The organism is Streptomyces sp. NPDC048650, from assembly GCF_043199095.1.
Lineage (GTDB): Bacteria > Actinomycetota > Actinomycetes > Streptomycetales > Streptomycetaceae > Streptomyces.
The window spans coordinates 897,417-953,463 of sequence record NZ_JBICVM010000001.1; the positions used below are offsets into that span (position 1 = coordinate 897,417).

A 56,047-nucleotide genomic window follows, 5' to 3' on the forward strand; every position below is an offset into this window, starting at 1 on the left:
AAGGTCGCCGCGCTGGCGGGAGAGGGGTGGGCGGCCAACCGGCTGACCCTCGATGCGGCGGGCACCTGCGTGCTGCCGCTCGCCGGGTGATCACGCATGTGATCGACTGATTGCCGGTCTTGGAGAGGGGGAATGTTTGTTGGATCCGGTAGTGTTAACCTCAAGTCAGTACCCGACGCCTGAGTGGCGCGGTGCTTGGTGTCCCCAGTTGGGACCACTTTCTTCCGGGAGCCTCCCAAACTGCTTGGAGCAATCGCCTGAGCAGAAGTGAGCACGCTCCGGAATCGGCGTGGCGTCATGAGTCACTCTGCATCTCTTCACGCCGGAATCATGAACTGATCTTTCCGCCGTATCCGGCGGGACCACCGCCCCGGCCCGGTCCGCAAGACCAAGGACATCGAGCCGGACAGCACAACCCGGTCGCCGAGCCAGACAGGCCGACGCCCGCTCCAGGGAAGGACCCTTCGTGAGCGACACCACCGATCTGATGGGCGTGCGCACCGATGGCAGTGCCAACGCGCCCGCCACGGACGCTCCCGCCGCGCCTGCCACCGGTGCTGCCACAGCCCCTGCCACGCGGCGGCGCCGTTCCGGCACCGGCCTTGACGGCATGGTCCTGGCAGAGCTGCAGCAGGTTGCCTCCGGCCTCGGCATCAAGGGCACCGCGCGGATGCGCAAGAGCCAGCTGATCGAGGTCATCAAGGAGAAGCAGGCCGGCGGCTCCGGTTCCGCGGCCAAGGCCGACGCGCCCGCCGCCACCGAGACCAAGCCGAAGCGCCGTACGACCTCCAAGGCCCGTACGGGCGAGGAGGCGGCCGACAAGAGCGCCGACAAGCCCGCCAAGAGCGACAAGGCCGCCGAGCAGGCCGCTGCCGCACAGCAGCAGATCGAGATCCCCGGACAGCCGGTCAGCGATGAGCAGCCGGCCGGCGAGCGCCGCCGGCGCCGGGCGACCGCTGCCGCGGGCAGCCCTGACGCCGCCGGCGACGTCCGCACCGACACCAAGGTCGAGGCGAAGACCGACGCCAAGACCGAGGCAAAGGCCGACACCGTGGCGCAGGAGACCGGCGAGGGTCGGTCGAACAAGGACCGCCAGGACCGTGGCGACCGCCAGGACCGCCAGCAGAAGGGTGACCGCGGCGACCGTGGTGACCGCGGCCAGCGTGGCCAGCGCGGCGACCGCGGCGACCGCGGCGACCGCGGCGAGCGGGGTGACCGTGGAGACCGCGGCGAGCGCCGCAAGGGCGACGCGGGTGACAGCGGAGGCCAGGGCGGCGGCCGTCAGCGGGACAACCGCGACAACCGGCGCCAGGACGACGACGACGACTTCGAGGGCGGCCGCCGTGGCCGCCGCGGCCGCTACCGCGACCGCCGGGGCCGCCGCGGCGGGCGCGAGGACTTCGGCAACGAGCCGCAGGTCACCGAGGACGACGTCCTGATCCCGGTCGCGGGCATCCTCGACATCCTCGACAACTACGCGTTCATCCGGACCTCCGGCTACCTGCCCGGCCCGAACGACGTGTACGTCTCCCTCGCCCAGGTCCGCAAGAACGGCCTGCGCAAGGGCGACCACGTCACCGGCGCGGTCCGTCAGCCCAAGGACGGCGAGCGGCGCGAGAAGTTCAACGCGCTGGTGCGGCTCGACACCGTCAACAGCGTGGCGCCCGAACAGGGCCGCCAGCGGGCGGAGTTCGGCAAGCTGACGCCCCTTTACCCGCAGGAGCGGCTGCGCCTGGAGGGTGAGTCGGGCGGCCTGACGACCCGGATCATCGACATGGTCACGCCGATCGGCAAGGGCCAGCGCGGTCTGATCGTGGCGCCGCCGAAGACCGGCAAGACCATGATCATGCAGGCGATCGCCAACTCGATCACCCGCAACAACCCCGAGTGCCACCTGATGGTCGTCCTGGTCGACGAGCGTCCGGAAGAGGTCACCGACATGCAGCGGTCGGTGAAGGGCGAGGTCATCTCCTCGACCTTCGACCGCCCGGCCGAGGACCACACCACCGTCGCCGAACTGGCCATCGAGCGTGCCAAGCGGCTCGTGGAGCTGGGTCACGACGTGGTCGTCCTGCTGGACTCCATCACCCGCCTGGGACGCGCGTACAACCTCGCCGCCCCCGCCTCCGGCCGCATCCTGTCCGGTGGTGTCGACTCGACCGCGCTCTACCCGCCGAAGCGCTTCTTCGGTGCCGCGCGCAACATCGAGGACGGCGGTTCGCTGACCATCCTGGCCACCGCGCTGGTCGAGACCGGCTCGCGGATGGACGAGGTGATCTTCGAGGAGTTCAAGGGCACCGGCAACCTGGAGCTCAAGCTCGACCGCAAGCTCTCCGACAAGCGCATCTTCCCGGCGGTGGACGTGGACGCGTCCAGCACCCGTAAGGAAGAGATCCTGATGGGCAGCGACGAGCTGGCCGTCGTGTGGAAGCTGCGCCGGGTGCTGCACGCGCTGGACCAGCAGCAGGCCATCGAACTGCTGCTGGACAAGATGAAGCAGACCAAGTCCAACGCGGAGTTCCTGCTGCAGATCCAGAAGACGACGCCGACCACGGGCAACGGCAACGACTGACGCCCGTAGCGACGCCACACACGGAGCCCTCCCCACCCCTGCGGGTGGGGAGGGCTCCGTGCTGTCCGCTCTCCGATGCGACCCGCGCCGTCCGCGCCGTCCGCGCCGCCAGGGGTGGCCGCGGCGGCCGCGGCGGGCCCGCTCCTGAGACCTTCGGCACAGGCCGGCGAGTCGTACGACTGTTCACACAGTGTCCCGTAACGGGTCGAAATCCCAGGTGACAGGGACGGACGCGCTCCGGCCGCCGAACGCGGTGCGGCCCTTTTTCTAAGAAAGGGCGCACACCACGCTGTGCAACCCTTCCCGTCTACCTCCCGTCTGACCACACACGACAAGCCGTGATGTACGGAGCACGGTGCGGCGAGGGGTAGCCGAGCGAAAAGGACTGAGGAGCAGATGGCGGACAGCAACGGGACCGCGACGCCGGCCGGAGGCCGCGCCGGCGGCATACGTGCCACCGGCCGCCGGCGCAAGGGTCCGACCCGGCGCCGCCGGGCACTGACGATCACCCTGTGCGCGCTGGTCAGCGCCGTACTGCTCGGCGGGGCCGGGCTGGGGTACGTCTACTTCCAGCTGAACGGAAATCTCAAGGGCGTGGACATCGACGCCGCCCTGGGCCACGACCGTCCCAAGAACGTCGACAACGGCTCGATGGACATCCTGGTGATGGGGTCGGACTCGCGCGCCGGCAAGAACGGCAAGTACGGCAACGACGGGGGCGGCGCCCGCTCCGACACCGCGATGGTCGTGCACGTCTACAAGGGCCACAAGAAGGCCAGCGTCGTCAGCGTGCCCCGCGACACCATGGTCCACCGGCCGGACTGCACCAAGGACGGCAAGGCCGTTCCCGGGGCGCAGCGGGCGATGTTCAACACCGCCTACGAGGTCGGCGGGCCGGCGTGCGCCGTCAAGACCGTCGAGTCGATCAGCGGGATCCGCATGGACCACTTCATCGAGGTGGACTTCACCGGCTTCAAGAAGCTCATCGACGCTCTCGGCGGCGTGGACATCACCACCACCAAGCCGATCGACGACGACGACAGCCACCTGCACCTGCAGCCCGGCAAGCACACGCTGAACGGCGAGAACGCGCTCGGCCTGGTGCGCACCCGGCACGGCGTGCCCGGCGGCGACGGCAGCGACCTGGGCCGCATCCAGCTCCAGCAGACGTTCATCAAGGCGCTGATGAACCAGGTCAAGGACGTCGGGGTGCTCTCCAACCCCACCAAGCTCTACGACGTCGCGGACACCGCCACCAAGGCCGTCACCACCGACACCGACCTCAACTCGGTCGGCGAGCTGACCGGGCTCGCCAAGAGCCTGAGCTCGATCGGGTCGGACAACATCGACATGGTGACGCTGCCGGTGGCCTACGACCCGGCCAACCCCGACCGGGTGGTGCCGCTGAGCACGCAGGGCAAGAAGGTCTGGGACGCGCTCCACCAGGACCGCCCCATCCCGAAGTCGGCCATCAAGGGGTCGGCCGGTGACAAGGGCGGCACGGGCAAGTACGTGAAGTAGCCGACGTCGCGGCGCCGGGGCCCGGCGGGGCCCCGGGCCGGGTGGGGAATAGTTGCGGACGTACCCCGGTTTTGGGAGATACGGCTAGTCCTGGCAGACTGGACCGTCGGCCCCGGTTCACGTGACGCAACCCGCGACACGACCCGGTGCACTCCCGAACCTAGGAGAATCCCTTGAAGCGCGACATCCACCCGGATTACGTCGAGACTCAGGTCAGCTGCACCTGCGGTGCGTCGTTCACCACCCGCAGCACTGTTGCCGGCGGCGCCATCCGCGCCGACATCTGCTCCGAGTGCCACCCGTTCTACACGGGCAAGCAGAAGATCATGGACACCGGCGGCCGCGTGGCCCGCTTCGAGGCCCGCTTCGGCAAGTCCGCAGCCGCCAAGAAGTAGCGACCCGCAAGGCGCCGGTCTCCGGTCGCCCCTGGACAGGGGTGACCGGACCGGCGTCTTTGTCGTCCAGCCCCCGCCGTCCGGCCAGGGGGTTCCGGGGGCCGCAGCCAGGCCCGCCCCGGGAAGTCCAGTCAGTCAGCAGAGGAACACACGATGTTCGAGGCGGTCGAGGAACTGGTCGGCGAGCACGCCGATCTCGAGAAGCGGCTGGCCGACCCCGCGGTCCATGCCGACCAGCGCGAGGCCACGCGACTCAACAAGCGCTACTCCGAGCTGACCCCGATCATCACCACCTACCGTTCCTGGCGGCAGACCGGCGACGACATGGAGACCGCGCGCGAACTCGCCGCGGACGACCCGGACTTCGCCGACGAGCTCAAGGAGCTCGACGTCCAGCGCGAGCAGCTGACCGAAAAGCTGCGGTTGCTGCTCGTGCCGCGCGACCCCAGCGACGACAAGGACGTCCTCCTGGAGGTCAAGGCGGGCGCGGGCGGCGACGAGTCCGCGCTGTTCGCCGGCGACCTCCTGCGCATGTACCTGCGCTACGCCGAACGGGTCGGCTGGAAGACCGAGATCATCGACTCCACCGAGTCCGAGCTCGGCGGCTACAAGGACGTCCAGGTCGCCGTGAAGACCAAGGGCGGCCAGGGCGCGACCGAGCCCGGCCAGGGCGTCTGGGCGCGCCTGAAGTACGAAGGCGGGGTGCACCGCGTCCAGCGGGTGCCCGCCACCGAGTCGCAGGGCCGGATCCACACCTCCGCAGCCGGCGTCCTGGTGACGCCCGAGGCCGAAGAGGTCGACGTCGAGATCAACATGAACGATCTCCGCATCGACGTGTACCGCTCCTCGGGGCCCGGCGGCCAGTCCGTCAACACCACCGACTCCGCGGTCCGCATCACGCACCTGCCCACCGGCGTGGTCGCCTCCTGCCAGAACGAGAAGAGCCAGCTCCAGAACAAGGAGCAGGCCATGCGCATCCTGCGCTCCCGGCTGCTCGCCGCCGCTCAGGAGGCCGCCGAACAGGAGGCCGCCGACGCGCGCCGCAGCCAGGTGCGCACCGTCGACCGCTCCGAGAAGATCCGGACGTACAACTTCCCGGAAAACCGGATCTCGGACCACCGGGTCGGCTTCAAGGCGTACAACTTGGACCAGGTGCTCGACGGCGAGCTGGACCCGGTCATCCAGGCGTGCGTCGACGCCGACTCGGCGGCCAAGCTCGCCGCCGCCCAGTAAGCCCGCAAGACCTGCCCGTACCGGCTGGAGGACCCCCGTGAACCTGCTGCTCGCCGAGGTGGCCCAGGCCACCCAGCGGCTGGCCGACGCCGGCGTGCCCTCACCGCGCTTCGACGCCGAGGAGCTCGCCGCGCATGTGCACGGCGTCAAGCGGGGCGCGCTGCACGCGGTCCCCGACGCGGACTTCGACGCCCGCTACTGGGAGGCCGTAGCCCGCCGCGAGGCGCGTGAACCGCTCCAGCACATCACCGGCCGCGCCTTCTTCCGCTACCTCGAACTCGCCGTCGGGCCAGGGGTGTTCGTGCCCCGCCCGGAGACCGAGTCGGTGGTCGGCTGGGCCATAGACGCGGTCCGCGCCATGGACGTCGTCGAGCCGCTGATCGTCGACCTGTGCACGGGCTCGGGGGCCATCGCCCTCGCCCTGGCCCAGGAGGTGCCGCGCTCGCGGGTGCACGCCGTGGAGCTGTCCGAGGAAGCGCTGCGCTACGCCCGCAAGAACGCCGAGGGCTCCCGGGTCCGGCTCCACCAGGGTGACGCGTTCACCGCGCTGCCCGAGCTGGACGGCCAGGTCGACCTGGTGGTCTCCAACCCGCCGTACATCCCGCTCACCGAGTGGGAGTACGTCGCGCCCGAGGCCCGTGACCACGACCCGGAGCTGGCGTTGTTCTCCGGCGAGGACGGTCTCGACACCATCCGCGGTATCGAGCGGACCGCACACCGCCTGCTGCGGCCCGGCGGCGTGGTCGTCATCGAGCACGCCGACACCCAGGGCGGACAGGTGCCGTGGATCTTCACCGAGGAGCGGGGCTGGGCCGACGCGGCCGACCACCCGGATCTCAACAACAGGCCCCGCTTCGCCACCGCGCGCCGGGCGACGCCATGACGCGTCCCGCTCCGGCGCCCGATGCAGCACCTGCATCCGATGTACCCGTTCCGCTCGAGGAGGTCCGCTAAATGGCACGGCGTTACGACTGCAACGACGCGACCGACCGCGCCACCGGCCTGCGTGAGGCCGCCTCGGCCATCCGCCGCGGCGAGCTCGTCGTGCTGCCGACCGACACGGTCTACGGCATCGGCGCGGACGCCTTCAGCGCCGATGCCGTCGGCGACCTGCTGGAGGCCAAGGGCCGCGGCCGCGGGATGCCCTCCCCCGTCCTCGTCGGATCCCCCAACACCCTGCACGGCCTGGTCACCGACTTCTCCGAGCAGGCGTGGGAGCTGGTCGACGCCTTCTGGCCCGGCGCGCTCACCCTCGTCGCCAACCACCAGCCGTCGCTGACGTGGGACCTCGGCGAGACCCGGGGCACGGTCGCGGTGCGGATGCCGCTGCACCCGGTGGCCATCGAGCTGCTCACCGAATTCGGCCCGATGGCCGTCTCCAGCGCCAACCTCACCGGCCATCCCTCCCCGCAGGACTGCGACGCCGCACAGGAGATGCTGGGCGACTCGGTCTCCGTCTACCTCGACGGCGGCCCCACGCCCGCCGCCGTACCGTCCTCGATCGTCGATGTCACCGGCAGGACCCCGGTACTGCTGCGCGAGGGCGCGCTGAGCGCCGAGGAGCTGCGCAAGGTGGTACCCGAGCTCGAGGTGGCCAATTGATGGCGCCCCCGGGGCGTGGCATAGCGGGAGCGGGTGACGATCTCCTGTTGCCTCCCGCCGACCCCTTCCGGATCCTGCACGTCAGCACGGGCAACGTCTGTCGCTCGCCGATCACCGAGCGGCTGCACCGGCGTGCCCTGGAGGTGCGCCTGGGCGAGGAGTGCAGCGGCGGGCTGCTGGTGGAGAGCGCCGGCACCTGGGGGCACGAAGGCGCCCCCATGGAGGCACACGCCGCCACCGTGTGCAGCGACTACGGCGCGGACCCGGGCGGCTTCATCGGCCGCGAGCTGCTGGACGAGCACGTCATCCGGGCAGACCTGGTACTCACCGCGACCCGCGACCACCGGGCCCAGGTCATCTCGATGGGCCACTCCGCGGGGCTGCGCACCTTCACGCTCAAGGAGTTCAACCGGCTGGTGCGGGCCATAGACCCCGCCACCCTGCCCGAGCCCGACCCGGACCTGCCCGACGGCGGGCTGGTCGAGCGGGCCCGCGCGCTGGTCGGTGCCGCCGCCGCGCTGCGCGGCTGGCTGCTGGCGCCCAACCCGGAGTCCGACGAGGTCTACGACCCCTACGGCGCCCCCATCACCTTCTTCCGCTCCATCGGGGACGAGATCAACCAGGCGCTGGACCCGGTCGTCACGGCGCTCACGGGAGTCCCCGCACGCGCCTAGAGCGGCCCGCCGCCCGTGCGCCGCACACACCGCGCCCGATCGCGTCACCGCGCCTACATTGGGACTACGTCCCCGTACGAGGCCCGGAGCCACGATGTCCGCCACCACCGCGTCAGCCCGCAGCGAGAGCAAGGCCGCCGAGGAGAGGGCACGGGCCACCGCCCGTGACGGTGCCGCCCACCCGGCCGGTGTCCCCGATTTCGACGCGCTGCTGCGCCAGGATCCGGAGATCGCCGACGTACTGCTCGGCGAGAGCGCCCGCCAGGCCGACGGCCTCCAGCTGATCGCCGCGGAGAACTACACCTCGCCCGCGGTGCTCGCCGCCCTCGGCTCCCCGCTCGGCAACAAGTACGCCGAGGGGTATCCGGGCGCCCGGCACCACGGTGGCTGCGAGATCGTCGACCTCGCCGAGCGGATCGCCGTGGAGCGCGCCATGGCCCTCTTCGGCGCCGAACACGCCAACGTCCAGCCCCACAGCGGATCTTCGGCCGTGCTGGCCGCCTACGCCGCCCTGCTGCGCCCGGGAGACACCGTCCTGGCCATGTCCCTCCCGCACGGCGGCCACCTCACCCACGGATCACCCGCCAACTTCTCCGGCCGCTGGTTCGACTTCGCCGGCTACGGGGTCGACGAGGAGACCGGGCTGCTCGATTACGACGCCATCCTGGCGCTGGCCCGCGACCGCCGCCCCAAGGCGATCGTCTGCGGCTCGATCTCGTACCCCCGGCACATCGACTACGCGGCCTTCCGCGACATCGCCGACGAGGTCGGTGCATATCTGATCGCGGACGTGGCGCACCCGATCGGGCTGGTCGCGGGCGGTGCCGCGCCCAGCCCGGTGCCGTACGCCGATGTGGTGTGTGCCACCACCCACAAGGTGCTGCGTGGGCCGCGCGGCGGGATGGTGCTGTGCGGGGGGAAGCTGGCCGAGCGGATCGACCGGGCGGTCTTCCCCTTCACCCAGGGGGGCGCCCAGATGAACGCGATCGCCGCCAAGGCCGTCGCCTTCGCGGAGGCCGCCACACCGGCGTTTCGCGCGTACGCCCGTCAGGTGGTGGCCAATGCCCGCAGCCTCGCCGGGGCGCTGACCGAGCAGGGGCTGACGATCGGCACGGGCGGTACGGACACCCATCTGCTCACCGCGGACACCGCGCCGCTCGGTCCGGACGCGCGCACCGCCCGGGGCCGGCTGGCGGCGGCCGGAATCGTGCTGGACACCTGCGCGCTGCCGTGTGCCGACACATCGGGCGGGACGGGCCGCCGGAACGGTCTGCGGCTGGGAACCGCCGCGGTGACGACGCAGGGGATGGGCGAGGCGGAGATGCACCGGATCGCCGAGCTGATCGGGGCGGCCCTGCGGGAGGATTCCGCGGCCCGCGCGCAGACCGTCGCATTGGTCCGCCGCTTTCCGCCTTATCCCGATCATGGCTGAGGGCCCGGCGGCGGCGGAACCGTCCGGGGACGGCCGACGTCCTCCCCTGTATTCACGGCCACGGCCCTGACGCGCATATGGTGTGTGGCTGTGATGGCCAGCTATACCAATGGGGCAGCCCGTGCGTGAATACCTGCTGACGCTGTGCGTCACGGCCGCGGTGACCTACCTGCTGACCGGCCCGGTGCGGAAGTTCGCGATCGCGGCCGGTGCGATGCCGGAGATCCGCGCGCGTGACGTCCACCGCGAGCCGACACCGCGGCTCGGCGGTATCGCGATGTTCGGCGGGTTGTGCGCGGGTCTCCTGGTCGCCTCACATCTGACGAACCTCAAGAGCGTCTTCGAGAACTCCAACGAGCCACGGGCGCTGCTGTCGGGCGCCGCGCTGATCTGGATCCTCGGCGTGCTGGACGACAAGTGGGGCGTGGACGCGCTGGTCAAGCTCGGCGGCCAGATGATCGCCGCGGGAGTGATGGTCCTCCAGGGCCTGACGATCCTGTGGATCCCGATCCCCGGCATCGGCACGGTCTCGCTGACGCCCATGCAGGGCACGCTGCTGACCGTCGCGCTGGTCGTCATCACGATCAACGCCGTCAACTTCGTCGACGGGCTGGACGGTCTGGCCTCCGGCATGGTCTGCATCGCCGCCGCGGCGTTCTTCATGTACGCCTACCGGCTCTGGTACGGCTACGGCATCGAGGCGGCCGCGCCCGCAACGCTGTTCTCGGTCGTTCTGATGGGCATGTGCGTGGGCTTCCTGCCGCACAACATGCACCCGGCCCGGATCTTCATGGGCGATTCCGGCTCGATGCTCATCGGGCTGGTGATGGCCGCCGGTGCGGTCTCGATCACCGGTCAGGTCGACCCCGACCTGCTGGGTGAGAAGACCGGCGGTCTGCGTGAGGCCACCCACACGATGGTGCCCGTCTACATTCCGCTGCTGCTGCCGCTGACGGTGATCGCGGTGCCGGTCGCCGACCTGATCCTGGCGATCGTGCGGCGTACGTGGAAGGGGCAGTCGCCGTTCGCCGCCGACCGCGGCCACCTGCACCACCGGCTGCTGGAGATCGGTCATTCGCACAGCCGCGCGGTGCTCATCATGTACTTCTGGTCGGCGCTGATCGCCTTCGGCGCGGTCGCGTACTCGGTGAACAACGCCAGCATGTGGATCGTGTTGGGCATCGTGCTGCTGAGCGCGGTGGGCCTGGTCCTGCTGCTGCTGCCGCGCTTCACGCCGCGGACGCCGCGGTGGGCGGAGTGGATGGCTCCGCCGCGGTACCGCAGGAGCCGGTACGCGTCGGCCGAGGCGGTCGCGACGGCGGACGACGGGGCGGGGGACGAGCCGGCCGAGGGCCGCGAGCCCGTTCCGGCGGTTCTCAACGGCGCGACGGCGATCGGTGATCGGTCACGCTTCGTGGGCCACCGGAAGGCGGACAGTCATCACTGAGGCGGCGTTCCGGTCACCCCTCGGTGGGTCGAAAACCCGGCTTGTTGACCCGATACCAGACAATTCACCTCCTGTCAGTGCACCAACGCGCACGTTCACGCTCAGGTGTGACAGGGTCCACACGAACCAGGTAAAGACCTCATCAAATAGTTTGTGATACCGTTCACGAAACCCGGCGATAGAGCCGAAGGGCCGTAGTGCGACGGTCCTTTGGCCTCAGGTTCCGCCTCAGGCCGGGTCTACGCTCGTCCTTGACGAACACACCCCCACCCCTTGCCGGAGCGCCGCCATGCAGTCGAATGACGCCCGACTACTCCTGACCGCCGTTGTGCCCACGCTCGCCATCGGCGCTGTCGCCGTTGCCGTGAGCGCCGTGGCCGCGGGCGGGGCGGCAGTGATCGGCGCCGTCCTCGGTACCGTGCTCGTGGTGCTCGTGATGGGCACGGGGTTGGTTGTCCTGCAGCAGACCGCCAGGAAGCTTCCGCAGCTGTTCCAGATGATGGGCCTGCTGCTCTACACGGTGCAGATTCTGCTTGTCGCGGTCTTCGTGATCGCGTTCAAGGACACAACGCTCTTTGACACAAAGGTATTTGCGTTCACTCTGCTCGGCGCAGCCCTCGTATGGATCGCGGCACAGACCCGCGGTCATATGAAGGAGAAGATTCTGTACGTGAATCCCGACTCCGCGGACGCGAAGAACGCGGAGACGGCGGGGTCGCCGACGTGAGACGTAGGGCCGGGATAAATGCCCTCATGCGGGCCTGCTATCGTCCGGTGCCAACTGCGGCACAGATGGCGCAGGCGGCTGAGCTCCCAGATTCCACGGGATCCCATGGGCAGTTCTCGCGGCCGACGCCTGTGATCCGGCCCGGCCCAGCGCCGGCCGGCCGCCCCCAAATCCGTAAGACCAGTCCAGTGCCGCTCCGTGGCTCAACGCCGCGCCGACACAACGAGGTTGCCGTACCCATGCGCCACGCTGAAGGAGCCCGCGGTGAGTGCTGAAACGATGCTCGCCTTCGATACGGAGTGCCACCTCTTTATTCCGGGGTGTGGCTTCGAGTCCCCGGGCCTTCATTCGTTCGTCTTCAAGCCGCTCTTCACCGTCGGTGGCTTCGAGTTCAACAAGCCGATGATGCTCGCCCTGCTGAGCACGGTCGTGGTCGTGTGGTTCTTCTGGGCCGCATTCGGCAGGGCCAAGGTGGTCCCCGGCAAGCTGCAGATGATCGGCGAGGCGGGATACGACTTCGTGCGCCGCGGGCTCGTCTATGACGCGCTCGGCAAGAAGGAGGGCGACAAGTACGTCCCCTTCATGGTGTCGCTGTTCTTCTTCGTGTGGATCATGAACGTCTGGTCCATCATCCCGCTCGCGCAGTTCCCGGTCACTTCGGTCATCTCGTTCCCGATCGGGCTCGCGCTGGTCGTCTACGTCATCTGGCTCTCGCTGACGTTCAAGCGCCACGGCTTCGTCGGCGGACTGAAGAACATCTCGGGATACGACAAGTCGCTCGGCTGGGTTCTCCCGCTGATCATGGTGCTCGAGCTGCTCCAGCACCTGCTCATCCGGCCCTTCACCCACGCGGTCCGGCTCTTCGCGAACATGTTCGCGGGTCACATGCTGATCCTGATGTTCACCGTCGCCAGCTGGTACCTGCTGAACGGCGTAGGCATCGTCTATGCGGGCGCGTCGTTCCTGATGACCATCGTGATGACCGCCTTCGAGCTCTTCATCCAGGCCGTCCAGGCGTACGTCTTCGTGCTCCTGGCCTGCAACTACATCCAGGGCGCGCTCGCCGAGAACCACTGAGCACCCCGGCTCCCGCAAATCGATCGAGTCCTCCGGTGGCCAACCCCCACCGGTCCGTGAAAGAGAAGGAAGTAACGGCATGTCCGCTGCTCTGGAGACTGTCAACATCGCCGCCGGCCTGACCGGCAACATCGCCTCCGTCGGTTACGGCCTCGCGGCCATCGGCCCCGGCGTCGGCGTCGGCATCATCTTCGGTAACGGCACCCAGGCCCTCGCCCGTCAGCCCGAGGCGGCCGGCCTGATCCGCACCAACCAGATCATGGGTTTCGCCTTCTGTGAGGCGCTCGCCCTCATCGGCATCGTCATGGGCTACGCGTACAAGTAAGCGCACCCCTGACGACGCCCATTAGACGGAAGGCATTGATGTGAACGCCGACGCCCTGGTCACGATGGCGGTGGAGGTTCCCGAGAACCCCCTGGTCCCGCCGATTCCAGAGCTGGCCATCGGCCTGATCGCCTTCTTCATCGTCTTCGGCATCCTGGCCAAGAAGCTCCTCCCGAACATCAACCGTGTTCTGGAAGAGCGCAGGAAGCAGATCGAAGGCCGCATGGAGGAGGCCGAGGCCACCCAGGCCGAGGCCCAGCAGGTCCTTGAGGACTACCGGGCTCAGCTCGCCGACGCCCGCCACGAGGCCGCGCGTCTGCGCCAGGAGGCGCAGGAGCAGGGCGCGACGCTCATCGCCGAGATGCGCGCCGAGGGCCAGCGGCAGCGTGAGGAGATCATCGCTGCCGGTCACGCCCAGATCGAGGCGGACCGCAAGGCAGCCGCTCAGTCGCTGCGCCAGGACGTGGGCACGCTCGCCACCGACCTGGCCGGCAAGATCGTCGGGGAGTCCCTGGAGGACGTCGCCCGGCAGAGCCGGACCATCGACCGCTTCCTCGACGACCTCGAGGTCCAGGCGGCGGCGGACGCGACGAAGGCTGAGGCCGGCCGATGAACGGAGCGAGCCGCGAGGCACTCGCCTCCGCACGCGAGCAGCTCGACGTGCTGACGGACGACACGTCCGTCGACGCGGCGAAGCTCGCCGAGGAGCTGGCTGCCGTCACCGCTCTGCTCGACCGCGAGGTGTCGCTGCGTCGGGTCCTCACCGACCCGGCGCAGACCGGCGAGGCTCGGGCCGACCTGGCCAGGCGGCTGCTCGGCAACCGGATCAGCGGCTCGGCCGCCGACCTGGTCGCCGGCATGGTCCACTCCCGCTGGTCGCGCTCGCGTGACCTGACGGACGCGATCGAGGAGCTGGCCTACAGCGCCGAACTGGCCGATGCCCAGCGCGCCGGTGCGCTCGACGAGGTCGAGGACGAGCTGTTCCGGTTCGGCCGGATCGTCTCCTCGGCCCCGCAGCTGCGCAGCGCGCTGACGGACAGCACCGCGAAGGCTTCGGCCAAGACCGAGCTGCTGCACACCCTGCTGGGCGGCCGGGCCAACCCGGCCACCGAGCGGCTGGTGGTCCGTCTCGTGACCGCGCCGCGAGGCCGTAGCCTGGAAGCAGGGCTCGATGCCCTCTCCAAGCTGGCCGCGCACCGCCGGGACCGAGTGGTCGCGGTGGTCACCTCCGCGGTACCCCTCAGCGAAGGGCAGCGGCAGCGCCTCGGCGCCGCGCTGGCCACGGTGTACGGACGGCAGATCCACCTGAACCTCGACGTGGACCCCGAGGTCCTCGGCGGTGTCCAGGTCCGGATCGGCGACGAGGTCATCAACGGGACCATCGCGGACCGCCTCGACGAGGTGGCCCGGCGGATGGCCGGCTGACCCAGCCACCAACTCAACAGCTGCGACGCAGCACAAGCAGGACGGCGGCCCGAGTTGGGCCGTAGGCGGAAACCCCCCGAGGGGACAAGCCCCTCGGACACCCGCAAGTAACTTCGGGCCCAACAAGGAGAGCAGGGAACCCAGATGGCGGAGCTCACGATCCGGCCGGAGGAGATCCGGGACGCGCTGGAGAACTTCGTCCAGGCGTACAAGCCGGACGCGGCCTCGCGCGAAGAGGTCGGCACGGTCAGCGATGCCGGTGACGGCATCGCGCACGTCGAGGGCCTTCCCTCGGCGATGGCGAACGAGCTGCTGAAGTTCGAGGACGGCACGCTCGGTCTTGCGCTGAACCTGGAAGAGCGCGAGATCGGTGCGGTCATCCTCGGTGAGTTCAGCGGCATCGAGCAGGGCCAGCCGGTGCAGCGCACCGGTGAGGTGCTCTCGGTCGCCGTGGGCGAGGGCTACCTCGGCCGCGTCGTCGACCCGCTGGGCAACCCGATCGACGGCCTCGGCGAGATCGAGTCCGAGGGCCGCCGCGCCCTGGAGCTGCAGGCTCCGGGCGTCATGGTCCGTAAGTCGGTGCACGAGCCCATGGAGACCGGCTACAAGGCCGTCGACTCGATGGTGCCGATCGGCCGTGGCCAGCGTCAGCTGATCATCGGTGACCGCCAGACCGGCAAGACCGCCCTGGCCGTCGACACGATCATCAACCAGCGCGACAACTGGCGCTCGGGCGACCCGAAGAAGCAGGTCCGCTGCATCTACGTCGCCATCGGCCAGAAGGGCTCCACCATCGCGTCCGTGCGCGGTGCGTTGGAGGAGGCCGGCGCCCTGGAGTACACCACCATCGTCGCCGCCCCGGCGTCCGACCCGGCGGGCTTCAAGTACCTGGCGCCCTACACCGGTTCGGCCATCGGCCAGCACTGGATGTACTCCGGCAAGCACGTCCTGATCATCTTCGACGACCTCTCGAAGCAGGCCGACGCCTACCGCGCCGTGTCCCTGCTGCTGCGCCGTCCGCCGGGCCGCGAGGCCTACCCGGGCGACGTCTTCTACCTGCACTCGCGTCTGCTGGAGCGCTGCGCCAAGCTCTCCGACGAGATGGGCGCCGGCTCGATGACCGGCCTCCCGATCGTCGAGACCAAGGCGAACGACGTGTCGGCGTTCATTCCGACCAACGTCATCTCCATCACCGACGGCCAGTGCTTCCTGGAGTCGGACCTCTTCAACGCCAACCAGCGTCCCGCGCTGAACGTCGGTATCTCCGTCTCCCGTGTCGGTGGCTCCGCTCAGCACAAGGCGATGAAGCAGGTCTCCGGCCGGCTCCGCGTGGACCTCGCCCAGTACCGCGAGCTGGAGGCGTTCGCCGCCTTCGGTTCCGACCTGGACGCGGCCTCCAAGGCGCAGCTGGAGCGCGGCAAGCGCATGACCGAGCTGCTCAAGCAGGCTCAGTACGCCCCGTACTCCACCGAGGACCAGGTCATCTCCATCTGGGCCGGCACCAACGGCAAGATGGACAACGTCCCGGTCGAGGACATCCGCCGCTTCGAGCGGGAGCTCCTGGACCACCTCCACCGGGAGAAGAAGGACCTGCTGACCAGCATCGTCGAGGGCGGCAAGATGTCCGACGACACCATCGGTGCGATCGCCGAGGCCGTTGACGGCTTCAAGCAGCAGTTCGAGACCTCGGACGGCAAGCTGCTCGGCGAGGACACCCCGGCCGGCACGAGCAAGTGACGACGGAAGGGACCTGATCCATGGGAGCCCAGCTCCGGGTCTACAAGCGTCGCATCCGCTCCGTCACCGCGACCAAGAAGATCACCAAGGCGATGGAGATGATCGCCGCCTCGCGCGTCGTCAAGGCGCAGCGCCAGGTGGCGGCGTCGACGCCGTACGCGAGTGAACTGACCCGCGCGGTGACAGCGGTTGCCACCGGTTCGAACACCCAGCACGCCCTGACGACCGAGGTGGAGAACCCCACCCGGGCCGCACTGCTGCTCATCACGAGCGACCGCGGTCTGGCCGGCGGATACTCCTCCAACGTCATCAAGGCCGCCGAGCGACTCACCGAGCAGCTCAAGGCCGAGGGCAAGGAGGTCGACACCTACATCGTCGGCCGCAAGGGTGTGTCGTACTACAACTTCCGCGAGCGCAAGGTCGTGGAGTTGTGGACCGGATTCACCGACAGCCCGACGTACGGGGACGCCAAGGCGATCGCCGCACCGCTGATCGAGGCAGTCCAGACGGACACCGCCGAGGGCGGCGTGGACGAACTCCACATCGTCTACACCGAGTTCCTCTCGATGATGACGCAGACCGCACTCGGTGACCGTCTCCTGCCGCTCAGCCTCGACAAGGCCGCGGCGGAGGCGGAGGAGACGTCCAAGGACGAGCTCCTTCCGCTCTTCGACTTCGAGCCGTCGGCCGAGGACGTCCTGGACGCCCTGCTGCCGCGCTACGTCGAGTCGCGGATCTACAACGCGCTTCTGCAGGCCGCCGCCTCCAAGCACGCCGCCACGCGGCGCGCGATGAAGTCGGCGACCGACAACGCGCAGGACCTCATCAAGTCGCTCTCGCGGCTTGCCAACGCGGCCCGACAGGCCGAAATCACCCAGGAAATCAGCGAGATCGTCGGTGGCGCCAGTGCTCTGGCCGACGCGACCGCGGGGAGTGACTGACCACTATGACCACCACTGTTGAAACGGCCACGGCTACGGGCCGCGTCGCGCGGGTCATCGGCCCGGTCGTCGACGTGGAGTTCCCCGTCGACGCGATGCCCGACATCTACAACGCGCTGACCGTCGAGGTCGCCGACCCGGCCGAGGCCGGGGCGATCAAGACCCTGACCCTCGAGGTTGCCCAGCACCTGGGCGAGGGCCTGGTCCGTGCGATCTCGATGCAGCCCACCGACGGTCTGGTCCGCCAGGCCACGGTGACCAACACCGGCGCCGGGATCACCGTCCCGGTCGGCGACATCACCAAGGGCAAGGTGTTCAACACCCTCGGTGAGATCCTGAACAAGCCGGAGGCCGAGTCCGAGATCACCGAGCGGTGGCCCATCCACCGCAAGGCCCCGTCCTTCGACCAGCTCGAGTCCAAGACCGAGATGTTCGAGACCGGCGTCAAGGTCATCGACCTGCTGACCCCGTACGTCAAGGGCGGCAAGATCGGTCTGTTCGGTGGTGCCGGTGTCGGCAAGACCGTTCTGATCCAGGAAATGATCTACCGCGTGGCCAACAACCACGACGGTGTGTCGGTGTTCGCCGGTGTCGGCGAGCGCACCCGTGAGGGCAACGACCTCATCGAGGAAATGACGGAGTCCGGCGTCATCGACAAGACCGCACTGGTCTTCGGTCAGATGGACGAGCCGCCGGGCACCCGTCTGCGCGTCGCGCTGGCCGGTCTGACCATGGCGGAGTACTTCCGCGATGTGCAGAAGCAGGACGTGCTGTTCTTCATCGACAACATCTTCCGGTACACCCAGGCGGGTTCCGAGGTGTCGACCCTGCTCGGCCGGATGCCCTCCGCGGTGGGTTACCAGCCGAACCTGGCCGACGAGATGGGCCTCCTCCAGGAGCGCATCACCTCGACCCGTGGTCACTCGATCACCTCGATGCAGGCGATCTACGTCCCCGCGGACGACCTGACCGACCCGGCGCCGGCGACCACCTTCGCCCACCTGGACGCGACCACCGTTCTGTCGCGTCCGATCTCGGAGAAGGGCATCTACCCGGCGGTCGACCCGCTGGACTCGACGTCCCGGATCCTGGACCCCCGCTACATCACGCAGGAGCACTACGACTGCGCGTCGCGCGTCAAGACGATCCTGCAGAAGTACAAGGACCTCCAGGACATCATCTCCATCCTGGGTATCGACGAGCTCGGCGAGGAAGACAAGCTCACCGTCTACCGCGCCCGTCGTATCGAGCGGTTCCTGTCGCAGAACACCCACGTGGCGAAGCAGTTCACCGGTGTCGACGGCTCGGACGTCCCGCTGGACGAGTCGATCCACGCGTTCAACGCGATCGCGGACGGCGAGTACGACCACTTCCCCGAGCAGGCCTTCTTCATGTGCGGCGGCATCGAGGACCTGGAGAAGAACGCCAAGGAGCTGGGCGTCTCCTGACCCCGGCACCGGTTCCGGGGGCGGCCCTGGCCGCCCCCGGCCCGTACGCCCACTAGTATTTGACCCAACATCTGCCACGCCAGGCAGGTGGAGACCCGAGGAGCCATCGTGGCTGAGCTGCACGTCGAGTTGGTCGCCGCGGACCGTCAGGTCTGGTCCGGCGAGGCCAGCCTGGTCGTCGCGCGCACCTCGTCGGGCGACATCGGAGTCATGCCCGGACATCAGCCGCTGCTCGGCGTGCTGCAGTCGGGCCCGGTGACGATTCGTACGACCGGCGAGAGCGGGGACGGCACCGTCGTCGCCGCGGTGCACGGCGGCTTCATCTCCTTCGCCGACAACAAGCTGTCTCTGCTCGCGGAGATCGCGGAACTGTCGGACGAGATCGATGTCCAGCGCGCGGAGCGGGCCCTGGAGCGAGCGAAGTCGGACGCTGACGCGGCCGCCGAGCGTCGCGCCGATGTCCGGCTGCGTGCGGGGACGGGCGCTCACTGAGCCCCGTCACCGACGAGATCGATCCTCAGCCGCGGGCTGCCCGGACTCCTCCGGAGCGGCCCGCGGCTGAGGCGATGCAGGTGCGTTTCCCTACTCGCGGACTCCGTCCGGGAGTACCCCCACCGAGGCGAGGAGGTCGGTCGAGATGGTCCTCGCTCTGCTTGTGAGCGGCATCGTCGTGCTACTGGTGCTGCTGGGGCTGTTCGTCTTCGGGCTGCGCAGGCGGCTCATCCAGCGCTCCGGCGGCACCTTCGACTGCAGCCTGCGCTGGAACGTACCGGAGAAGGCCGGCGACCCCGGCGGCAAGGGCTGGATCTACGGAGTCGCCCGCTACAACGGCGACCGCGTCGAGTGGTTCCGGGTGTTCTCCTACGCGCCCCGGCCCCGCCGCGTCCTGGAGCGTTCCGCCATCGAGGTGCTGCACCGCCGCACCCCCCAGGGCGAGGAGGAGCTGGCTCTGCTCTCCGACTCCCTCGTACTGGCCTGCCGCCACCGCGGCACCTGCCTGGAGCTGGCCATGAGCGAGGACGCGCTCACCGGCTTCCTGGCATGGCTGGAGGCCGCCCCCCCGGGCCAACGAGTCAACGTGGCTTGAATAGCGGCTCTCGTTGGATGGGGGTACCCCCGGACGAAGTCTGGGGGAGAGTCAATGTGGCTTGAATAGGGGCTCTCGTTGGATGGGGGTACCCCCGGACGGAGTCTGGGGGAGAGTCAATGTGGCTTGATTAGGGGCTCTCGTTGGGCCCGGCAGCCCGGCAGCCCGGCAGCCCGGCAGCCCGGCGGTTAGGGGCCGGTGACCCCCAGTTCCTGCGCCAGCACGGCGGCCTGGAGGCGGCTGCGCAGCTCCAGTTTCGACAGCAGCCGGCTGACATGCGTTTTGACGGTGGCCTCCGCCATCGCCAGCCGCCGCGCGATATCGGCGTTCGACAGCCCCCGGCCCAGGCACCCCAGCACCTCCCTCTCGCGTGGCGTCAGGGCGTCCAGGACGGCGGGATCGGGGCCGTCGCCGTCTCGCGCAGGGCGTTCCGCCGCGTGGGGACGGGCGAACTCCGCGAGCAGCCGCCGGGTCACCGCCGGCGCGATCAGCCCCTCGCCGGACGCCACCGTACGCACCGCCGTCAGCAGGGCGGCCGCGTCGCTGTCCTTGAGCAGAAAGCCCGCGGCACCGGCCCGCAGTGCCCCGAAGACGTAGGCGTCCAGGTCGAAGGTGGTCAGCACCAGGACGTCGGCCAGCTCCTCGGCGACGATCTGCCGGGTGGCGGAGACCCCGTCGAGGCGGGGCATCTGGATGTCCATCAGGACGAGGGACGGGCGCAGTTCGCGGGCGAGGCGGACCGCCTCCTCGCCGTCCACCGCCTCACCGACGACCTCGATGTCGGGGGCGGAGCGCAGGATGAGGACCAGCCCGGCCCGTACGGCGGACTGGTCCTCGGCGACCAGGACCCGGATCGGCTGCGCGGGAGTGCCTGTCATCGTTGTCCATCCTCCTCGGGGGCGGGCAGCGTGGCCCGCACCAGCCAGACCGTGCCGGCCGGTCCGCTGTGGGGGCCGGCCTCGAAGGTGCCGCCCAGCAGGGCGATCCGCTCGCGCATCCCGACCAGCCCGGCGCCGGAACCGGGGGCGCGGGGGCCCGGCCGGCCGGTGTGCGGGCTGCGGACCGTGACGGTGAGCGTGCCGGCGCCGTCCTGGGCCAGGCGTACCAGGACCTCGCCGGGTGCGGCGTGTTTGAGCGTGTTGGTCAGGGACTCCTGGACGATGCGGTACGCGGCGAGGTCGACCGGCGCCACCGGGGGCGGCGTGACCCGCGGGGCGTCCAGCACGAAGGACAGCCCGGTGCTCGCGCCGTTCGTACGGGCCTGGTCGATCAGCGCCGTCAGCCCCTCCAGCGTGGGTGTGGCGGCCGGTTCGCCGCCCCCGTCGCCGCGCTTGGTGTCCCGCAACAGGCCGATCAGCCGGCGCATTTCGGCCAGACCCTGCACGCTGTTCTCGCGGATCACCCCGAGTGCCTCGCGGGTCGCCGCGGGATCGTCGATCGTCTGCGCGGCGGTGGCGTGGATCGCGATGGCGGACAGATGGTTGGCGACCATGTCGTGCAGTTCGCGCGCCATCCGCGCCCGCTCGCCGGCCACCGCCTGGGTACGGTCCATCTCGGCCAGTAGCGCGGTCTGCTCGGCCCGCAGCCGGGCGGCCTGCGCGGCATCGCGGTGATCGCGGATGATCACGCCGGTCCAGGCAGGGGCGACGGTGACGAGGGCGATCGCGATGCCGATGATCACGACCTGGGGGTCGGGCCACAGAGCGGTCGTCACGATCGTGGCCAGCACCGTCACCAGCACGCTGTACGGCGGGATCCGGCGGGCCGCGGCAGGGCTGCCGTAGAGCACCGCGGCATAGACCACATCGGTGAACATCAGCACCGTGGCGACCAGCGTGCCGCTGCTGATGTCCAGGGCCAGCGCCGCCACGGCGACGGCCAGCGCGGCCAACGGTGCCGTACGGCGCATCAGCTCGGCCCCGCAGATCGCGGTGAGCGAGAGCAGGGTGAGCCAGGAGGGCAGTCCGAACAGCGGCGGGCCGCCCTGCAGATGCAGCACCCACAGCAGCAGCCCGCACAGCGACCCGCCGCCCGCGATGAGCACATCGATACGGTGCGGCCGGCCGGGCAGGGTGACCGGGCGGGCTCTCACCCCCCTATCCAACACGCCACGGCGCCCCGCCGCCGCCACCTCGTCTCCTTCCTGCCCGGCCGCCGCCTACATCGAAGGATGCAGTCCCGGGCCCGCCGGATCGTCGCGGGTGAGGACGTCCCGGCCGCCGGCCGCTGCGAGTCTTGAAGGGTCCGACCGCACGGGACGGGGGAGAGGAAACCACCATGGTCGTCACGCTGATCGTCATCTGCGAGGTGGGTTTCTGGGTGCTGCTGGCCGGCGGCCTGGCACTGCGCTATCTCGCGCGGATGCCCCGCACCGGAGCGGCGGTGCTGCTGCTGGAGCCGCTGCTGGAGCTGGTGCTGCTGGCCGTCACCGCGATCGACCTGAAGAACGGCGCCACGGCCGACTGGAAACACGGCCTGGCCGCCGTCTACATCGGCTACACCGTCGGCTACGGCCACTACACGATCCGCTGGATCGACGGCCACTTCGCCCATCGCTTCGCCGGCGGCCCGCCCCCGGTCAAGCCGCCCCGCCACGGTCTCGGCCGCGCCCGGCACGAGGGCGGGCTGTGGCTGCGCACGCTGGCGATGACGGCCGTCGCCGCGGGCCTGCTGCAGCTCGCCATCTGGTACGTCGGCGCCGGCGGCGACACCGGGTCGCTGCGCGAGTGGCAGTTCGTCTCGCTGCGGATCCTCGCCATCCACGGCGTCATCGCCGCCACCTACCTCATCTGGCAGAAGAAGGACCCGCGCGAGGCGGGCCCGGCGACGGGCGCGGACCGGGAGAGCCCGCGCGACACGTCGCTGCGCCGTTAGCGCTCGCCGCCCGGCACCCACAGCACGTCCCCGACCTCCTTGTTGGCCACACGGGCCAGAATGAACAGCAGGTCCGAGAGGCGGTTGAGGTAGGTGGCGGTCAGCGGGTTCATGGTCTCGCCGTGTTCCTCGAAGGCGGCCCAGGTGGAGCGCTCCGCGCGGCGGACGACGGTGCAGGCCTGGTGGAGGAGCGCGGCGCCGGCCGTGCCGCCCGGGAGGATGAAGCTGCGGAGCTTCTCCACCTCGGCCAGGAAGCGGTCGCAGTCGGCCTCCAGCTTGTCGATATAGGTCTGTTCGACGCGCAGCGGCGGGAACTCGGGGTTCGCCACCACCGGCGTCGACAGATCGGCGCCCACATCGAAGAGGTCGTTCTGCACGCGCAGCAGCACCGTGGCGACCTCGTCCGGCAGCGAGCCCAGGGCGAGCGCCACCCCGATGGCGGCATTGGCCTCGTTGGCGTCCGCATAGGCCGAGATCCGCGAATCGGTCTTGGCGGTTCGGCTCATGTCGCCGAGGGCGGTGGTGCCCTTGTCGCCGGTGCGGGTGTAGATGCGCGTCAGATTCACCATACGGGCGAGCCTACGCCGCGGCCCTGCGGAAGGCCCGGGTGCCCAGGGCCATCGACGCCGCCGCGAGGCCGACGGCGACCAGCACGCCGTAGAGCATGGCCGAGGAGGCGTAGGAGCCCGTGAAGGCCGCCCGGACCGCGTCCACGAGATAGCGGAACGGCATGAAGTGCGAGAGCACATCGAGCCACTTGGGCCCCAGTGACATCGGCAGCATCAGGCCGGACAGCAGCATCGAGGGCATCGTGACGGCGTTGATGACCGGCCCGAACTCCTGGGGCGCTTGCACCTTCAACGCCAGCGTGCAGGAGAGCGAGGCGAGCGCCGCGGTCAGTACGGCGACGAAGGCGAAGCCGATGAGGATGCCGGGCAGGGGCGCGCGCAGCCCCATGGCCAAGGCGGCCAGCACCAGCAGGGCGGCCTGGAAGACGAAGAGCGCGGCGTCGCGCAGCACCCGGCCCGCCAGCAGCGCAGGCCGGCTCACCGGGGTGACCCGCATCCGTTCCACCACCCCGTACTGCTTCTCGACGATGATGCCGAACCCGCAGAACGCAGCGCCGAACAGGGCGAGTTGGAGCAGCAGGCCGGGCACCAGCAGCTGCCAGGAGCTGCCGGCGGCGGACAGCGGGAGGTCGGTCAGCAGCGGACCGAAGAAGAGGAGGTAGAGCAGCGGCATCAGCACGCCGAACAGCATCTGGAGCCGGGAGCGCAGGGTCTGGCGGGCGTAGCGCCCGAAGATCAGCGCGGTGTCGGAGAGGAACGGGGGCAAGGGGGCTCCTGGACGGCGACGGGGGCGGATCGCTCGGGCGCGGCGGTGCGCCCGGTGATGGCGAGGAAGGTGTCCTGCAGCGAGGCGTCGGGGGAGCCGCCGTGGGTGCGCTTGAGGGTGTCCGGCGTGCCCTCGGCGACGACCGTCCCCTTGTCGATGACGACCAGTCGGTCGGCGAGCGCATCGGCCTCGTCGAGGTAGTGGGTGGTCAGGAAGACGGTGGTGCCGTGCTCGGCGCGGATCCGGCGGACCAGGTCCCACAGGTCGGCGCGGCTTCCCGGGTCGAGTCCGGTGGTCGGCTCGTCGAGGAAGAGCACTTCGGGGCGGTGGGTGAGGCCCATCGCGACGTCCAGCCGGCGCCGCTGGCCGCCGGAGAGCGTTGCGATCCTGCGGTCCAGCAGCCCTTCCAGGCCCAGTCCGGCGGCCAGTTCCTCGGTGCGGGCGAGGGCCCGGGCCCTGGTCAGGCGGTAGAGGCGGGCCTGGGTGACCAGTTCCTCGCGTACCGAGACGTGGGGGTCGACACCGCCGGACTGCGCGACGTAGCCGCAGGCGCGGCGCACGCCCGCCGGGTCGCGGACCAGGTCGCAGCCGGCGACGGTCGCGGTGCCGCCGGTGGGCGCCAGCACGGTGGTCAGCATCCGCAGGGTGGTGGTCTTGCCGGCGCCGTTGGGGCCGAGGAAGCCGAGGATCTCGGCGCGCTCGGCGGTGAGGTCGATGCCGCGTACGGCTTCTACGGGGCCGCGTTGGGTGGTGAAGGTCCGGGCGAGGCCGGACGCCGTGATGACGGGAGGCATGGCGACAGCAAAACAGAGCGACACTAAAATTGCAATGACTCCAAAATTTCATAGAGGTCAGCGAAAGGTAGGGTGACGGCATGGCTGAGGGGCTCAGGGAGCGGAAGAAGCGGCAGACGCGCCAGTACATCTCGGACATGGCCACCGGCCTCTTCCTGGAGCGCGGTTTCGACGAGGTGACCATCGCGGAGATCGCCGAGGCGGCGAACGTCTCCGTCAACACGGTGTACAACTACTTCCCGGCGAAGGAAGACCTCTTCTTCGACCGGAGCGAGGGGTTGATCGACCGGCTCTCGCGCTTCGTACGGGCCCGGCCGGCGGGTGAGTCGGCCGCCGTCGCCGTCCTGCGCGAGCTGCGCGAGGAGGTGGAGAGCGTCTCGCCCAAGGTCGGCCTCATGGAGGGGTACGAGCGCTTCATGAAGGTCGTCCACGGCTCGCCGAACCTCCAGGCCCGCCTCTGGTACGTCCAGCAGCAGCAGTACGACGACCTGGCGGCCACCCTCAGGAGGGAGACCGGCGCGGTGGACGACGACCCGCTGCCCGGCCTGATGGCCGGCCAGATCAACTGGGTCCATCAGGCCCTGATGGACACCATCGCCCGCGAGATGGTCGCCGGCCGCAAGCCCGCGGTCGTCTCCCGCGAGGCCCTGGTCCTGCTGGACGAGATGGCGGACCTGCTGAGCGAAAAGGTCCTCAACTACGCCGTACGGGCGGCCGACTGACGGCCCTGCGTGCCGTCGGCGGACCCCGTCGGTGTGATGTCCGTCATCTGAGACGTGACGCGCATCTCTTACCCACCAAAGGATCGCTCGCGACCGCTAACGTCGCCTTGAGAGTCATCGTGAGCCGTCAAATGCACAGGGTGTAAGGGGACAGCAGTGGCAAGGAAGCTCGCCGTCATCGGGGCCGGCCTCATGGGGTCCGGCATCGCGCAGGTCTCCGCCCAGGCGGGCTGGGACGTCGTCCTCCGCGATGTGACGGAGGGGGCGCTGGCCCGCGGCAAGGGCGGCATCGAGGCCTCGTACGAGAAGTTCGTCGCCAAGGGCAAGCTGGAGGCGGCCGCCGCCGAGCAGGCGCTGGCCCGGATCGCCACCACGACCGACCTGGAAGCCGTCGCCGACGCCGATATCGTTGTCGAGGCGGTCTTCGAGAAGGTCGAGGTCAAGCGGGAGATCTTCCAGACGCTGGACAAGATCACCAAGGACGACGCGGTGCTGGCCTCCAACACCTCCGCCATCCCGATCACCAAGATCGCCGCGGCCACCTCCCGCCCGGAGCGGGTCGTCGGCACGCACTTCTTCTCGCCGGTGCCGATGATGCAGCTGTGCGAGCTGGTACGCGGCTACAAGACCAGCGACGAAACGCTCGCCGCCGCACGGGAATTCGCCGAGTCGGTCGGCAAGACCTGCATCGTCGTCAACCGTGACGTGGCCGGATTCGTCACCACCCGGCTGATCTCGGCGCTGGTCGTCGAGGCGGCGAAGCTCTACGAGTCCGGCGTGGCCACCGCCGAGGACATCGACATCGCGTGCAAGCTCGGCTTCGGACACGCCATGGGGCCGCTGGCCACCGCCGACCTGACGGGCGTCGACATCCTGATGCACGCCACCGACAACATCTACACCGAGTCCCAGGACGAGAAGTTCGCGCCGCCGGAGATCATGCGGCGCATGGTGGATGCGGGCGATATCGGCCGCAAGAGTGGGCAGGGCTTCTACGAGCACTGATACCGCGTCAGACCCACGGGTCCGATGCACTCACCCTCCCGGGTGAATTAGGTATCGGTTCGCTTACAGGCGGCAACTTCGCCGCATGAGAGGCAGTCAGTTCTGTAGACGTCAAGGCAGAAACCCATCAATTCGGGGAGCGCATATGCACATCAGGGGCGACCACGTCGAGCTGGTCGTCGGGGGCCGCCTCGACGTCCGCAGCGCCGCGGACGCCCGTACGGCCCTGCACGCCGCCGTCGACTCCGGCCATGGCGATCTCGTACTGGACCTGACCGAGCTGGACTCCTGGGACGCCACCGGACTCGGCGTGATCATGGGAGTGCACCGCCGCGCCGGCCGGGTCAACCGCCGGCTGGTGCTGCGCGGCGTGCCGCCCCAGATGCAGCGCCTCCTGGTCGCCACCCGGCTGCACCGCATCCTCGCCATCGAGGGCGGGATCGAAGCCGAATCGCTGCCGCGCGTCTGAAGGCACCGCGGGCGCGGCACCTGAGGCGGCGTGGAGGGCCGGGTGCCCGGTTCGAGGAAAAAGCCGCGAAGGTGGAGAATCTGCTCCTGCCGGGAGGTCCGGCACGTTCGGGGCACGGCCCGGCCCCGGCGATGTGCCGCTCCGCTCCCGCGGTCTAAGGTTCGCTTGCCCGCCCTATGCCATCAGCGGCGGCGGGCACCGGACCAGACCAGACGCCACGGCCGGCGGATCCCGGCCGGGCCGGGGGCGCGAACGGCCGGAAGAGCAGTCGGGCACGCCAGACCTGGGAGCTTGCAGCATGGACCCGAACCCGAACCGGGGACCTGAGGAGTACCGCGAGCAGGGTCACCCTGCCGGGGCCCCGACGCCGCCGTCCGGCGCCGAACAGGCCGGCTCCGGCGGTCAGGCCCGCGTCGTGCGGCTGGTCTCGGGCGGCTACCTCGTCACGGTCAATCCCGTCGACGGCAGCGAGATAGAGCCCTGCCCGCCGGGCGAACGGCCCGCCGTCCCCGGCAAGCTCCGGGCCGACGAGCGCGCCGGGGCCGCCCGCGCCGCGGCAGCGCCGCTGCCCATCGGCCCGCCCGGGTCCGCCGGCCACGAGACCCTCCTCGAAGAGCGCTCCGAAGAGACCGAACGCCTGGTCCGGCTGCTGTCCCGCGGCCGCTCCGTACGCCTCACCGGTCCCTCGGGATCGGGCCGCACCCGGCTGCTGGACGCCGTCGCCACCGCCTGCGCCGACCTCGCCCCCGACGGCGTCATCCGGCTCTCCGGCTACCACCGCACCGCCACCGACGTCATGTACGCGCTGTTCGGCGCCGTCTACCGCGCCCCGCGCCACCGCCCCGACCGCCCGGAGCTGCTGCGCCGGCTCGGCGGCATCGGCGCGATCGTCGTCCTGGACGACCTGGAATTCGGCGGGACCGCGCTCGACGAACTCCTCGACGCCACCCCCGAGTGTGCCTTCCTGACGGCGGCCACCCCCGACGTCCCGGCCCCGAGCCCGGACTCCCACCTCGAAGAGGTCTTCCTCGGCGGCGTCGGCCGCGGTGCCTGCGCACGGATGCTCGAGCGCGCCGTGGACCGGAAGCTCACCGCGGACGAGGAGTCCTGGGCCGCGGACCTGTGGTTCGAGTCCGAGGGGCTGCCGCTGCGGTTCGTCCAGGCCGGGGCGCTGCTGCGGCGGCGCGACCGGGTGCAGGCCGAGGCGGCCGCCGCGGCCCCGGACACCGCCGACGCGGGCGAGGGCGCGGCCGCCGGCAGCGACGCCCACCCCGATGGTCCGCTGCCCACCCTCGGCGAGGCCGCCTCACCGGTACCGCTGCTCGCCGCGCGAATGGGCGCCGCCGCCCAGGAGACGCTCCGCTTCGCCGTCGCGCTCGGCGGCGAGCTGCCGCACCAGGCGCATCTGCCCGCGCTCACCGAGGACACCCACGCGGACGCCGTCCTCGGCGAGCTGCTGGGCAGCGGCCTGATCACCCCGGCCGGGTCCTGCTACCGGCTCGCCGCGACCGTCCAGGAGCAACTGGCCGCGCTCGGCTACGCCGAGGGCGCCGCCGCCCGGGTGCACACCGCCGCCCAGCACTACGCCTGGTGGGCCGGCCATCCCTCGGTCGCCCCCGAGCGCGCGGCCGCCGAGGCGGACGCGGTGCTGGCCGCGATGGGCGTACTGACCGGCAGCAGGGAGAGCGGCCACGCCAGTGCGGCCGTGCTGCTCGCGCGCACGGCCGCCCCCGCCTTCGCCGCGGCGCTGCACTGGAGCGCCTGGGAGCGCAGTCTCCGGCACGGCCAGGAGGCCGCCCGGCTGGCCGGCGAGGTCGCCGAGGAGGCGTACTTCCACCACGAGCTGGGCGTGCTGGCGCTGTGCAGCGGCAGCCTGGACCGGGCGCGGGCCGAGCTGGAGGCGTCCATCGGGCTGCGCGGGGTGCTCTCCGACCGCCGGGGCGCGGTCGCCGGGCGACGGGCCCTGGCGCTGGTCACCGACCGCTCACGGGCCGACTCGGCCGCCGCCGACACCACCGTCCTCCACCCCGCGGGGCCGAAGGCCGACGCGAAGGGGCCGCAGGGACGGCCGGACACGGCCGCCTCGTCCGGCGCCGCGGCCACCGCCCGGCTGCGCCTTCAGGCGGCCGACGGGACCGCGGCCACGGTCGTCGCCCGGGGCTCTGCGTCCGCGGCCGCCACGACCGCCCTGCCGGCCACCGCGGGCGCCACCGGCCGGCGCGCGGTCCGGCGCAACGCCGTCGCCGCGGGCGCCGGCGCGCTGCTGGTGGCCGTACTCGGCACCGTCGTCACCCTCGGGATGACCGCCGACGACGACTCCAAGAGCGGCGATCACGTCACCTCGGAACAGACCACCCCGGACGGCGAAAACCCCGAGCTGCCGACCGAGCCGCCCGGTTCGGGCTCCAGCCTGCCGCCCTCCACCGCGGACAAGGCCACGCCCGCCGGGGCCGGCCGCCACGACGGCACGTCCCCCTCGGCGAGCGCCCCGTCCACCGGTCAGGCACCGACGGACCCCAGCACCCGGCCGTCGCAGCCGACCGCCCGGCCCACCCGGCCGACCGGCGGCCCCGGCACGCCGACGGACGGGCCGACCAGGCCGACGCACCCGCCCACCGGCAGCCCGACCTCGCCGACGCCGACCGAGGACCCGACCGGCGAACCCACGGACCCCTCACCGACCGGTCCCACCGGCAAGCCGACGACGCAGAGTCCCTCGCAGTCGGTCACCAGCACCTCGGGCAGCCCGTCGGAGGCGTCACCTCAGTCGGCGTCCGGCACCGCGCCGCAACCGTCGGCTTCCGACGCGGGCACGCCGTCGGACAGCGGGAGCGCGCCGGCCGGCTGACGGGCCGGCGCGGCCCCGTACGGCGGGCCGGAGGTCAGAACAGCCGCAGCTTGTCGTCCTCGATGCCGCGCAGGCCGTCGTAGTCCAGTACGACACAGCCGATGCCGCGGTCGGTGGCCAGCACCCGCGCCTGCGGCTTGATCTCCTGGGCTGCGAAAACGCCCTTCACGGGCGCCAAGTGCGGGTCGCGGTTGAGGAGTTCGAGATAGCGGGTGAGCTGCTCGACACCGTCGATCTCGCCCCGCCGCTTGATCTCCACGGCGACCGTCCCGCCGTCCGCGTCGCGGCACAAGATATCCACGGGGCCAATGGCAGTGGGGTATTCACGCCGAATCAGGGAGTAGCCCTCGCCGAGCGTTTCGATCCGGTCGGCCAGCAGCTCCTGAAGGTGGGCCTCCACTCCGTCCTTGATGAGGCCGGGGTCGACGCCGAGTTCGTGCGAGGAGTCGTGCAGGACCTCCTCCAGGGTGATGATGAGCTTCTCGCCCCCCTTGTTCTCCACCGTCCACACATCGCCGTCCCCCTCCTTGAGGGAACAGGGCGGGGACATCCAGTTGAGGGGTTTGTAGGCCCGGTCGTCCGCGTGAATGGAGACGGAGCCGTCCGCCTTCACCAGGATGAGGCGAGGGGCCGAGGGAAGGTGGGCGGTGAGCCGGCCCGCGTAGTCCACGGAGCAGCGGGCAATGACGAGACGCATGGGGCGAAACGCTACTCGACCGGGGGGTGCCCGCGCGATTCGCGCCGGCGCACGGTCGCTTTACGGGGGAAATCCCCGCACCCCCGGCGCTCGCCTTTGGCCGGTTGTATGTGCAATCTCCTGGTGCGGGCCTCTTGCGCGGCATACCGTTGAAGCGGGGGGTTGTGAGGCGAACACGCTCCGTCGCAAAACCCCTTGTCCCGTCCCTAGGCCCTGTCCGTCCCGGCGGGGCCGCGAGAGGAGAACCTCATGTCGCTCGACGTCTCACCGGCCCTCCTCGAACAGGCCGAGCGAGGCGAGGTCGACGAAGCCGCATTTGTCGACTGCGTCCGGAATTCCCTGCCCTACGCATGGGGGATGATCAGCTCCCTGGTGGCTCAGCTGAAGGTCGACGGCGGTCAGTTCGCCGACAACCAGACGCCGCCGCCGGACGAGCAGGCGCGCGGCCAGCTGCTGCGCGCGCTGGCGAGTGACGCCATCCGCGGTGCGCTGGAGCGCCACTTCGGTGTGCGCCTCGCATTCCAGAACTGCCACCGCCTCGCGGTCTTCCCGATCGACCCGGCCGTGGACGACCGTCTGGCCAAGTTCACCTCGATCCGGGGTCAGCTGCTGAACCAGTCGCCCGAACTGCGCGACTGCTGATCGGAGTTGCTGCCGCTGCGTACCACGCAGGGGTGCGCACCGCGCCCATGCGCCAGCGGCAGCACCACCGAACCACGGTATGACCTCATCGGAAGTACAGCGCCACCACACCACCGCGGGCGGGGGAACGCGGGGAACGCCGCTCGCCGCTCCGCTCCGTCCGGCGGAGTCACCCCAGCTGCGGCAGGACCTCCGTGCCCAGGCGGCGGACGTTCTCCTCGGTGGCGGCGAGATCACCGGAGCCCTCCACCAGCAGCGCGAACCGCGTGATGCCCGTACGCTCCGCCGACGCCGCCAGCCGGTCCGCGCACAACTGGGGCGTGCCGACGGGATGCAGCCCGCACAGCAGCTCCGTGTACGCCAGCGGATCCCGCATGGCGCGATAGCGGCCGTCGACCGTCACATGCGCGCCCAGCCCCTGCCGCAGCCAGCCGGGCATCGCCTTCGTCAGGGTCTCCTCGGCGTCCCGCCCGGCGTCGGCGATCTGCACCACCCCCGCCGACACGTGCGCGGCAGCGGCCACGTCGTCGCCGTCCCGGCCGGCCCGCAGGGCCTCCGACCGCCACAGCGCGACCATCTCCGCCTTCTCCTCGTCGCCGCAGTGCATCCCGAGCAGCATCGGCAGTCCGCGCTCGGCGGCCAGGCGTACCGAGGCGGGGGAGGTGCAGGCGACGACCACCGGCGGGCCGGAAGGGCCGTCGTCCACAGCGGTGAGCGCCTCGTCCGGCCGCGGCACGACCGCCACCTCCCGGAACGCGTATCTCTCGCCCGCCGCGCCGACCCGCGGCTCGCGCAGCCAGCGCAGCAGCAGATCGAGGGACTCCGGGAAGCCGTGGTCGTAGGCGTCGAGCCCGGCGCCGAACACCTCGAGGTCCACCCAGGGACCGCCGCGGCCGACGCCGAGTGTGAAGCGGCCCTCGGAGGTGAGATGCAGCAGCGCCGCCTGCTCACCGAGCGCCACCGGATGCTGGGTCGGCAGCACGCTCACCGCCGTACCGACGCCGATCCGGTGGGTGCGGCCCAGCATCAGTGCGGCCAGCGTCACCGCGCTCGGGCAGACGCCGTACGGCACGAAGTGGTGTTCCGCCAGCCAGACATCGGAGAGTCCGGCCTCCTCCGCCGCTTGTGCGGCGCGCACTGCGCGGTGCAGTGCTTCCCCCTGTCCCTGGCCGGGGAATTGTGCGGCCAGGATGAAAGCTCCCACGCGCATCGCTCTCTGCCTCCTCGCAGCCGACGCGGCTTCCCCCTTACAGGCAACAACGCCTGACACGTGCCAAAGGCACGGCCTGACGCGAAATTCCCCGATGATCGCAGAATCCCGCCGGGCAGCAACCGGCCGTGACAGGGCCGCGTACGCTGGTGACATCCCTCCCCCACGCTCGACTCCGCTCGCCCGGAGGGACCCCCATCCCCGCAGATTGCCCGAGGTGCTCAGTGTCTCCGCGTCGAAACCGCCAGCGTGGCGGTGAGAAGCCCGTCGACCGCGTGGGCGGCGACCGTTACGGCCTGGAACGGACCGAGGAGTGGCGTGGCGAGGAGTGGGTCGTGCGGCAGGTCGGGGGCGGCGGCGCGGCCAAGCACTACCGCTGCCCCGGCTGCGACCAGGAGATCCCGCCCGGTGTGCCGCACGTCGTCGCCTGGCCCCGGTGCGGCGACGTCGACGACCGCCGGCACTGGCACAAGGCGTGCTGGAACGCACGGGACCGCCGGAGCGCGCGGCTCCAGCGGTCCCGGAACGCACCCAGGTACTGACGCGTCAGACGTCGCGCCGCTCCTGGACGACGAAGGCGGCGCCCAGGGCCACGGCCGCCACACCGGCGATGATCAGCACGGGCGTCCAGCCCTGCGGACCGGAACCCGCGAAGAACGACGCGCCGTGCAGCGTCGCCAGCGCGTTGGGGACCGAGTAGTCGATGAGCGCGGTGGCCAGATCGCGGAGGCTCGCCGAGGCGGCCATGAACAGCGCCAGCAGCATCGGCAGCAGCACCAGTCCGAGCATCGCGCTGATCGCGCCCGCGGAGTGCCGCAGCAACGACCCCACCGCCAGGGCCAGCAGGCCGAGCAGCGAGACGTACAGACCGTCGCCCACGGTGGCGCGCAGCCACTGATCGGCCGTCGGGTCGGCGCCGTCCAGCATCCCCGAGGCGGAGACCGCCACCAGGGCCGCGCAGAGCGTCGTGACGACGAAGGACAGCAGGAAGAAGACGATCGACTTGGCGGCCAGCACCCGCGCCCGGCCGGGGCAGGCCGTCATGGTCGTACGGATCATCCCGGTGCCGTACTCGGAGGAGATGACCAGCACACCGAGCGGGATGATGCACAACGTGCCGAGCAGGAGCCCGATGAACGAGAGGCCCAGCTTGTTGCCGACGGTGTGACCGGAGGCGGCCACGAGGCCGGAGATCAGCAGGCCGATGCCGACGACCAGCAGGACCATCACGCCCAGCGTCCAGATCGTCGAGCGCACCGAGCGGATCTTCGTCCACTCGGAGGCCAGCGCGTGGCCGAGGTGGGTGTTGTTGACCGGGATCGGGGAGACGTAACCGGCCTGGCCGGCGCCCTGCCACTGGGCGCCCGGATGCGGCTGCTGCCCCGCCTGGGCCTGCGCCTGGGGCGGCACCGGGGGCTGCCCGTGCGGCTGCTGCTGGGCCTGCGGCTGCGGCTGGGGCGTCGGGGCGCCCCGGCTCTGGAGCATCATCGTGCCCGCGTCCCTGCCGGGGCCGTGCGCCGAGAGCGGCCGGGGCTCCGGCTGGGCCTGGGGGAGCGGCTGCTGGGCACCCAGCATCATCGTGCCGGGCTCGCCGGCGGGGGGCCCGGCGGGGGCGGGCTGCGCCGGCGGCTGCTGGGCCTGGAGCGTCATGGTGCCCTGCTCCTTGGCCTGGGCGGGACCCGGCCGGGCCGGCGGCTCCTGTGCCTGGAGCATCATCGTGCCGGCCTCCCCGGTGGGCGCCGGCATCGGCTGCTCGGGCCGCTGCTCCGCCTGCTGCTCCGGCTGGGGCGCGGCGGCCGGCGGCGCCGGCGGCATCGGCGGCGCGGGCGGCATCGGCTGCTGGTGGGCGCCGGTGTCCTGCGGTCCGCGCTCAGGCTGCGGCTGCTGAGGGCTGGTCATCGTGCGTCCTCGTTCTGCGGCGTGGGCATGGCGGCGGGGGCGGGTGCAGCGGCCGGCATGGGTGCGGCCGGCTGCGGGGGCTGCCCGTAAGGGTGGGGCGCGCCGTACTGTGCGGGTGCCCCGTACGGGTGACCCGGAGCCTGCCCGGGCGGGGGAAATCCCGGCCCCGGAGCGCCCGGCGCCTGCTGGGGGTAAGGCCCCTGCGGCGCGTAGGGGTGCGGCTGTCCCTGGCCAGGCGCATATCCGGCCGGCACGGGCATCTGCTGCTGGAGTCCCGCGCGCTGGTCGGCCGTCGAGCGGTAGTCCACGGCGCTCTGGGTCAGCTGCATGTACGCCTCCTCCAGGGACGCCTGGTGCGGCGACAGCTCCCACAGCCGGACATCCGCCTCGTGCGCGAGATCGCTGATCCGCGGCAGCGGCAGCCCGGTCACCTTCAGCGCGCCGTCCGGCTCCGGCACGACCTGGCCGCCGGCCTCGCCGAGCGCCGCGGTCAGCTTCTCGCGCTGTCCGGCGTCGGTGTCGGGGGTACGCACCCGGGCGAAGTCGGCGGAGTTGGCCGAGATGAAGTCCTTGACGGGCATGTCGGCGAGCAGCTGGCCGCGGCCGATCACGATCAAGTGCTCGGCGGTGAGCGCCATTTCGCTCATCAGGTGCGAGGAGACGAAGACCGTACGCCCCTCGGAGGCGAGCTGCTTCATCAGATTGCGCACCCACAGGATGCCCTCGGGGTCGAGGCCGTTGACCGGCTCGTCGAAGAGCAGCACCTGCGGATCGCCGAGCAGCGCCGCCGCGATGCCCAGCCGCTGGCCCATGCCCAGCGAGAACCCCTTGGAGCGCCGGCTCGCCACCGCCTGGAGGCCCACCACGCCGAGCACCTCGTCGACCCGGCGGGCCGGGATGCCCGCGAGCTGGGCGAGCGAGAGCAGATGCTGGCGCGCGCTGCGGCCACCGTGCACCGCCTTGGCGTCGAGCAGCGCGCCCACCTGGCGGGGCGCGTTGGGGAGCCGGCGGAAGGGACGGCCGGCGATCGTGGCGCGGCCCGAGGTCGGTGTGTCCAGCCCCAGAATCATCCGCATCGTCGTCGACTTGCCGGAGCCGTTGGGCCCCAGGAAGCCGGTCACGGTGCCCGGCTGTACCTGGAACGACAGGTTGTGCACGGCCGTCTTGGCGCCGTAGCGCTTCGTCAGGCCGACTGCCTCGATCATTCTCCGCCCCTCGCGCGATGGTCGGGGCAGAGGCGCGCTCGTACCCCCGTGAGGGTTAGGAGGCTATCGGTGTATTGACGGTTCCATGCAAATCGCCCCCGGTGGGCAGTGCGCCGCCCCGCGCCCCGCGGACCGCTCCACCCCGGACGGCGACGGACCGCACCGGGCCCGGCCGTTACGCGTCGCGCTTCTTGAGCAGCAGGAAACCGCCGGCCAGGGCGGCCAGCGTCCAGGCGATCATGATGCCCAGGCCGCCCCAGGGGCCGTACGGCACCGTCTCGCCGACACGCGGAACGACCTGCATGATCTTCTGGCCGGCCTGGTCGGGGAGATAGCGGCCGAGTTTCCGGGTGGCCGAGACGTTGCCGAGGATGTTGGAGATCAGGAAGAAGAACGGCATCAGGATGCCCAGCGACAGCATGGGACTGCGCAGCATCGCGGCGACCCCCATGGAGAACAGCGCGATCAGCGTCATGTAGAGGCCGCCCCCGAAGACCGCCCGCAGTACCCCGGGATCGCTCAGCTGCGCCCGATGGTCGCCCAGCACCGCCTGGCCCGCGAAGAACGTCACGAAGCTGGTGGCCAGGCCGACCACGAAGACCAGGACGGTGGCCACCGCCAGCTTGCTGAAGAGAAAGGTGGCGCGCTGCGGCACGGCGGCGAGCGAGGTACGGATCATGCCGGTGCTGTACTCGTTGGAGACCACCAGCACACCGAAGACGATCATCGCGAGCTGGCCCAGGCCCATCCCCGCGAAGCTGATGTTGGTGGGGTCGAAGGCGAACCGGTCGCGGGCCGCCATCGACCCGAAGTCGTTCCGGGCCAGGGTGCAGATCAGCACGCCCAGCGCGACGGTGACGACCACGGCGATGCCCAGCGTCCACACCGTCGACCGCACCGACCTGATCTTGGTCCACTCCGAACGCAGCACCTGCGTGACCGCCGCCATCAGCTTCCCTTCTTCTGCGCGTGCCGCTGCCAGTCCGCGCCCCAGCCGTCCGGCCGCACCGGCGTGCCGTCCGGCGGCGGCCGGACGGCACGCGGGGCCGCCGGCCGGTCGTCGTGCGCGTGGTACTCCACCGACTCGGCGGTCAGCTGCATGAAGGCGTCCTCCAGCGACGCCTGCTGCGGGCTCAGCTCGTGCAGCACCAGCTGATGACGGGCGGCCATCTCGCCCAGCCGGGACGCCGGGACCCCGTCGATCTCCAGCGAGCCGTTGCCGACCGCCACCGCGTCGATGCCCTCGGCGTGCAGCAGCTCCAGCAGCTTCTCCTGCTCCGGGGAGCGCATACGGACATAGGAGCGCGAGTTCTCGTGGATGAAATCGGACATCGAGGTGTCCGCCATCAGCTTGCCCTGGCCGATCACGATCAAATGGTCGGCGGTGAGCGCCATCTCGCTCATCAGGTGGGAGGAGACGAACACCGTACGGCCCTGCGCCGCGAGGTTCTTCATCAGATTGCGGATCCAGTGGATGCCCTCGGGGTCGAGGCCGTTGACCGGCTCGTCGAACATCAGGATCTCCGGGTCGCCCAGCAGCGCGGCGGCGATGCCCAGGCGCTGCCCCATGCCGAGCGAGAACCCCTTCGAGCGTTTCTTCGCCACCGAGGTCAGGCCCACCGTGTCCAGCACCTCGCCCACCCGGCTGCGCGGGATGCCGTTGCTCTGCGCCAGGCACAGCAGATGGTGGTACGCGCTGCGGCCGCCGTGCATCGCCTTCGCGTCCAGCAGCGCGCCCACGTGCGTCAGCGGGTCCCGCAGCTGCCGGTAGTGCTTGCCGTCGATGCGGACCGTGCCCTCGGTGGGGTTGTCCAGATCGAGCATCATCCGCATGGTCGTGGACTTGCCCGAACCGTTGGGGCCGAGGAAGCCGGTGACGATGCCGGGCCGCACCGCACACGTCAGGTGGTCCACCGCCACCTTGTCGCCGTAATGCTTGGTCAGCCCCTCTAGCTCGATCATGTACAGCACGCTAGGGGCGTCCCCGGACCCTCGCCACCGGGAGCCACCGGGTGCCCGCCCCCGTCACACGACCGCGCCCCCGCACCGCCACGGACGGCGGAACGGGGGCGCGGGAAGCTGTCTGGCGTCAGCGGGACTGCTGGGCGGGGACGCCGCGCGACGCGGTCTCCTCCTCGCCGGGCGCACCGGCCGCGGCGACGGCCGCACCGGTCAGCGTCGCGAGCATCTCGCGGACGTTGGTCAGCTGCGCGTTGATGGAGTCGCGACGGTTGGTCAGCGCCGCCAGCTCGCGCTCGGATTCGCTGCGGATACGGTCCGCCTTGGCGTTGGCGTCCGCCACGATGTCCTCGGCCTGGCGCTGCGCGGTCTCCACCGTCTGGCGGGCCCGGCGCTCCGCGTCCGTGCGCAGCTTCTCGGCCTCCAGGCGGAGCTGCTCGGCGCGGTGCTCGATCTCCGCGAGACGCTTCTCGGCCTTGGCCTGACGCGAGGCCAGATCGCGCTCGGACTGCTCACGGCGCTTGGCGAGGTTGGTCTCGAAGTCGGCGGCGGCCTGCGCGGCCTTGGCGCGGGTCTCCTCGAAGAGGGAGTCCGCCTCCTCGCGCTTGGACTGCGCGTCCTTCTGCGCCTCGGCACGCAGCGTGGACGCCTCGCCCTTGGCCTTCTCGACGATCCGGGCGCCCTCGTCCTCCGCCTTCGACTTGCGCTCGGCGGCGAACGACTCGGCGTCGTTGCGGACCTGCTGGGCGGCCGACTCGGCCAGCTCACGGTGCTGCTCGGCGGCCCGACGGGCCTCCTCGCGCAGGTCCTTGGCCTCCTCCTCGGCGAGGCGGAGGATCTTCTCGACGCGCGCACCGAGACCCGCGTAGGACGGTTCGGCGTCGTTGACCTGAGCCTGGGCGTTCTGCGTCTCGAGGTGCAGCTCCTCGATCCGCTTTTCCAGCGACGTGATGCGGGACAGCGCACTGTCGCGGTCGGCGACGAGCTTGGTAATGCGGTCGTCCACCTGACCGCGGTCGTACCCACGCCGCACGAGCTCGAAGCCGAAGGGGGAGGATGTGTCGCTCATGGGGTTCCTGTCGAAAGAGACCGGTGAGGTGATAAGGGAATCCTAGGGGTCTTCACGGCGTGTCATCGAGTCATTGCGCGTTCGAAGTGGAGAATGACCCCTCGTTTGAGTGGCTACCCTTCAGACGGCTTGCCACTCGAACGAGTTGCGCCCGCCCCCGCGGCTGCCTTGACGCCGCCCTTGCCCTCCGCGCCGCCCCCGGGCCCTTCAAACGACTCCAGCGCTTCCAATACGTCCTGAACGCGGGAGATTTCGGCGTTGATGTCCTCGCGCCGGCGCACCAGGACCTCCAGCTCGCGCTTGCCCTCGTCCACGATCCGGGCGGCCTCGGCCTCGGCCTCGGAACGCATCCGCTCCGCGTTGCGCACCGCCTCCGCCTTTTTGTTCTCGGCCTCCTTGATCAGGCCCTCGGCCTTCTTCACCGCCGAGATCCGGACCTTGCTCGCCTCGCTGTTCGCGTCCGACAGCAGCTGGTCGGCCTTCTCCTTGGCCTCCACCTGCTGCTCGGTGGCCTGCGCGATGAGCTTGTCGACCCGTTCCCCGGCGTTCTTCATCGCCTCCGACGACTCCCGGCGGGCCCGGTCGTGCAGCTCCTCGACCTCACTCTCGACCCGCGCCCGCAGCTCCTCGCCCCGCTCCCGGATGGCGGTGGCGTCCCCACGGGCCTCTTCCAGCAGGGTGTTGGCGTCCGTACGGGCCTTCTCCACCCGCGCATTGCCGTCGGTCGTCGCCTCCGACACCAACCGGTCGGCCTCCTTGCGGGCCGCCCCGACCATCGTGTCGGCCTGCTCCTCGGCGGCGGTGGCCGCCTTGAGAGCCTCCTCCTGGGCCCTGGCGACGAGCTGGTCGGCCTGCTCGGCGGCGTCCCCGCGACGCTTGGCCGCGTCCTTGCGCGCCTCGTCCAGCAGCCGGTCCGACTCCTGCTGCGCCTGGGTCCGCAGCCGCTCCGCCTCGGCCTCGGCGTCCTCCTTGACCTTCGCGGAGTCACCGCGGGTCCGCGTGGCGTGCTCCTGCGCGGCGGTGACCGTCTCGGCCGCGTCCGCCCGCAGCCGGTCCGCCTCCGCGGTGGCCGAGGCGAGCATCGCCTCCGCCTGGTCACGGGCGTCGGCCCGGGTACGGTCCGCGTCCTGCTCGGCGTCGGCGGTGGTCTTCGCCGCCTCGGCCCGCAGCCGCTCGGCCTCCGTACCGGCCTCCGAGATCAGCTCGTCGGCCTGCTCCGCCGCGTCCGACCGCGTCTTGTTGGCCGCCTTGCGTGCCTCGTCGCCGGTCCTCTCGGCGTCCGTCCGCGCGCTCTCCAGCGCCTCGGCCGCCTCCGCCCGCAGCCGCTCCGCGGCCTGGGACGCCTCGCTGACCATGGCGTGCGCCTGCTGCTCGCCCTCCGCGCGCAGCCGGTCGGCGGCCTGCTGGGCCTCGGCGACCACGCGGTTCGCGTCGTCCTGTGCCGAAGACGTCAGCTCGGTGGCCTCGGTGACGATCCGGTCGGCCTCCGCGCGGGCCTCGGTGACGAGCGCGTCGGCCTGCCCGGCCGCGTCCGACCGCATCCGGTTGGCGTCGTCGCGCGCCTCCGCCCGGGCCCGCGCCGCGTCCTGCTCGCCGGACGCCAGCGCGTCCGACGCGTCGGTGCGCAGCTGCTGCGCCTTCGCGGTGGCGTCCGCCACCAGCTTCTCCGCCTGGCCGGTCGCCTCCGACAGCAGTCCGTCGGCCTGCTCCGCCGCCTCCGTACGCGCCGCGTTGGCGTCCCGGCGCGCCGCGTCCAGCACACCGGCGGCTTCCGCGTGCAGCCGGTCGGACTCCTCGATGGCCTCGGAAACCGTCTGCTCCGCAAGGGACTTCGCGGCCTCGGACGCCTCCTGCGCCTCCTGCCGCACCCGCGCCGCGTCCTCGGAGGCACGCTCGCGCTGGTCGTAGGCGTCCTTGCGGACCCGGTCCGCCTCGTCCTGCGCCTCGGTCCTGATGCGCTCGGCGGAGTGCTCGGCCGCCGACCGCAGCCCGGCGATCTCCTGCTCGGCATGCTCATGCAGATCCGCGACCGCGTCCCGTACCTGCTGCGCGGTCTGCTCGGCCGCCCCGACGAGCTCGCCCGAGCGCCGGTCCGCCTCCTCGACCAGCCGCTCGGCCTCCGCCTGCGCCTCGCTCACCCGCGTACGGGCGGACGCCAGCAGCTCCTCGCTCTGCTCCCGCGCGGCCGTGCGCTCCTGGTGGGCCTCCTCGCGGGCCTCGCCCAGCAGCTGCTCGGCCTCCCGGCGCCGCCGCGCGGCCTCCTCCTGCGCCTCTGCCAGCGCCTGCGCCGCCTCCGTGCCCGTGCGCTCCGCGGCGGTGGCCGCCTCCGCACGCACCCGGTCCGCGGTCTCCTGCGCCTCGCCCCGCAGCCGCTCCGCCTCGGCAGCCGCCTCGCTGCGCAGCCGTACGGCCACCGCCTCGCCCTCGGAGCGCGCCGCCGACGCGTCCGTGGCGGCCTCGGTCCGCAGCCGCTCGGCCTCCTCCTCGGCCTCCTGCTGCAGCGTCCGGCGCCGGTCGGCGGCCTCCGACTTGAGCCGGGCCGCCTCCTCCTGCGTCTCCCGGCGCAGCCGCTCGGCCTCGGCGCGCGCCTCGCGCAGCGCGTCCTCGGCGGCCGTGACCCTGCTCTCGGCCTCGGTGTGCAGCCGGTCCAGCTCGGCCTGTGCCTCGGTCCGCTTCTCCTCGGCGGCCCGTTCGGCCTCCGCCCGCAGCTCCTGGGCGCCCTCCTCGGCCGTCGTGGTCAGCGTCTCCGCGGCCTGGGTGCCCTCCAGCAGCAGCTGCTCGGCCTCCGCACGGGCCCGCTCCAGCGCCTCCTCGGCCTGCCGGCGCAGCGCCGAGGCCCGCTCGATGGCCTCGGTGCGTACCCGCTCGCTCTCCGTGACGGCGCCCGAACGGGTCTCCTCCGCATCGGCCTTGGCCTTGCCCAGCAGCTCCTCGGCGGACCCGGCCGCCTCCTCGATCTGCTGCACGGCCTCGCGCCGGGCCTCGCTGCGGATCCGCTCGCCCTCCGCGACCGCGTCCGCCCGCAGCTGCTCCGCCTCGCCGCGCAGCCGCCGCGCCTCCTCCTGGAGTTCGACGGTCTTGGCGCGGTACTCCTTGGTGTCGTCCTTCGCCGCGCCCTTGAGCTGCGCCGCGGTGTCGTGCGCCTCCTCACGCAGCCGGTCCGCCTCGGACTCGGCCTCGCTGCGCAGCCGTTCGGCCTCCTCGGCGGCGGCCTTGGTGGTGGCCTTGGCGTCCTCGGACGCCTTGGTCAGCACCTCCTCCGCGGTCCGCGCCGCCTTCGCCAGCTGCGCCGCGGAGTCCTCGGCCGCCTTCGACCGGGCGGTGTCCTGGGCCTCGGAGACCAGCCGCTCCGCCTCGGTGCGGGCGTCCTCGCGCAGTTGCTCGGCCTCGGCCTTGAGCGCCTCGGCCTCCTTGGTGGCCTCGCCGACCAGCCGCGCGATCTCCGCCTTGGCCGTACGGGTGCGCTGTTCGTTCTCCGACTCGGTGGCCGACAGCCGCTTGCCGGCGGCCTGCTGGGCCTCCTCGACGAGCTTCTCCGACTCGGCGCGCGCCTCGCGCAGCGCCGCGTCCGCCTCCTGGATCCGCGCCTCGGCGCTGCGGGTCAGCTCCGCGGCGGCCCGCCGCGCCTCCTCCGACTCCGAACCGGCAGTCGTACGCAGCTGCTCGGCCTGATCGGTCGCTTCCTGGGCCTGGTTGGACGCGGCGTTCAGCAGCCGCTCGGCGTCGGTGCGGGCCCGGCGCAGGATGGATTCCGCCTCGGCACGGGCCTCTTCCGCCGAGGTGTCCAGGCGCTCACGGGCGCGTTCGGCGAGCCGCTGGGCCTCGGTGCGCGCGGACGACAGGGCCTGTTCGGCCTCCGCCCGGGACTCCTCCATGAGCCGGCGGGCCTGCGACTCGGTGCGGGCGCGCAGCTGTTCGGCCCAGGCGACGTTCTCGTTGACATGCGATTCGACGGTCTGGCGGCGCTCGTTGAGCTCCTCGTCGAGCCGCTGGCGGCGGGTGACCGCCTCGGCGTGCAGCTCGGCCTCCAGCCGGGACTGGCGTTCGGCCTGCTCCTGGAGCAGTCGCTGGGTCTGTGACCGCGCCTCGCGCAGCTCGCGCTCCGCGTCCGTACGCAGCTGGTCGGCCTGGATCTGCGCGTTGCGCAGCAGCTGTTCGGCCTGATGGCTGACGTTGTCGTAGGCAGGGCGGGTCGCGAGGTTGCGGCGTGCCTCGTGGAGCTTGGCACGCAACACCTCGACCTGATAGCCGAGGTCGTCGGCGTGCTGGACGGCCTTTTCCCGCTCGGTCTTCAGCCGCTCCATCTCGGCCTCGAACTGCGAGAGGTGGTCGTCAGCCTCGTAGCGGTCGTTGCCCCGCACTGCGCGGTCCCATCCGTCCCCTGGTCATGGTGGCGGCCGACTCCGTCCTGCGGTTGCTCGTCCCGTACACGTCACGTCGTACCGGACTCGCGCCCCTCGGAGCTGACCCTTCCGAAGAAATGGTGTCAGATCATCGGCAGAGTATGGACCGAGCCCCACTCCCGTACCCCGGCCGAAGGTGCACTCTACCGGCCGGGGAACGCAAAGGTCAGTGGTCCGCCGAGGCGGGGGGTGCGGCAGTGACGAGTTCGGTGAGCACTCCGTGACAGTCCTTGGGGTGCAGGAAGGTGATCCGCGAGCCCATCGAACCGGTCCTGGGCTCGTCGTAGAGGACCCGGACGCCCTTGTCGCGGATGGCCGCGGAGTCGCCGTCCACATCCGCCGTGCCGAAGGCGATGTGGTGGACACCCTCGCCGTTCTTGGCAAGCCACTTGCCCACCGCGGAGTCCTCCCGGGTCGGCTCCAGGAGCTGCAGATACGAGGCCCCGCCGTCGGAGGTCCCGTTGATTTTCAACATCGCCTCCCGCACGCCCTGCTCTTCGTTGACCTCGGAGTGGAACACCTCGAATCCGTACGTGGCACGGTAGAAGTCGACGGTCCTGTCGAGGTCGAAACAGGCGATCCCGATGTGGTCGATTCGCGTCAGCATGGCTCCAGTGCACCGCTCACACGGCCGGTTACGCAACGTGCGCGCCGTCACACCCGCTTCCCGGTGACCCCGGGCGTACCGCTCAGTACATTGACGGGAACCCTCGTTAACTTCCCTGCAAAGGAAGGCCGCACCGCATGTCTGCAACGAATGGCACCAACGCAACCACCTCGGTGATCGTGGCGGGAGCGCGGACCCCCATGGGCCGCCTTCTGGGATCCCTGCGCACCTTCTCCGGCGCCGAGCTGGGCGCCTTCGCCATCAGGGCCGCGCTGGACCGGGCGGGCATCGGCGGCGACCAGGTCCAGTACGTGATCATGGGCCAGGTGCTGCAGGCCGGCGCCGGCCAGATCCCCGCCCGCCAGGCCGCCATCAAGGCCGGCATCCCCATGAACGTCCCCGCGCTCACCGTCAACAAGGTCTGCCTCTCCGGCCTGGACGCGATCGCGCTGGCCGACCAGCTGATCCGCGCCGGGGAGTTCGACGTCGTCGTCGCCGGCGGCCAGGAGTCCATGACCAACGCCCCGCACCTGCTGCCCAAGTCCCGCGAGGGCTACAAGTACGGTGCCGTCGAGATGCTCGACGCGATGGCGCACGACGGCCTCACCGACGCCTACGAGGGCGTCGCGATGGGCGAGTCCACCGAGAAGCACAACACCCGCCTCGGCATCGCCCGCCCGGAGCAGGACGAGGTCGCCGCCCGCTCCCACCAGCGGGCCGCCGCCGCCCAGAAGAACGGGCTCTTCGAGGCCGAGATCACCCCCGTCGAGATCCCGCAGCGCAAGGGCGAGCCGGTGGTCTTCAGCCAGGACGAGGGCATCCGCGGCGAGACCACCACCGACTCGCTCGGCAAGCTGCGCCCGGCCTTCGCCAAGGACGGCACGATCACCGCCGGCACCTCCTCGCAGATCTCCGACGGCGCCGCCGCCGTGGTCGTGATGAGCAAGGCCAAGGCCGAGGAGCTGGGCCTGGAGTGGATCGCGGAGATCGGCGCCCACGGCAACGTCGCCGGCCCCGACAACTCCCTCCAGTCGCAGCCCTCCAACGCCATCGGCCAGGCCCTGGGCAAGGACGGCCTGACCGTCGAGGATCTTGACCTGATCGAGATCAACGAAGCCTTCGCGGCGGTCGCCGTGCAGTCAATGAAGGACCTGGGAGTGTCCCCGGAAAAGGTGAATGTCAACGGCGGTGCGATCGCCCTGGGCCACCCGATCGGCATGTCCGGCGCCCGCATCGTGCTGCACCTCGCACTGGAGCTGCGCCGCCGGGGCGGTGGCGTGGGAGCCGCCGCGCTGTGCGGGGGCGGCGGCCAGGGCGACGCGCTGATCATCCGCGTTCCGGGTAAGTAACCGCGAGACGGACCGAGCCGAAGGAGACGCGCAGCGATGGTGGACGTCCCGCAGCTGGTGGAGCAGGCCCGGCAGGGCCGGCCGAGGGCGGTGGCCCGGCTGATCTCCCTCGTCGAGGGGGCCGCACCGGAGCTGCGCGAGGTGATGGCGACGCTTGCGCCGCTCACCGGCAACGCCTACGTGGTCGGACTGACCGGTTCACCCGGAGTCGGGAAGTCCACCACCACCTCGGCTCTGGTGACGGCCTACCGCAAGACGGGCAAGCGCGTCGGGGTCCTCGCCGTCGACCCCTCCTCGCCGTTCTCCGGCGGCGCGCTGCTCGGCGACCGGGTACGGATGAGCGAACACGCCTCCGACCCCGGCGTCTACATCCGCTCGATGGCCACCCGCGGCCACCTGGGCGGCCTGGCCTGGGCCGCCCCCCAGGCGATCCGCGTCCTGGACGCGGCGGGCTGTGACGTCGTCCTCGTCGAGACGGTCGGCGTCGGCCAGTCCGAGGTGGAGATCGCCTCGCAGGCCGACACCAGCGTCGTCCTGCTGGCCCCGGGCATGGGCGACGGAATCCAGGCGGCCAAGGCCGGCATCCTGGAGATCGGCGACGTCTACGTGGTCAACAAGGCCGACCGCGACGGCGCCGACGCCACCGCCCGCGAGCTCAACCACATGCTGGGGCTGGGCGCATCGCGGGCACCGGGCGACTGGCGGCCGCCGATCGTCAAGACCGTCGCGGCCCGGAGCGAGGGCATCGACGAAATGGTCGAGGCGCTGGAGAAGCACCGCGCCTGGATGGAGGAGCACGGGGTGCTGGCGCAGCGCCGCCGGGCCCGCGCGGCCCGCGAGATCGAGACGATCGCGGTGACGGCGCTGCGCGAGCGGATCGGCGATCTGCGCGGCGACCGGCGGCTGGGCGCGCTCGCCGAGCGGACGGTGACCGGCGAGACGGACCCCTACCGGGCGGCCGACGAGCTGGTCGAAGGCGTCACCAACGGCGGCTGAGCGGCCGCCCCGGAGACTCCGGGGTGGCCGCCGTGCGCATCGGCCTCAGTCGTCGGCTCCGTCGTTGTCGTTGTCGTCGTCGTCCGCATCGTGCGCGGGGGCGGCCGTCGGCTTCCCGGAGTCCGGGTCGATCAGCAGTTTGTGCTCCTTGCCGTCCTTCGTGACGGTCTCGGCCTCCCAGACGGCACGCGCCCGGTGGTCGTCGTCCAGGTCGAGGGAGGTCACCGTGGCGTGCGCGCCGGCGATCCGGGCCGCCGCGGCGGCGTCGACCTTCGCGCCCGACGGCGAGACGGCGTCGTCCTCGTGATCGACGTGCTGGTCCAGCACCCGGCCACTGCCGGCGTCCAGGGTGACCTCGTGCCACTTCCCGTCCTTGCCGAGCACGTCCGCCTCCCACACCAGACCGGGCCGGTCCCGGTCCAGGTCGAGGCCGGACACGGTGCCCGGCACGGCCTTCAGCGCGGCCGCCGCGGCCTGCGGCGCACTCACCCCGGCGGCCCGCGCCTCCCGCACGTCCTCCTGCCCGCCGTCGTCACCGCCCCGCCCCTGGCCGTCGTGCGCCGCGAGCTGCGCGGTCGTCCGGGCACCGGACTGCACCGAACCCGGCCCGTCCCCGCTGTTGACGGCGAGGGCGGTCGTCGTGCCGCCCGCGATCAGCGCGGCAGCGGCGGCGGTGGCGATGACGATGTGGCGCTTCATGCAATCTCCCCTGTACGGCGGACCGGTGTCGGCCGGCCCGGTGTTCGGCAGTGACCACACACTCGCCGAACGAACCTGAAGGGGACCTGAAGCCACCTGAAGAGGTCTTCAGGTCGGGAATGGCAGGCTGACCTCATGCGCCTGTTGATCGTGGAGGACGAGAAGCGGCTGGCCCTGTCGCTGGCCAAGGGCCTGCGGGCCGAGGGATACGCGGTCGACGTCGTGCACGACGGCCTGAGCGGGCTGCACCAGGCCGGCGAGGGCGCCTACGACCTGATCGTGCTGGACATCATGCTCCCCGGCATGAACGGCTACCGCGTCTGCGGAACCCTGCGGGCCGCCGGCAACGACGTGCCGATCCTGATGCTCACCGCCAAGGACGGCGAGTACGACGAGGCCGAGGGGCTGGACACCGGCGCCGACGACTACCTGACCAAACCCTTCTCGTACGTGGTCCTGGTCGCCCGGGTGAAGGCGCTGCTGCGCCGGCGCGGGCACACCGCGCAGCCGGTGCTGCGGGTGGGGACGCTCACCGTCGACCAGGGGTCGCACACGGTGGAGCTCGACGGCGCCCAGGTGGCCCTGACCGCCAAGGAGTTCGCCGTGCTGGAGCAGCTGGCGCTGCGGGCGGACGAGGTGGTCTCCAAGGCCGAGATCCTCGAACACGTCTGGGACTTCGCGTACGAGGGCGACGTCAACATCATCGAGGTGTATGTGAGCGCCCTGCGCCGCAAGCTCGGCGCCCGGCGCATCCTGACGGTCCGCGGCGCCGGATACCGGCTGGTGCCCGGTGCGTAGGGTGCTGGGCCCGGTACGGGTCAGGGCGGCGGCCGGCGCGACGCTCGTCGTGGCGGTGGCGCTGATCGCGGCCGGCACGGCCGTGCTGCTGGTGCTGAGCGGCACCCTGCAGGACCAGGCCCAACTGCAGGCCGAGGTCGCCGCGCGCGAGGTCGCCGCGCAGATCGCGACGGGCACGCCCTACGCGAAGCTGGACCTGCCCGACGGCGACGACCACCCGGTCGTGGTGCTGGACGACGACGGGCGGGTGCGGGCGGCCGGCGACGACGTGCGCGCCGTGGACGGCAGGTCGGCCCGGCCCGCGAAGAGCGCCGGCACCCCCGCACCCGGCGAGGACGGCGACGATGACGACGACGGGGACCGGTCGTCCGGACGGGGCGAGGTCGACGACGACGCGCACTACCGCGACGGCACCGCGAACGTCGACGGCAAGGTGGCCGACTACCGCTTCGCCTCGGTCGAGGCCAAGGGCCCCGGCGGCGCCGGGGCCACGGTGCGGGCCGGTGCGGCGCTGGCACCCGAGCGCAGCACCGTCGGCACGGTACGCACCGCGATGCTGATCGGACTCCCGCTGCTGCTCCTGGTGGTGGCCGCGGTGACCTGGCTGGTGACCCGGCGGGCGCTGCGCCCGGTGGAGGGCATCCGCGAGGAGATGGCCGCGATCACCGCCAGCACGGACCTGAGCCGCCGGGTGCCGGTGCCCGCGGCCCGGGACGAGATCGGCCGGCTGGCCCGTACCACCAACGAGACGCTGGCGGCCCTGGAGACGTCCGTGGAGCGCCAGCGGCGGTTCGTCGCGGACGCCTCGCACGAGCTGCGCAGCCCGATCGCGAGCCTGCGCACCCAGCTGGAGGTGGGCGTCGCGCATCCGGAGCTGCTGGATGTGCCGGGAGCCGTGGCGGACACCGTGCGGCTGCAGCGGCTGGCCGCCGACCTGCTGCTGCTGGCACGGCTGGACGCGGGGGAGCGGCCGACGCAGGCCCGGGTCGATCTTGCCGCGCTGGTACGGGAGGAGAGCTCACAGCGGGTCGGGGACCGGATCCCGGTACGGACCGGGGACCTGGTGGGTGTCGAGGTGGCCGGCTCCCGCGGACAGCTGGGCCGGGTCCTGGGCAACCTCCTGGACAACGCTCAGCGGCATGCCGTCTCGGCGGTGCGGGTGGCCGTGCTGCGGGAGGGGGAGTGGGCCGTGCTGCGGGTCGACGACGACGGGCCCGGGGTGCCGCAGGACCAACGGGAGCGGATCTTCGAGCGGTTCGTACGGCTCGACGACGCGCGGGCCCGGGACGACGGCGGGGCCGGGCTGGGGCTGGCCATCGCGCGGGATGTCGCGGAGCGGCACGGCGGCACGCTGGCGGTGGGGGAGGGCTCGGTGTTCGAGCTGCGGCTGCCGGTGGCTTCCTGAGGGCTGCCGGTGGTCGCGCTGAGTGGCCCGGCTGAGCGGCCCGGCTGAGCGGTCCTGCTGAGCGGCCCGCGGCCCGTGGCGGGCCGCGGTGGCCGGCTCAGAGACCGCCGCGGTGTTCCCTCAGATGCTCGGCCACCGGGGCGAGCGAGGCCCGCAGCGCTTCGAGTTCCCCGACGGCGAACAGGTCGATGAAGTGCTTGCGCACCGAGGCGACGTGGTGCGGTGCGACCCGGCGCATGGTCTCCCAGCCCTCCTCCGTCAGTACGGCGTAGAGGCCGCGGCGGTCCGACTCGCAGCTCTCGCGGCGCACCAGGCCGGCGTTCTCCATCCGCGTGATCTGGTGCGAGAGCCGGCTCTTGGACTGCAGGGTGCCGGCCGCCAGGTCGCTCATCCGCAGCCGGTGGTCCTTGGCCTCGGAGAGGTTGACCAGGATCTCGTAGTCGTTGTTCGTCAGGCCGAACGGCTGCAGATCGCGCTCCAGTTGGTGCATCAGCAGCCTGCTGACGTCCAGATGGGTGCGCCAGGCGTGCTGTTCCTGGTCGGTCAGCCAGGGGGTGTCGCTGTCGGTCGTCATGGAGGAATTCTATCCGTAAAAGTTGAATAGTTAATTAAGTTGGCTGCGACCCCGCACCCGCCGCCGCCCACCGGCCGCCGGGTGCGGCCGGGCCCCGTGCGGTGGTCAGGCGTTCGAGGTCACCGTCCGCAGACTACCGCTCACAGCCCGAAGCGACGCTGGAGGCCCCCGAGGCCACCGGGCAGCTGGGGCAGTTGTGAGCCACTTTGCGCCCCGTGCCCGCCACCGCCCGGAACGCCCGCCTCGTCCGGAACCACGCCCGTGGCCCGCTCCGGCATCAGCACCTCCGTCGACTGCAGCAGGACCGTCCCGGCCCCCACGAACTCGAACTGGTGCTCCTCGCCCGAGACCCCGCCGATCCCGGTGTGCGCCCGCAGCCCGCCCAGAAAACCCCGCAGGTACTGGTGGTCGTAGTGATGGCACGGCGAAGGACAGTCCGCCCACCCGACCAGCGCCTGCGGATCCACCCGGATCGGCGGCTCCATGAACACCACCGGGCCGTTCGAGGCGGCCACGAACTTCCCCGTACCGATCAGAGTGAGAAAGCCCGGCACGATCGACTGCTTCAGCGACAGAGATGGCTGAAAGGCGAGCAGGTTTCCGGCCCGGATCGTGAGGTTGCCCTCATCGAGATCGAAGGAGTTCACATCGAAGGCGCGGTCGGCGAGCAGCATCTTGCCCTGCCCCTCGGCGACCACCCAGTCCGCGGCGTGCAGCGGCGAATGGAAACTCCCCGCCACCAGCCGCTCCAGGCGGCCGTGCCCGATGCCGTGGAAGTCGATCCGCCCGTAATAGGCGATCATCTTCCCCTTCTGCAGGAACCACCGGCCGTCGAGCTCCACGCTGAACGCGTACGGATTGACGTTGTCGTCGGCCGGCAGCGTCTGGACGTCGTGGACGACGGGACCGGTCACAGCTTCTCCTCCGACGCCTGGACGTAGACGGTGCCCTGGCCCGACAGCTCCAACTGGAAGGCCTCACCGGAGCCGCGGCCGACCATGTCGCGCCAGCCGAGCGCCGTGGACAGTTTGTTACGGACGTCGCCGCGGTGGGCCACATACGCCTGCGGATCCACATGGACCGGGCGCTGCGGCGTGATCGGCAGCTCGATCACCCCGCCGTGCGCCATCACCGCCGCCGCGCCACGCCCCTTGAGCGTCGTGGTGAACAGACCCTGCCCGGTCACCTGACCGCGCACCATGCCCATCACACCGCCCTGCGAACCCATGAACATCGTGCCCTGCTCCAGCGAACCGTCGAACGCCAGCAGCCGGTCGGCCTCGACATACAGCGTCTCGCCCGTCAGATCGACCACCTGGACATGATGGCCGCCGTGCCCGAACATCACCGTGCCACTGCCCTCCACCGTCATCAGCGGCGTGGCCTCACCGGCGATCCGCCGGCCGATCATCGAGCCGACGCCGCCCTGACCGCCCTGAATGTTCGGGGTGAAGGACACCTCGCCGCGGTAGGCCAGCATCGCGCCACGCTGACTGAACATCCGCTGGCCCGGTGCGACACGCGCCTCCACCATGCGGGAGTTGAGCGCCGTGAACGGCATCAGACCTCACCCCCCACGGTGTTGCGCTCGCTGGGCTGCACATAGACCAGACCGTCGCCCTCGAAACGGATCTGGAACGCCTCGCCCGATCCCTCCCCGATGACCGTGCGGAAGTTCACCCCGGACTGGAAGTGCTGCTTGAGGCCGCCGGTGTGCGCGATGTACGCGCCCGGATCGACCTGCAGCGGGTACTGCTTGGTGACCCGCAGCACCACCGCCGGCCCGTCCGAGGTGATCGCCGCCTGGCCGTGCCCCTCGACGGTGGTGGTGAACAGGCCGTTGCCCTGCGAAGCGCCCCGCAGCCCGGTGAAGGTCGTGCCGGTACGCAGCTCCGCATCCGTACAGAGCAGATTGTCGGCCTCGACGTAGAGCTTCTCGCCCGTCAGCCGCACCAGGTTGATCTCGCTCGCCCGGTCCGCGAAGAAGCAGGTGCCATGGCCCTTCACCTCCATCACGGCCATCTGCTCGCCGGTCAGCCGCCGGGTGACCATGCCGCGCAGGCCCTCGCCGCCCCCGGTCATCTTCTTGAACGACATCTGGCCGTCGTACGCGACCATCGCACCGTTTTTCGCCTTGACGGCATCGCCCGTCATGTCGACGGCGAGCACTTTGCTCCCCTGGAGCCGAAACTGAGCCACGGATCAGACCGTAGTCGGCCGGGGCCGTCCGAGGCAGGCCCTTTTGGTCACGGTCTGCCCCCGACTGGGGCGGAACCGGGCCGCCCGGCCCCCCGCGCAGTGATCATCAGGTCGGCTGTCACAATGGGGCACGGCTTGTGAACTCTTGCACAAGCGATTGCTGGCTCCCTTCGCCGTACTGACGAGGTTCCCGTGGACATCAAGACCGCCGCTGCCCTGCACCGACTGCGCCTGGCATCCATCCCGGAGGCGCTCTCCTTCCCGGCATTGCTGATCTTCGGCACCGGCTTCCGGCTGGTCCTCGACTACGACTCCCTGGTGATGCCGCTCGGCCTGCTCCACGGCATCCTCTTCACCCTCTACGTGGTGCTCCTGCTGGACGTGTGGAACCGCACCAAGTGGCCCTTCAAGCGCGTGGCCTTCTTCTTCGTCCTGGCGGTCCTGCCCTTCGGCGGCCTCTACGGGGACCGCGTCCTCAAGCGGGAGGAAGAAGCCGGCCTGATCGCCGCCCGCGCCCGCAAGGAAGGGGTCGTCAACGTATGATCGTCGCCTTCTCGGTCAGCCCGCTGGGCGTCGGCGAGGACGTCGGCGAGTACGTCGCCGACGCCGTCCGAGTGGTCCGCGAATCCGGGCTGCCCAACCGCACGGACGCCATGTTCACCTCCATCGAGGGCGAGTGGGACGAGGTCATGGACGTCGTCAAGCGCGCCGTCGCGGCCGTCGAAGCGCGCTCCGGCCGGGTCTCACTGGTCCTCAAGGCCGACATCCGGCCCGGTGTCACCGACGGCCTGACCTCGAAGGTCGCCACCGTCGAACGCCACCTCGCCACCGAGGCGTGAGGGGTGAGGCGTGAGGGGCGAGGCGTGAGGTGTAGCGCCGAGCGCCGTCGCGGCGTAGGGCCGAGAGCCATCTCGCCAGCTCGCCATCGCGGCGTACGGGCGCCTCAGCCACCCGCCGCCAGGGCGATCCCCAGCGGAGTCCGCTCGTAGAGCACCTGACGTCCGTGCCGGCGCGAGGCCAGCAGACCGGCGTCGCGCAGCACGGACAGATGCCCCGACACGGACGACGGCGCCAGGCCCAGGCGATGGGCCAGGGCCGAGGTCGTCGACGGGATGTCGAGGGCAGCCAGCACGGCGGCCCGGTTCGCGCCCAGCAGCCCGACGAGGGCCGGCCCGCTCTCCCGCTCGCTCCACAGGCCGCCGACCCCGCGCGCCGGATAGATGACGGTGGGCTGCCACGGCGGATCGAAACCGCTCACCACATCCGGCCAGACGAAGACGCTCGGCAGCAGCAGCACCCCGCGCCCGTCCAGATCCTGCATCTGCCGGAAGTCGGTGCGGGTGCGGACCGTGAGGGTCCCCTCCGACCAGGACAGCCGCGGATGCAGATCGGCGAACAGCCGCCGCAACCCGCCGCTCGCCAACTGGCGCGACCGGTAGGCGATCTCCGCCTCCAGCAGGGCGCGCAGCCGCGGCCAGTCCGGGGCCAGCAGCGCATGCCAGGCCCGCTCGGTGACGTCCGCCAGCTCCCGGACCGCCCGCGCCGGATCCGCCAGCGCCGCCCGGCCGCGCGCCGACCCGGCCGCCCCCGGTACACACGCCAGCGACTTGGCCATCTCCACCCGCGCCACCGCCGGATCCGTGGCCCGCAGCAGCGCCAGCTCCTCGGCGAAACCGGCCAGCGGCACGGCCGGCGGCCGCCCCAGGAAATCCGGTGTGTACCCGGGCGGCGACGACGGCATGAACAGCCACAGCGGGGACAGGTCCAGCCCCGCCACCGTCGCGCGCATCCGCCGCAGCCACGGCAGGTGATAGCCGTGCCGGTCCGCGCGGCGCAGCGTGCGCACCGCCTCGTGCGTCTCGCACAGCGGCGAGATGGCGAACCGGATCCGCAGCAGGTCGTCCGCCCCGAAATGCAGATGCAGCGGCATCCCACCGCCTCCCCTCCCCAGGATTCGGCTGCAGCCGAAAGAGTAGGCCGCGGCGGCCGCCCCCGGCACGCTGCCGCCATGCCTTCGCCCACCCCCGGGCCCGCGCAGCCGGGCCACACCCCCGCAGGCCCCGATGCGGGGCGGCGACGTACCTCCGCAGACCCCGATGCGAGGGGGCGACGGACCCCCGCACGTCCCGATGCGGGGCGGCGACGGACCTCCGCAGGTCCCGATGCGAGGGGGCGACGGACCCCCGCACGTCCCGATGCGGGGCGGCGACGGACCCGCGACGGCTACCGCGCCGTCTTCGCCGTCCCCGAGTTCCGTGCCGTCTTCGCCGCCCATCTCCTCTCCTCCCTCGGCGTGGTGGTCTGCGAGATCGCCCTGTCCGTCCTGGTCTTCGACCTCACCGGCTCCCCGCTGCTCAGCGCCCTGACCTTCGCCCTCGGCCTGCTCCCGTACGTCGTGGGCGGCACCCTGCTGTCGGCCGTCGCCGACCGCCGACCGGCCCGCACCGTCCTCGTCGTCTGCGACGTCCTGTGCGCCCTGGCCGCGGCGGGCATGGTGCTCCCCGGAGTCCCGGTGGCCGTCCTGCTGCTCCTGCGCTGTGTGACCGCCGCCATCGCCCCGGTCTTCGCCGGCACCCGGGCAGGCAGCCTCGGCGACATCCTCGGCGACGGCGAGCTGTTCGTCCTGGGCCGTTCGGTCATCCGCATCGTCAACCAGGGTGCCCAGCTGGCCGGATTCGCCGCCGGGGGCGTGCTGCTCGTCGTGGTGCCGCCCGGAACCGTGCTGGCCGTCACCGCCTGCACCTTCGTCGGATCGGCACTCCTGCTGCGCCTGGGCACCCGCGCCCGCCCGGCACGCGACGCCGCCCGCGGGGCACTGCTGGGCGCCTCCCTCGACGGCACCTGGCGGCTGCTGTCCGACCGCCGGATCCGCGCGCTGCTCCTGCTCGGCTGGCTGCCGCCCGCCTTCGTGGTCGTTCCCGAGGCGTTGCTGATCCCGTACGGCGATCTTCTCGGCACCGGCCCGGCCGGTGCCGGCCTCCTCCTGTGCAGCATGCCGATCGGCGCGATCACCGCCGAGACCCTGGTCGGTGCGCTCCTCGGCCCGGACGCCCGCGCCCGCCTCACCTTCCCGATGGGGCTCTTCGCCGTCCTGCCCTCCCTGGGGTTCGTGGCCCGCCCCTCGCTGGGTTGGGCCGTCGTCCTGCTGGTGCTCACCGGCACCGGCATCTCGTACAACTTCGGCGTCGACCGCTGGTTCGTGGCGGCGGTGCCCGAGGAGCTGCTGGGCCGGGCGATGACGGTGATGCAGGCGGGCCGGATGACGATCATGGGTCTGGGGATGGGGCTGGCCGGGGTGGCCGCGGAGTATGCGCCGCTCCAGGTGGTGATGGCGGCGGCGGGGGTGGTGGGCTCGGTGGGGGTCCTCGCGGTCGTTCTCGAGGTGCGCCGTACGGCCGGAGGTCCCCCCAGTGCGTGCGCAGGTCCCGCTTCGTGCACTGGTCCCTCCTCGTGCGGTGGTTCCGCCTCGTGCGGAGGCCCTGCCTCGTGCGGAGGTGCCTCCTGCACGTGCGGCGGCCTCGCGGCGCCGCCTCCTCCTCACTATCTCAGCAACGATTACGGAGAGTAATCAGTTCCTGCGCTGCGTCAGGATGCCGGAGGTCGTGCCAGGGCGTCGGAGGCCATGGCGGGGCGTCGGGGGTCCGTGGCGGGACGTCGGGGTCCGTGGCGGGTGGCGGCGGCGCCGGTTCGGTCGGGGCGGTCGGCGCGGCCCGAAACCTGAGACAGGGCTGACCGCGATATGACCGCCGGGTAGGGTCGCAGGCGTGCCGAAGCCGCTCAGCCTTGCTTTCGACCCCATCGCGCGCGCCGACGAGTTGTGGCAGCAGAGATGGGGCGCCGTGCCCTCGATGGCCGCGATCACCTCGATCATGCGGGCCCATCAGATCCTGCTGGCCGAGGTGGATGCCGTGGTCAAGCCGTACGGGCTGACCTTCGCGCGCTACGAGGCGCTGGTGCTGCTGACGTTCTCCAAGGCCGGCGAGCTGCCGATGTCCAAGATCGGCGAGCGGCTGATGGTGCACCCGACCTCGGTGACCAACACCGTCGACCGGCTGGTGAAGTCGGGTCTGGTCGCCAAGCGGCCGAACCCGAACGACGGCCGCGGCACCCTCGCCTCCATCACCGAGAAGGGGCGTGTGGTGTGCGACGCCGCGACCCGCGACCTGATGGCGATGGACTTCGGTCTCGGCGCGTACGACGCCGAGGAGTGCGGCGAGATCTTCGCGATGCTGCGGCCGCTGCGGGTGGCGGCGGCGGACTTCGCGGAGGAGTGACCGGGGGCGTCCGGGCGGTGGCCGGGGGCGTTCGGGCGGTGGCCTGGGCGTGGTGAGGCCCCAGGGCGCCTTGTGCGACGAGGTGCCTCGTGCGACGTGGGGGGTGGCGAAGATCGCCCCGGAACGGGTCGTTACGCTCTGGGGCATGAAGCGAAGCGTCCTGACCCGATACCGGGTGATGGCCTACATCACCGCCGTGATGCTGCTCGTGCTCTGCACCTGCATGATCTTCAAGTACGGCTTCGATATGGGCAAGGACCTCACCCTCGTCGTCTCCCAGATCCACGGCGTGCTCTACATCATCTACCTGGTCTTCGCCTTCGACCTGGGCTCCAAGGCCAAGTGGCCGTTCGGCAAGCTGCTGTGGGTGCT

General features: G+C 71.3%; 56 protein-coding genes (2 of these 56 only partly in view). 36 read left to right on the top strand and 20 right to left on the bottom strand.

Annotation, left to right across the window (positions count from 1 at the left end):
- From thrB to ACGFML_RS04250, 20 genes are all read left to right on the top strand, one after another.
- Positions 1–90, top strand: partial view of a homoserine kinase gene (gene thrB, locus ACGFML_RS04155; protein WP_393539742.1) — the 3' end only. 828 nt of this gene lie to the left of the window's left edge; 90 of the gene's 918 nt are visible here — the last part of the coding sequence; the start codon falls outside the window, past its left edge; it ends in the stop codon at positions 88–90.
- A gap of 376 nt (positions 91–466) precedes the next feature.
- A complete protein-coding gene (gene rho, locus ACGFML_RS04160; RefSeq protein ID WP_393539744.1) occupies positions 467–2,572 on the top strand; it encodes a transcription termination factor Rho in 2,106 nt (701 codons plus the stop codon).
- A 396-nt stretch (positions 2,573–2,968) separates the two neighbouring features.
- Positions 2,969–4,093 (top strand): LCP family protein, encoded by a 1,125-nt coding sequence (locus tag ACGFML_RS04165; RefSeq protein WP_393539746.1) that lies wholly within the window; start codon positions 2,969–2,971, stop codon positions 4,091–4,093.
- A gap of 173 nt (positions 4,094–4,266) precedes the next feature.
- Positions 4,267–4,488 (top strand): 50S ribosomal protein L31, encoded by a 222-nt coding sequence (gene rpmE, locus ACGFML_RS04170; protein ID WP_393539748.1) that lies wholly within the window; start codon positions 4,267–4,269, stop codon positions 4,486–4,488.
- 153 nt (positions 4,489–4,641) lie between these two features.
- A complete protein-coding gene (prfA, locus tag ACGFML_RS04175; protein WP_393539750.1) occupies positions 4,642–5,721 on the top strand; it encodes a peptide chain release factor 1 in 1,080 nt (359 codons plus the stop codon).
- A 37-nt stretch (positions 5,722–5,758) separates the two neighbouring features.
- Entirely contained in the window at positions 5,759–6,604 is an 846-nt protein-coding gene (gene prmC / locus ACGFML_RS04180) for a peptide chain release factor N(5)-glutamine methyltransferase (protein WP_393539752.1), read from the top strand.
- Positions 6,605–6,675: 71 nt separating this feature from the next.
- Positions 6,676–7,323 (top strand): L-threonylcarbamoyladenylate synthase, encoded by a 648-nt coding sequence (locus tag ACGFML_RS04185; RefSeq protein ID WP_393539755.1) that lies wholly within the window; start codon positions 6,676–6,678, stop codon positions 7,321–7,323.
- A complete protein-coding gene (locus ACGFML_RS04190) occupies positions 7,320–7,997 on the top strand; it encodes a protein-tyrosine-phosphatase (protein WP_393539757.1) in 678 nt (225 codons plus the stop codon). Before ACGFML_RS04185 ends, ACGFML_RS04190 begins: the two co-directional genes overlap by 4 nt.
- 94 nt (positions 7,998–8,091) lie before the next feature.
- The gene (gene glyA, locus ACGFML_RS04195; RefSeq protein ID WP_393539759.1) at positions 8,092–9,429 is read left to right on the top strand and encodes a serine hydroxymethyltransferase; all 1,338 of its coding nucleotides are present in this window, start codon (positions 8,092–8,094) and stop codon (positions 9,427–9,429) included.
- A 109-nt stretch (positions 9,430–9,538) separates the two neighbouring features.
- The gene (locus tag ACGFML_RS04200; protein ID WP_393539761.1) at positions 9,539–10,876 is read left to right on the top strand and encodes an MraY family glycosyltransferase; all 1,338 of its coding nucleotides are present in this window, start codon (positions 9,539–9,541) and stop codon (positions 10,874–10,876) included.
- A gap of 289 nt (positions 10,877–11,165) precedes the next feature.
- Positions 11,166–11,603 (top strand): hypothetical protein, encoded by a 438-nt coding sequence (locus ACGFML_RS04205; RefSeq protein WP_393539763.1) that lies wholly within the window; start codon positions 11,166–11,168, stop codon positions 11,601–11,603.
- A 279-nt stretch (positions 11,604–11,882) separates the two neighbouring features.
- Positions 11,883–12,680 carry a F0F1 ATP synthase subunit A gene (gene atpB, locus ACGFML_RS04210; RefSeq protein WP_393540404.1) on the top strand — a complete coding sequence of 266 codons (798 nt, stop codon included), beginning with the start codon at positions 11,883–11,885 and terminating at the stop codon, positions 12,678–12,680.
- A 79-nt stretch (positions 12,681–12,759) separates the two neighbouring features.
- The gene (gene atpE, locus ACGFML_RS04215; protein WP_393539765.1) at positions 12,760–13,005 is read left to right on the top strand and encodes an ATP synthase F0 subunit C; all 246 of its coding nucleotides are present in this window, start codon (positions 12,760–12,762) and stop codon (positions 13,003–13,005) included.
- A gap of 64 nt (positions 13,006–13,069) precedes the next feature.
- Positions 13,070–13,618: a F0F1 ATP synthase subunit B gene (locus ACGFML_RS04220; RefSeq protein ID WP_393540406.1), complete on the top strand. Its 549-nt coding sequence runs from the start codon at positions 13,070–13,072 to the stop codon at positions 13,616–13,618.
- On the top strand, positions 13,615–14,430 hold the full coding sequence (locus tag ACGFML_RS04225; RefSeq protein ID WP_393539767.1) for a F0F1 ATP synthase subunit delta: 816 nt from the start codon (positions 13,615–13,617) through the stop codon (positions 14,428–14,430). The genes ACGFML_RS04220 and ACGFML_RS04225 overlap by 4 nt, the downstream gene beginning before the upstream one ends.
- A 144-nt stretch (positions 14,431–14,574) precedes the next feature.
- The gene (atpA, locus tag ACGFML_RS04230; RefSeq protein ID WP_393539769.1) at positions 14,575–16,167 is read left to right on the top strand and encodes a F0F1 ATP synthase subunit alpha; all 1,593 of its coding nucleotides are present in this window, start codon (positions 14,575–14,577) and stop codon (positions 16,165–16,167) included.
- Positions 16,168–16,187: 20 nt separating this feature from the next.
- Positions 16,188–17,108 carry a F0F1 ATP synthase subunit gamma gene (locus ACGFML_RS04235; RefSeq protein WP_393539772.1) on the top strand — a complete coding sequence of 307 codons (921 nt, stop codon included), beginning with the start codon at positions 16,188–16,190 and terminating at the stop codon, positions 17,106–17,108.
- A gap of 5 nt (positions 17,109–17,113) precedes the next feature.
- A complete protein-coding gene (gene atpD, locus ACGFML_RS04240; protein ID WP_393539774.1) occupies positions 17,114–18,556 on the top strand; it encodes a F0F1 ATP synthase subunit beta in 1,443 nt (480 codons plus the stop codon).
- A gap of 108 nt (positions 18,557–18,664) precedes the next feature.
- The gene (locus ACGFML_RS04245; protein WP_393539776.1) at positions 18,665–19,048 is read left to right on the top strand and encodes a F0F1 ATP synthase subunit epsilon; all 384 of its coding nucleotides are present in this window, start codon (positions 18,665–18,667) and stop codon (positions 19,046–19,048) included.
- Between the two features lie 145 nt (positions 19,049–19,193).
- Positions 19,194–19,643, top strand: a complete 450-nt coding sequence (locus tag ACGFML_RS04250; protein WP_393539778.1) for a DUF2550 domain-containing protein — start codon at positions 19,194–19,196, stop codon at positions 19,641–19,643.
- Between the two features lie 188 nt (positions 19,644–19,831).
- On the opposite strand, the gene ACGFML_RS04255 is transcribed toward ACGFML_RS04250, so the two are convergent.
- Together ACGFML_RS04255 and ACGFML_RS04260 are read right to left on the bottom strand one after the other, a co-directional pair.
- Entirely contained in the window at positions 19,832–20,521 is a 690-nt protein-coding gene (locus ACGFML_RS04255; protein ID WP_393539780.1) for a response regulator, read from the bottom strand.
- Complete coding sequence (locus ACGFML_RS04260; protein ID WP_393539782.1) at positions 20,518–21,735, bottom strand: sensor histidine kinase; 1,218 nt, start codon at positions 21,733–21,735, stop codon at positions 20,518–20,520. The genes ACGFML_RS04255 and ACGFML_RS04260 overlap by 4 nt, the downstream gene beginning before the upstream one ends.
- 185 nt (positions 21,736–21,920) lie before the next feature.
- On the opposite strand from ACGFML_RS04260, the gene ACGFML_RS04265 reads away from it, so the two are divergent.
- Complete coding sequence (locus ACGFML_RS04265) at positions 21,921–22,517, top strand: hypothetical protein (protein ID WP_393539785.1); 597 nt, start codon at positions 21,921–21,923, stop codon at positions 22,515–22,517.
- Here ACGFML_RS04265 and ACGFML_RS04270 read toward each other — a convergent pair.
- Genes ACGFML_RS04270 through ACGFML_RS04280 form a run of 3 tightly spaced genes read right to left on the bottom strand, consistent with a single transcriptional unit; the run spans position 22,514 to position 24,646 of the window.
- Complete coding sequence (locus tag ACGFML_RS04270) at positions 22,514–23,086, bottom strand: cob(I)yrinic acid a,c-diamide adenosyltransferase (RefSeq protein WP_393539787.1); 573 nt, start codon at positions 23,084–23,086, stop codon at positions 22,514–22,516. The two genes, ACGFML_RS04265 and ACGFML_RS04270, sit on opposite strands and share 4 nt — an antisense overlap.
- Before the next feature lie 10 nt (positions 23,087–23,096).
- Entirely contained in the window at positions 23,097–23,852 is a 756-nt protein-coding gene (locus ACGFML_RS04275) for an ABC transporter permease (RefSeq protein WP_393539789.1), read from the bottom strand.
- Positions 23,822–24,646 carry an ABC transporter ATP-binding protein gene (locus ACGFML_RS04280; RefSeq protein WP_393539791.1) on the bottom strand — a complete coding sequence of 275 codons (825 nt, stop codon included), beginning with the start codon at positions 24,644–24,646 and terminating at the stop codon, positions 23,822–23,824. Before ACGFML_RS04280 ends, ACGFML_RS04275 begins: the two co-directional genes overlap by 31 nt.
- An 80-nt stretch (positions 24,647–24,726) precedes the next feature.
- Here ACGFML_RS04280 and ACGFML_RS04285 point away from each other — a divergent pair, with 80 nt between their 5' ends.
- The 4 genes from ACGFML_RS04285 (at position 24,727) to ACGFML_RS04300 (ending at position 29,690) form a co-directional block, all read left to right on the top strand.
- Complete coding sequence (locus tag ACGFML_RS04285; protein WP_393539793.1) at positions 24,727–25,368, top strand: TetR/AcrR family transcriptional regulator; 642 nt, start codon at positions 24,727–24,729, stop codon at positions 25,366–25,368.
- 156 nt (positions 25,369–25,524) lie between these two features.
- Entirely contained in the window at positions 25,525–26,373 is an 849-nt protein-coding gene (locus ACGFML_RS04290; RefSeq protein ID WP_393539795.1) for a 3-hydroxyacyl-CoA dehydrogenase family protein, read from the top strand.
- A 145-nt stretch (positions 26,374–26,518) separates the two neighbouring features.
- The gene (locus ACGFML_RS04295) at positions 26,519–26,842 is read left to right on the top strand and encodes an STAS domain-containing protein (protein WP_393539796.1); all 324 of its coding nucleotides are present in this window, start codon (positions 26,519–26,521) and stop codon (positions 26,840–26,842) included.
- A 298-nt stretch (positions 26,843–27,140) separates the two neighbouring features.
- Positions 27,141–29,690, top strand: a complete 2,550-nt coding sequence (locus ACGFML_RS04300; RefSeq protein ID WP_393539798.1) for an ATP-binding protein — start codon at positions 27,141–27,143, stop codon at positions 29,688–29,690.
- Between the two features lie 34 nt (positions 29,691–29,724).
- On the opposite strand, the gene nucS is transcribed toward ACGFML_RS04300, so the two are convergent.
- Positions 29,725–30,387: an endonuclease NucS gene (gene nucS / locus ACGFML_RS04305; RefSeq protein ID WP_393539800.1), complete on the bottom strand. Its 663-nt coding sequence runs from the start codon at positions 30,385–30,387 to the stop codon at positions 29,725–29,727.
- Positions 30,388–30,636: 249 nt separating this feature from the next.
- Here nucS and ACGFML_RS04310 point away from each other — a divergent pair, with 249 nt between their 5' ends.
- Positions 30,637–31,029, top strand: coding sequence for an SCO5389 family protein (locus tag ACGFML_RS04310; RefSeq protein ID WP_393539802.1), 393 nt, complete (start codon positions 30,637–30,639; stop codon positions 31,027–31,029).
- 169 nt (positions 31,030–31,198) lie between these two features.
- On the opposite strand, the gene ACGFML_RS04315 is transcribed toward ACGFML_RS04310, so the two are convergent.
- A complete protein-coding gene (locus ACGFML_RS04315; protein WP_393539804.1) occupies positions 31,199–32,239 on the bottom strand; it encodes an LLM class flavin-dependent oxidoreductase in 1,041 nt (346 codons plus the stop codon).
- 224 nt (positions 32,240–32,463) lie between these two features.
- Here ACGFML_RS04315 and ACGFML_RS04320 point away from each other — a divergent pair, with 224 nt between their 5' ends.
- Complete coding sequence (locus ACGFML_RS04320; protein WP_393539806.1) at positions 32,464–32,781, top strand: ATP/GTP-binding protein; 318 nt, start codon at positions 32,464–32,466, stop codon at positions 32,779–32,781.
- Between the two features lie 4 nt (positions 32,782–32,785).
- On the opposite strand, the gene ACGFML_RS04325 is transcribed toward ACGFML_RS04320, so the two are convergent.
- The 7 genes from ACGFML_RS04325 to mce form a co-directional block, all read right to left on the bottom strand.
- Positions 32,786–34,138 (bottom strand): ABC transporter permease subunit, encoded by a 1,353-nt coding sequence (locus ACGFML_RS04325; protein ID WP_393539807.1) that lies wholly within the window; start codon positions 34,136–34,138, stop codon positions 32,786–32,788.
- A complete protein-coding gene (locus ACGFML_RS04330) occupies positions 34,135–35,343 on the bottom strand; it encodes an ABC transporter ATP-binding protein (protein WP_393539809.1) in 1,209 nt (402 codons plus the stop codon). The genes ACGFML_RS04325 and ACGFML_RS04330 overlap by 4 nt, the downstream gene beginning before the upstream one ends.
- 175 nt (positions 35,344–35,518) lie before the next feature.
- Positions 35,519–36,292, bottom strand: coding sequence for an ABC transporter permease (locus ACGFML_RS04335; protein ID WP_393539811.1), 774 nt, complete (start codon positions 36,290–36,292; stop codon positions 35,519–35,521).
- Positions 36,292–37,305 carry an ATP-binding cassette domain-containing protein gene (locus ACGFML_RS04340; protein ID WP_393539812.1) on the bottom strand — a complete coding sequence of 338 codons (1,014 nt, stop codon included), beginning with the start codon at positions 37,303–37,305 and terminating at the stop codon, positions 36,292–36,294. Before ACGFML_RS04340 ends, ACGFML_RS04335 begins: the two co-directional genes overlap by 1 nt.
- Before the next feature lie 127 nt (positions 37,306–37,432).
- Complete coding sequence (locus tag ACGFML_RS04345; protein ID WP_393539814.1) at positions 37,433–38,371, bottom strand: cellulose-binding protein; 939 nt, start codon at positions 38,369–38,371, stop codon at positions 37,433–37,435.
- Positions 38,372–38,484: 113 nt separating this feature from the next.
- Positions 38,485–42,732, bottom strand: coding sequence for a polarized growth protein Scy (gene scy / locus ACGFML_RS04350; protein WP_393539816.1), 4,248 nt, complete (start codon positions 42,730–42,732; stop codon positions 38,485–38,487).
- A gap of 208 nt (positions 42,733–42,940) precedes the next feature.
- Positions 42,941–43,381 (bottom strand): methylmalonyl-CoA epimerase, encoded by a 441-nt coding sequence (gene mce / locus ACGFML_RS04355; RefSeq protein ID WP_393539819.1) that lies wholly within the window; start codon positions 43,379–43,381, stop codon positions 42,941–42,943.
- A gap of 173 nt (positions 43,382–43,554) precedes the next feature.
- On the opposite strand from mce, the gene ACGFML_RS04360 reads away from it, so the two are divergent.
- Entirely contained in the window at positions 43,555–44,730 is a 1,176-nt protein-coding gene (locus ACGFML_RS04360; RefSeq protein ID WP_393540408.1) for an acetyl-CoA C-acetyltransferase, read from the top strand.
- A 36-nt stretch (positions 44,731–44,766) separates the two neighbouring features.
- On the top strand, positions 44,767–45,726 hold the full coding sequence (gene meaB / locus ACGFML_RS04365; protein ID WP_393539821.1) for a methylmalonyl Co-A mutase-associated GTPase MeaB: 960 nt from the start codon (positions 44,767–44,769) through the stop codon (positions 45,724–45,726).
- Between the two features lie 45 nt (positions 45,727–45,771).
- Here meaB and ACGFML_RS04370 read toward each other — a convergent pair whose 3' ends face one another.
- Positions 45,772–46,425 carry a PepSY domain-containing protein gene (locus tag ACGFML_RS04370; RefSeq protein ID WP_393539823.1) on the bottom strand — a complete coding sequence of 218 codons (654 nt, stop codon included), beginning with the start codon at positions 46,423–46,425 and terminating at the stop codon, positions 45,772–45,774.
- 135 nt (positions 46,426–46,560) lie between these two features.
- Between ACGFML_RS04370 and ACGFML_RS04375 the strand changes: the two genes are divergently transcribed.
- Both ACGFML_RS04375 and ACGFML_RS04380 read left to right on the top strand, forming a co-directional pair.
- A complete protein-coding gene (locus ACGFML_RS04375; protein WP_393539825.1) occupies positions 46,561–47,223 on the top strand; it encodes a response regulator transcription factor in 663 nt (220 codons plus the stop codon).
- 4 nt (positions 47,224–47,227) lie between these two features.
- Complete coding sequence (locus tag ACGFML_RS04380) at positions 47,228–48,628, top strand: ATP-binding protein (RefSeq protein ID WP_393540410.1); 1,401 nt, start codon at positions 47,228–47,230, stop codon at positions 48,626–48,628.
- A gap of 97 nt (positions 48,629–48,725) precedes the next feature.
- Here ACGFML_RS04380 and ACGFML_RS04385 read toward each other — a convergent pair whose 3' ends face one another.
- The 4 genes from ACGFML_RS04385 to ACGFML_RS04400 form a co-directional block, all read right to left on the bottom strand.
- Positions 48,726–49,202: a MarR family winged helix-turn-helix transcriptional regulator gene (locus ACGFML_RS04385; RefSeq protein WP_393539827.1), complete on the bottom strand. Its 477-nt coding sequence runs from the start codon at positions 49,200–49,202 to the stop codon at positions 48,726–48,728.
- Between the two features lie 140 nt (positions 49,203–49,342).
- Entirely contained in the window at positions 49,343–50,116 is a 774-nt protein-coding gene (locus tag ACGFML_RS04390) for an AIM24 family protein (RefSeq protein WP_393539828.1), read from the bottom strand.
- A complete protein-coding gene (locus tag ACGFML_RS04395) occupies positions 50,113–50,763 on the bottom strand; it encodes an AIM24 family protein (protein ID WP_393539830.1) in 651 nt (216 codons plus the stop codon). Before ACGFML_RS04395 ends, ACGFML_RS04390 begins: the two co-directional genes overlap by 4 nt.
- Entirely contained in the window at positions 50,763–51,401 is a 639-nt protein-coding gene (locus tag ACGFML_RS04400) for an AIM24 family protein (protein WP_393539832.1), read from the bottom strand. The genes ACGFML_RS04395 and ACGFML_RS04400 overlap by 1 nt, the downstream gene beginning before the upstream one ends.
- Positions 51,402–51,593: 192 nt before the next feature.
- Here ACGFML_RS04400 and ACGFML_RS04405 point away from each other — a divergent pair, with 192 nt between their 5' ends.
- Entirely contained in the window at positions 51,594–51,944 is a 351-nt protein-coding gene (locus tag ACGFML_RS04405) for a DUF3817 domain-containing protein (RefSeq protein ID WP_393539834.1), read from the top strand.
- Positions 51,941–52,240, top strand: a complete 300-nt coding sequence (locus ACGFML_RS04410) for an MTH1187 family thiamine-binding protein (protein ID WP_393539836.1) — start codon at positions 51,941–51,943, stop codon at positions 52,238–52,240. Before ACGFML_RS04405 ends, ACGFML_RS04410 begins: the two co-directional genes overlap by 4 nt.
- Before the next feature lie 104 nt (positions 52,241–52,344).
- On the opposite strand, the gene ACGFML_RS04415 is transcribed toward ACGFML_RS04410, so the two are convergent.
- Entirely contained in the window at positions 52,345–53,331 is a 987-nt protein-coding gene (locus ACGFML_RS04415) for a DUF5937 family protein (protein WP_393539838.1), read from the bottom strand.
- Between the two features lie 78 nt (positions 53,332–53,409).
- Between ACGFML_RS04415 and ACGFML_RS04420 the strand changes: the two genes are divergently transcribed.
- The 3 genes from ACGFML_RS04420 to ACGFML_RS04430 form a co-directional block, all read left to right on the top strand.
- Positions 53,410–54,969: an MFS transporter gene (locus ACGFML_RS04420; protein ID WP_393539839.1), complete on the top strand. Its 1,560-nt coding sequence runs from the start codon at positions 53,410–53,412 to the stop codon at positions 54,967–54,969.
- A 196-nt stretch (positions 54,970–55,165) separates the two neighbouring features.
- Positions 55,166–55,675, top strand: a complete 510-nt coding sequence (locus ACGFML_RS04425) for a MarR family winged helix-turn-helix transcriptional regulator (protein WP_393539841.1) — start codon at positions 55,166–55,168, stop codon at positions 55,673–55,675.
- Between the two features lie 145 nt (positions 55,676–55,820).
- Positions 55,821–56,047, top strand: the 5' portion of a protein-coding gene (locus tag ACGFML_RS04430; protein WP_393539843.1) for a DUF3817 domain-containing protein. Its footprint extends 106 nt past the window's final position; 227 of the gene's 333 nt are visible here — the first part of the coding sequence; its start codon is at positions 55,821–55,823; its stop codon lies beyond the right edge, outside the window.

Bases quoted from the DNA above. Each gene is read 5' to 3' on its own strand.
- ACGFML_RS04165 (WP_393539746.1), top strand. From the start codon at position 2,969: ATGGCGGACAGCAACGGGACCGCGACGCCGGCCGGAGGCCGCGCCGGC.
- prfA (WP_393539750.1), top strand. From the start codon at position 4,642: ATGTTCGAGGCGGTCGAGGAACTGGTCGGCGAGCACGCCGATCTCGAG.
- ACGFML_RS04185 (WP_393539755.1), top strand. From the start codon at position 6,676: ATGGCACGGCGTTACGACTGCAACGACGCGACCGACCGCGCCACCGGC.
- glyA (WP_393539759.1), top strand. From the start codon at position 8,092: ATGTCCGCCACCACCGCGTCAGCCCGCAGCGAGAGCAAGGCCGCCGAG.
- ACGFML_RS04200 (WP_393539761.1), top strand. From the start codon at position 9,539: ATGGGGCAGCCCGTGCGTGAATACCTGCTGACGCTGTGCGTCACGGCC.
- ACGFML_RS04205 (WP_393539763.1), top strand. From the start codon at position 11,166: ATGCAGTCGAATGACGCCCGACTACTCCTGACCGCCGTTGTGCCCACG.
- atpB (WP_393540404.1), top strand. From the start codon at position 11,883: ATGCTCGCCTTCGATACGGAGTGCCACCTCTTTATTCCGGGGTGTGGC.
- atpE (WP_393539765.1), top strand. From the start codon at position 12,760: ATGTCCGCTGCTCTGGAGACTGTCAACATCGCCGCCGGCCTGACCGGC.
- ACGFML_RS04220 (WP_393540406.1), top strand. From the start codon at position 13,070: ATGGCGGTGGAGGTTCCCGAGAACCCCCTGGTCCCGCCGATTCCAGAG.
- ACGFML_RS04225 (WP_393539767.1), top strand. From the start codon at position 13,615: ATGAACGGAGCGAGCCGCGAGGCACTCGCCTCCGCACGCGAGCAGCTC.
- atpA (WP_393539769.1), top strand. From the start codon at position 14,575: ATGGCGGAGCTCACGATCCGGCCGGAGGAGATCCGGGACGCGCTGGAG.
- ACGFML_RS04235 (WP_393539772.1), top strand. From the start codon at position 16,188: ATGGGAGCCCAGCTCCGGGTCTACAAGCGTCGCATCCGCTCCGTCACC.
- atpD (WP_393539774.1), top strand. From the start codon at position 17,114: ATGACCACCACTGTTGAAACGGCCACGGCTACGGGCCGCGTCGCGCGG.
- ACGFML_RS04250 (WP_393539778.1), top strand. From the start codon at position 19,194: ATGGTCCTCGCTCTGCTTGTGAGCGGCATCGTCGTGCTACTGGTGCTG.
- ACGFML_RS04255 (WP_393539780.1), bottom strand. From the start codon at position 20,521: ATGACAGGCACTCCCGCGCAGCCGATCCGGGTCCTGGTCGCCGAGGAC.
- ACGFML_RS04265 (WP_393539785.1), top strand. From the start codon at position 21,921: ATGGTCGTCACGCTGATCGTCATCTGCGAGGTGGGTTTCTGGGTGCTG.
- ACGFML_RS04270 (WP_393539787.1), bottom strand. From the start codon at position 23,086: ATGGTGAATCTGACGCGCATCTACACCCGCACCGGCGACAAGGGCACC.
- ACGFML_RS04280 (WP_393539791.1), bottom strand. From the start codon at position 24,646: ATGCCTCCCGTCATCACGGCGTCCGGCCTCGCCCGGACCTTCACCACC.
- ACGFML_RS04285 (WP_393539793.1), top strand. From the start codon at position 24,727: ATGGCTGAGGGGCTCAGGGAGCGGAAGAAGCGGCAGACGCGCCAGTAC.
- ACGFML_RS04295 (WP_393539796.1), top strand. From the start codon at position 26,519: ATGCACATCAGGGGCGACCACGTCGAGCTGGTCGTCGGGGGCCGCCTC.
- ACGFML_RS04300 (WP_393539798.1), top strand. From the start codon at position 27,141: ATGGACCCGAACCCGAACCGGGGACCTGAGGAGTACCGCGAGCAGGGT.
- nucS (WP_393539800.1), bottom strand. From the start codon at position 30,387: ATGCGTCTCGTCATTGCCCGCTGCTCCGTGGACTACGCGGGCCGGCTC.
- ACGFML_RS04310 (WP_393539802.1), top strand. From the start codon at position 30,637: ATGTCGCTCGACGTCTCACCGGCCCTCCTCGAACAGGCCGAGCGAGGC.
- ACGFML_RS04315 (WP_393539804.1), bottom strand. From the start codon at position 32,239: ATGCGCGTGGGAGCTTTCATCCTGGCCGCACAATTCCCCGGCCAGGGA.
- ACGFML_RS04325 (WP_393539807.1), bottom strand. From the start codon at position 34,138: ATGACCAGCCCTCAGCAGCCGCAGCCTGAGCGCGGACCGCAGGACACC.
- ACGFML_RS04330 (WP_393539809.1), bottom strand. From the start codon at position 35,343: ATGATCGAGGCAGTCGGCCTGACGAAGCGCTACGGCGCCAAGACGGCC.
- ACGFML_RS04335 (WP_393539811.1), bottom strand. From the start codon at position 36,292: ATGGCGGCGGTCACGCAGGTGCTGCGTTCGGAGTGGACCAAGATCAGG.
- ACGFML_RS04340 (WP_393539812.1), bottom strand. From the start codon at position 37,305: ATGATCGAGCTAGAGGGGCTGACCAAGCATTACGGCGACAAGGTGGCG.
- ACGFML_RS04345 (WP_393539814.1), bottom strand. From the start codon at position 38,371: ATGAGCGACACATCCTCCCCCTTCGGCTTCGAGCTCGTGCGGCGTGGG.
- mce (WP_393539819.1), bottom strand. From the start codon at position 43,381: ATGCTGACGCGAATCGACCACATCGGGATCGCCTGTTTCGACCTCGAC.
- meaB (WP_393539821.1), top strand. From the start codon at position 44,767: ATGGTGGACGTCCCGCAGCTGGTGGAGCAGGCCCGGCAGGGCCGGCCG.
- ACGFML_RS04370 (WP_393539823.1), bottom strand. From the start codon at position 46,425: ATGAAGCGCCACATCGTCATCGCCACCGCCGCCGCTGCCGCGCTGATC.
- ACGFML_RS04375 (WP_393539825.1), top strand. From the start codon at position 46,561: ATGCGCCTGTTGATCGTGGAGGACGAGAAGCGGCTGGCCCTGTCGCTG.
- ACGFML_RS04385 (WP_393539827.1), bottom strand. From the start codon at position 49,202: ATGACGACCGACAGCGACACCCCCTGGCTGACCGACCAGGAACAGCAC.
- ACGFML_RS04395 (WP_393539830.1), bottom strand. From the start codon at position 50,763: ATGCCGTTCACGGCGCTCAACTCCCGCATGGTGGAGGCGCGTGTCGCA.
- ACGFML_RS04410 (WP_393539836.1), top strand. From the start codon at position 51,941: ATGATCGTCGCCTTCTCGGTCAGCCCGCTGGGCGTCGGCGAGGACGTC.
- ACGFML_RS04415 (WP_393539838.1), bottom strand. From the start codon at position 53,331: ATGCCGCTGCATCTGCATTTCGGGGCGGACGACCTGCTGCGGATCCGG.
- ACGFML_RS04420 (WP_393539839.1), top strand. From the start codon at position 53,410: ATGCCTTCGCCCACCCCCGGGCCCGCGCAGCCGGGCCACACCCCCGCA.